Source organism: Xanthomonas euvesicatoria, assembly GCF_013112235.1.
In the GTDB taxonomy this organism is placed as follows: Bacteria; Pseudomonadota; Gammaproteobacteria; order Xanthomonadales; family Xanthomonadaceae; genus Xanthomonas; species Xanthomonas euvesicatoria.
Genome location: NZ_JABFFS010000001.1, coordinates 4820231 through 4877901 on the forward strand (window position 1 = coordinate 4820231; position 57671 = coordinate 4877901).

Below are 57671 nucleotides of genomic sequence, written 5' to 3' on the forward strand. Positions count from 1 at the left end.
AATCGCCTTGTGCGTTGCCCCAGGCGCTCACCTGCACCGACGAACTGACCTGCCACTCCAGCCCGGCGGTGGCCAACCAGTGCGGCACGTTTTCGATCTCCTTGCCGCGCGTGGCCGGGGCGCTCGGATCGGGCGTGACGATGCTGGCCTTCTGCCGCGAATACGAAACCCATGCACGCCAATGCTCGGCCGGCTGCAGGTTGAGCTGCGCATCCCAGCCGCGCCGCAGCGTACGGCCGACATTGGCCACATCGCCGATGCCGACCACGCCATTGACGCCGAGAACGGTCGCCACCTCCCCGGATGCGCGCTGCTCCCAATACGCCAGGCGCCCATCCAGCAGGGACGACGGCGCGAACTTGAAGCCGGTCTCCCAACCGTCGTTGATCGAGGGCCCGAGGTTGCCGGGCTGGCGACGGTAGGCGCCATCGCCGCTGCCGATCTGGAAGGTGCGCCCCCAGTTCGCATACACGCTGCTCTGCTCGCCCACGCGGTAGCTCGCACTGAACTTGGGTTGCTTGATGGTGCCGTAGTCGTAGACCGGCGCAATGCTGCCGGCCAGCACGTCGTGCAGCTGTCCATCGACACGATCGATGCGATACCCCGGCACCAGCTGCAGGCGCGCAATGGGGGTCAGCACCGCCTGCACATACGCGCCACGCGTGCGCAGGTCGTAGTCCCAATCGCGCAGCTGTGCCCCGCGCACACGGGCCACCGTGCGATACCGCTGCGATTGGTTGGCCTGCCACTGCGCATCCACCCCGGCTTCCAGGTTGGCCTGCAGCGCACCCCAGTCCGGCTGCCAGTTGCTACGCAGCAGCAGCCCGCGATGGGTTTCGTCGGTATCGCGTTCCTGCTGCAGCCCGGCCGCAGAAAACCGCACCCAGCGTTGGTTGCGGTAGTCGTTCTGGTAGGCCTTGGCGCTCCATTGCGCCTGCTCACCGAGCGCACCGTCCGCATGCAACGCAGTCTGGCGCAGACGACGCTCGCTTCGGTCGTTCTGCGCATAGTCCGGCGAACTGCGCGGCGCCGCACGCGCGGTGGCGGCATCCAGATAGCCGGCTTCCAAGGCATGGTTGTCGTAGTACCGCGTGGTGAGCCCCGCGCGGAATGCGCCGTCCGGGTCGGTGTAGAACCACTTGCCCGCCACGCTGCGCTTGCGTGCGTCGGCATGATCGCGATACCCGTCCGAGTCGCGCCAGGCCAGCACGTAGTTCTGGCTCCAGGCGCCCTGTTCGAAACCTTTGCTCAGTTGCACCTCGCGCGCATCGAAGCTGCCGGCCGTCACGCTCAAGCGGCCGTCGTTGCCGCCGGTACGGGTGAGCACGTCCACGCTGCCGGCAATGGCATTCAGGCCATAGCGCGCGTCGTTGGTGCCGCGCACGATCTCGATGGCGCTGATGTCCTGCGGGAACACCGCGTCCAGGTACGGCATGGCGCCGGCGTTATCGTTGCTGGGGATGCCGTCGATCAGCAGCTTCACCGCATTGATGCGCCCCTCGCCATTGAATCCGCGGAACGAAAAGCGCCCCGCATCGGTGCCCATGCGGAACTGGGTGACCTGCACCCCGGGCGCGCGCATCAGCAGTTCCCAGCTGTAGTCCACATGTTGATCGTGCAGCAGCTCGCCGCCGATCACATCCACCGAGCTCAGCACGCGTGCCGTGCTCGGGCTGCGCTGCGCATGTTCGCTCACCTGCACCTTGCCCAGCGTGAGTGCGGCGTCTTGCGCCTGCACATCGCATGCAGGCCCCCACACCAGCGCCAACGACGGCGCATACCACATCGTTTTCAACAACCGCAAACGCATGACCAACCCTTCGCCGTGACTGCACGGCCGCACAGCCGTGCGCTGCCACCATCGCGGCGCACATCGGCATCACTCGATAAGAAGCGAGTCGCCCGCACTGCCCGGCAGGGCGCCGACAACCTCAGGCGCGCACGGGGCCTTGCTGCGTGGACGCCCGCACAGGGGCCACCTTATGCGCCCAATGGTGGTCCACGTGCGCCGAGTGCGGCCCATCGAAAGACCGAGCGTGCGCTTGCCTGGGTAAACACCGGAGCCGGCGTCGGCCGCAGTTGCAGCAGGCACAGCAACGCCACGATGAGCAATGGCAGCAAGCGTGCGGCCAGGACGCAGTAATCGCAGGCTTCGCCATGCGTCGCTGCATCATGGGTGCCGGCGTGCGGCATGTTCACTACGGCGCCGGAGTGCGCGTCCGCAGCCAGACCGGGCGGCTGGGTTCGATGACCGGCATGCAGCGCGCGCTCTGCAGACAGTGCCGCAGCACCCATGCACATCGGCTCGATCGGCTGCGCCTGGCTCCAGCGGCTGATCAGCGGAGCGACCAGCATCAGCACCACCGCCAGACAGGCAAGCAGGGGCAACAACCGGTGGCGACGGGACAAGCGCAGCATGCCTCGAAGTGTAAGCCGCCACGCAGGCCGGGGCGATGGTCGCGGCCGATGCGCGACCGCATGTCGCACCTGGCTGTCCCGGTCATCCCCGGATGACCCGCGCCCAAGCATGCGCCGGAGCCGGCGCGCCAGAACCGGATGGGCCTGCCGCTTCAGCCCCAGGCCCGTTTACCGCATGCCGGCCCCGTCCACGCGCCGCCGTCCTGGTCGGCAGTCACACTTTCGTCCCGCCTCTGTGACCGCAAGCACACGATCGGCCTTGGCATGCCCTATGCTTGCCGCTTCCACCCTGTAGCCGCGCGCATGAGTACCGTCCTGTCCGATCGAGCGGCCGAACCGCTTCCCTGCGCACCCAAGCCCCCCAGCGAAGCATTGCGTCTGCAGGCGCTGCGCAGCTACGGCATTCTCGACACCCCGCGCGAAGCGGCCTTCGATGACATCACCCGGCTTGCCTCGATCATTTGCCAGACGCCGATCGCACTGATCAGCCTGGTCGATGCGGACCGCCAGTGGTTCAAGAGTGAGCTCGGGATGGGCGAGCGCGAAACCCCGCTGTTCAAGTCGATGTGCGCGCATGCGCTGCTCGAGAACGATGTGCTGGTGGTGCCCGACACGCGCCATGACATCCGCTTCGCGCGCAACCCGCTGGTCACCGGCGAGGCGCCGCTGCATTTCTATGCAGGTGCCTTGTTGAAGACACCCGACGGCCTGCCGCTAGGCACGGTGTGCGTGCTCGACCGGCAGCCGCGCCAACTCACCGAGGAGCAGGTGGAAGCCCTGCGCGCATTGGCACGCCAGACCATGGCGCAGCTGGAATTGCGCCGCGCACTGGCAATCGCCGAGGAATCCGATCGCTACCGCAGCCGCCTGATGGCCATCGCCGGGCACGATCTGAAGACCCCATTGCGCACTGCCGCCTACGCCATCGACAAGATGCGCCGGCACGCCGACGTCGACGCCGTTCCCAACCTGGTCACCGCGCGCGATGCGATCAGCCTGGTGGGCCGCAGCCTGGACGAGCTGGCCACGCTGGCGGCCGCGAGCAAGGCCGCCATGCCGGACCTGCAGCCACTGCAGCTGGAAGACGTGCTGCATTCGATCCTCGGCGTGTGGCGTCAACCGGCCATCGACAAGTACCTGGCCCTTCGCTATGTGCACACCTCGCTGCGCGTGCGCAGCCACCCCACACTGCTGACCACCTTGATCGGCAACCTGGTCGGCAATGCCATCAAGTACACCGAGCGTGGCCGCGTGCTGGTCGGCACCCGCCGCCGCCCCGGTTTTGCGGAAGTGGAGATCATCGACAGCGGCATCGGCTTGAACATGGACCAACCCGAGCAGGTCTTCCAGGCGTTTCGCCAGGCCGACCCGCGCAGCGACGGTTTGGGCATCGGCCTGTGGATCGTGCATCGCACTGCCGAGACGTTGGGCTGTGAAGTGGACGTCCGGCCGCGGCCGCAGGGCGGGACCTGTTTTTCGGTGCGGATTCCGTTGGCCTAAAAATGTGTGGCCCGCTGCGTATTCGGGCTGCGCGGCAAACGCCTGGGTCTCACCTAGTGGGGCACCGGTCTGTGGCCAGACCTCAACGCGCGAACCCTCCATCCCGTCGGCCCGACGTTGCAGCTGCCCGCGCCACGCCAAGTCGCGCCTCGGTGGCGACCGCTCAGACCCGGCAACTCGCCGCAGGTGTCAGAATCCAGCACCGGCTCCGATCGCGCACTGCCTGCCGTGCATGGGCAGGACTTGGCGCTGTTCCATCTTCAACCGATGCTCGCTGCGGAAATAAAAAAGGCGGACCCGGGCTCCCGACCCGGGTCCGCCGCCAAGCACGCCAGGCCTCTCCCCAGGGACCCGGATGCGCCAGCCGCTCTGTGCACAGCCTCGCGCAACAGTGATGCGACAGCGCTAGCAACCCTTCGACGACACCGCGAAACACACCGGCAATGCGATCACCTGCATCGCCAGCTCTGCGCCGTCCACCCCTAGACGTTCGAGAGTGTCGCGTCATGGTTGCTATAAGGGTTTTCGACAACGCAGCGCGCAACTTGATGCGCCCGGTCGACGCCGACTGCATCGCCCTGACACGGGTAGGGAAAATCACCCACAGCACGCATGGCAGGGCTGCCGGGCAGACACGCATCCCGTTGATCCTGCGGATATTTTTTTGCGGCGATTGCGCTGCAGTGCAGCACCGAGGTCGTCGCGAACGCACCGATCACACGGCCAAGCCGCCACCGTTTGGAAGGGGCATGCACGCACGTCCACTCCGGCTCCCGTGCGCCGTCCACATCGCCTGACCACTGCCCGGTGGGCTGTGCTAGCCGCCCATATCCCGGCCTCAGACGTCGGACGCATCCGCATCCTGGCGCGCGAACCACTCGGCCGAATGCACATCCTCGGCCGCAACGTCCAGCGCCTTGCGCAGCACTTCCAGCGGGATCTGCACGCGCGTGCTGCCCGCCTGCACCGCCACCCATAACGCTTCGTCGCGCGGGTCGGCCAGCACCGTCAGCACCTCATGTTCGCGGCCGGCGATGCTGGCCGACAGCTGCAGCGACATGCCGCCGTCCGGCTCGGGCGACCACAGCCTGCTCAGTGCGGGGCGCAAGGGCTCGGTCATCGTGCCGCTCAACTGGTGATGGTCTGGGTCAACGATTCCCAGGTCGGCGGCAACGGCCAGTTGGGCGCCTGATTGCCGTCCAGCACGCGGCGTAGGTCGCGCTTGTCGATTTGCGGCGCGAGCACATGCACCAGGTCCAGCGCGTAGTCGCGCAGCACGCGGTCGCGCGGCAGCACCGCCCAGGCGATGCACTCGGCGATCGGCGCCGGCGCCGGCCAGGCGCGCAGGTCCTCGTCGAAGGCATTGACCGCCATTTCCGCGACCAATCCCACGCCAAGCCCTGCGCGCACATAGGTCTTGATCAGGTCGGCATCCAGCGCGGTCAGCGCGATACTCGGCTCCAGCCCCACCTGCGCAAACGCGCGCTGCAGCGAAGAGCCCGGCCGAGTGGAGGATTCGTAGCTGATCAGCGGATGCTCGGCCAGCGCCTGCATGTCCGGTGCCGTGCGCGGGTGATCCAGTGCATGCCCCCGCGGCACCACCACCAGCCGCCGCCAGCGGTACAGCGGCACTGCGATGCCGGCGCTCGGCTCGCCACCGGCGGTGCTGACCACCGCGATGTCCGCATCGCCCTGGCTCAGCAGATCCAGGGCCGCACTTTCGGCGGCCTGCTGCAGATGCACGCTCACTTGCGGGTAGGCATTCTTGATCTGCGCCACCGCCGGCGGCAGCACGAAGCGCGCCTGGGTATGGGTGGTGGTCAGGGTCAGCTGGCCCTGGCTTTCGCGGCGCTGGTTGGCCGCATAGGTGCGGATGTTGTTGGCCTCCGACAGCACCGCGCGCGCGCGCTCGATCACTTCCACACCGGCCGGCGTCACTGCGTCCAGGCTACGTCCCTTGCGCACGAACAGCAGAAAGCCCAGTTCGTCCTCCAGCTGCTTGAGCTGCTTGGACAGGCCGGGCTGGGTCGCGTGCACCCGCGCGGCGGCCAGGGTGATGTTCAGCTCGGCATCGGCAATGGCCACCAGATAGCGAAGTTGGGTCAGCGTCATGGCTTATATCCAAAAAAGCGCGAGGCGCTACAAGGACTTCGACTGTAGAGGAGTTCTGCGGGCCAGCTTATAACCGAACGCTATTTTTAGGATGGATGAAGTCATTTCCGACGGCTATAAGCCGGCGTTACGGTCTGGCCCTTCCTCAAGGATGCTGCCGAACCGTGACTCCTGCGTTCCCGCTGCTTGCCGACCTGCGTGGCCGTGCCGTCCTGGTGGTCGGCGGCGGTGCCGATGCCGAACGCGCCACTGCCCAGCTGCTGCAGGCCGGTGCGCTGCCGCTGGTGGGCGCGCCCGAGCTCACGGCGCAGCTGCGGCACTGGGCGCAGGCCGGGCAGCTGCGCTGGTTGGCCGGTCGGTTCGACCCGGCATGGCTGGCGCAACCCGACCAACCGCTGTGGCTCACTATTGCCGCCAGCGAATCGGAAGCGCTCAACGACGCCCTGCGCCATGCGGCCAGCGCCCACCGGCTGCTGACCCACGCCGCGACGCCTGCGGCGTCGGCAACGGCTCCTGCGCGCTCCCCCGCACCGCGCAGCCCGATCGGCACGCTGGCGCCCGGCAACGTGAGCCTGGTCGGCGCCGGCCCCGGCGATCCCGGCCTGCTCACCCGGCATGCGCTGCGCGCACTGCGTCAGGCCGAGGTGGTGCTGCACGACCGCCTGGTCAGCCCGCAGATCCTGCGCCTGGCTCGGCACGGCGCGCACCTCATCGAGGTGGGCAAGTCGGCGCAAGGCCATAGCACCCGGCAGGAACAGATCCACGCCCTGATGCTGGACCACGCCCGCGCCGGTCGCCGCGTGGTGCGGCTGAAGGGCGGCGACCCGTTCGTGTTCGGCCGCGGCGGCGAAGAGCTGGAATTCCTGCGCGCGCACGGTATCGGCTTTCAGGTGATTCCCGGCATCACCGCAGCCATCGCCTGCGCTGCGTATGCCGGCATCCCGCTCACCCACCGCGACCACGCGCAATCGCTGCGCCTGATCACCGCGCACTGCAAGGATTCGCTGGACACGCTGGACTGGCAGGCGCTCGGCCAGGAGCGGCAGACGCTGGCCTTCTACATGGGCGTGGCCGGCCTGGACACCATCCAGCAGCGCCTGCTGCAGGCCGGGCGCGCAGCCTCCACCCCGTTTGCGCTGGTCGAAAACGGCTCGCGCCCGCAGCAACGCGTAATCACCGGTACGCTCGCCGGCCTGGCCGCCAGCGCCCGGCAGCATGCCGTGGCCGCCCCGGCGCTGCTGATCCTGGGCGAGGTGGCGACGCTGGCGCAGACGCTGCACTGGTTCGGCAGCGCGCCGCTGAGCGCCTCGCCGCCGCACTCACCCGGCGCAACGCCCCACACGCCCACACTGGCCCACGCAGCCTGATCCCGACGGAGACTCCATGGCCCTGTACGACAACATTCTCGACACCATCGGCCGCACCCCGGTGGTCAAGCTCCAACGCCTCGCCCCGGACAACGTGACCTTGTACGTCAAGGTCGAATCGTTCAATCCCGGCGGCTCGGTCAAGGACCGGCTGGCGCTGGCGATCATCCTCGACGCCGAACAACGCGGCCTGCTCAAGCCCGGCGACACCATCGTCGAGGCCACCTCCGGCAACACCGGCGTGGCACTGGCGATGGTGGCCGCAGCGCGCGGCTACAAATTCGTCGCCACCATGGTGGAAACCTTCTCGATCGAACGCCGCAAGCTGATGCGTGCCTATGGCGCCAAGGTCATCCTGACCCCGGCTGCAGAGCGCGGCAGCGGCATGGTGCGCAAAGCCAAGGAACTGGCCGAACAGCACGGCTGGTTCCTGGCCAGCCAGTTCGCCAATCCGGCCAACCCGGCCTACCACCGCAACACCACCGCTGCCGAAATCCTGCGTGACTTCGCCGGCCACCGGCTGGACCATTTCGTCACCGGCTGGGGCACCGGCGGCACCCTCACCGGCGTGGGCGAGGTCCTGCGCGTTGCGCGACCGGAAGTGCGCATCACCGCCTCGGAGCCGGCTGGCGCCGCCCTGCTGCAAGGCCAGGACTGGAAGCCGCACAAGATCCAGGGCTGGACGCCGGACTTCGTGCCCGAGGTGCTCAACCGCGAGGCCGCCCACCAGGTCCTGAGCGTGGAAGACACCGACGCGATCACCGTCGCGCGGCGCCTGGCCGCCGAAGAAGGCATCTTCACCGGCATCTCCGGCGGTGCCACCGTCGCCACCGCGCTGCGCGTGGCCGAAGGCGCCGCACCGGGCGCCGTCATCCTGGCGATGCTGCCCGACACCGGCGAGCGCTATTTCTCCACCCCGCTGTTCGCCGACATCAATGAAGGCTCCGACGACGACTGGCTGGCCGGACTGCCGTGATCGGGCGCAGTCGATGACCGGGCCCGAAGCCGCGCAATGCGCGGCTTTTTTTTGGCACCGGCCGAACAGCGCACTTGCGCCGAAAGACGCCGCGTTGTGCCCACGATCCGTGACCGCCCCGAGGTGAAAGCGCACGCGTCATTGCCGAGACCAGGCGTGACACGTGCCCGGCACGCCTCGCGCTGGGCGCAGCATCCGCCCCGTTTTCCGGATGTCGGGACGCCCGCACTCCCGTCCATGTCAAGGAAACGTTAGGATGGCGGCCGTAATGTAGGGAGAGATGTGTGAGCAACCAGCCGTATGGACACAGCGAGACCCGTGCCGCACGGGCGCCATGGCTGGTAAAAATGACCTCCCCGGTCCACTTTGCGCTCGCCCTGGGGCTGGGCGCATGGTTGCAAGAGGCGCTGGACCTGCCTCTCCCTCCTCCCGCGCCGCTGGCCTGGATCGAATTGGCTGGCGGCGGCATCGCCTGTCTCGGCCTGGCGTTGGCGGTGAGCTGCTTCGTGCTGTTTGCGCGTCGGCGCACCACCATCATGCCCAGCGGCCATCCCTCGCGCCTGGTGCTGGACGGCCCGTATCGCGTCACCCGCAACCCGATGTACCTGGCCTTGGTGCTGAGCTACGTCGGCCTGTGCCTGCAACTCGGCTTGCTGTGGGCGGTTGTGTTGGTGCCGCTGCCGTGGCTTGCGCTGCAGCGCTATGTCATTCCGTTCGAAGAGGCGCGGCTGCGCGCCGAATTCGGCCGCCACTACAACGATTACTGCGCGCGTGTCCGCCGCTGGTTGTAGACCCGACATGCATCGCCTCATGCGTGGCGAAGGTTGTTGCCGATCGCCCCGAGGCAGCGACAAGGTGTCGCGGGGCGGCATACATTCCACCCCGTCGGACAGTCGCAGCAGATGAGATGAATGGCCGATAGCGTGCGGATTCCGCAGCGTGCTCCCCATCACGCGCCCATCATGCAATTCGCATAATTATCGCGCTATGAGAATCGAAGTCTGGCAAGGCGACATCACCGAACTCGACGTTGACGTCATCGTCAACGCCGCCAACGAATCACTGCTCGGCGGTGGTGGCGTCGATGGCGCCATCCACCGTGCCGCCGGCCCGCGCTTGCTGGAAGCCTGCGAAGCGTTGCCGCAGGTGCGCCCGGGCGTGCGTTGCCCCACCGGCGAAATCCGCATCACCGACGGTTTCAATTTGAAGGCCCGCCATGTCTTTCATACCGTCGGCCCGGTGTGGCGCGACGGCAAGCACAACGAACCCGAACAGCTGGCCAACTGCTATTGGCAATCGCTGAAACTCGCCGAACAGATGATGCTGCACTCGATCGCGTTCCCGGCGATCAGCTGCGGCATCTACGGCTATCCGCTGTATCAGGCAGCGCGCATCGCCGTGACCGAAACGCGCGATTGGCAGCGCTCGCACAAGGTGCCCAAGCACATTGTCTTGGTGGCCTACAACGAGGCGACCTACAAGGCCTACCAGCAGGCGCTGGCCACCCAGGAAACTGCGGCGGCCTGAGATCGGATTGACGTTGGCGGCCTGCCGCATCGCCCGGCTGGATTGCGCAAGCCATTGAGCGATTCCGATTGGAGCAAAGGGCGCCGAAAGGCGCCCTTTGCGTTTTTCGCGCGGCATCAAAGCGCACCTGTGGATGCGGCAAACAAAAAACGCCGGCATCGCTGCCGGCGTGTTTGTTTCATCGATGCGGCGGCCTTGCAGCCGCCATCAATCGATCAACCCTTCCACTTACCCAGCGCGGCCAGGCCGTTTTCCTTGGCGCGCTCGTAGATGACCTGCTGCGCCTTGGCGAAGTTGCCGGTCATGTCCTTGGCCCACAGCTTCAGCGCGGCCTGCTGCATGGCGCGGCCGTAGGAGAAGCTCAACGGCCAGGGCAGATTGCCGAGCTGGTGCATTTCGTTGAGGTGGGCGGTGGACTGCTCGTCGGTCTGGCCGCCGGACAGGAACACGATGCCCGGCAGGATCGCCGGCACGGTGGACTTCAGGCACATCACGGTGGACTCGGCTACCTCTTCGATGCTGGCCTGCTCTTCGCAGCTCTTGCCGGAGATGACCATCGACGCCTTCAGGATGGTGCCTTCCAGCACGACGTTCTGCTCATACAGCGCGCCGAACAGCGAGCGCAGCGTGGCTTCGGTGACTTCGTAGCAGGTTTCGATGTCGTGGCTGCCGTCCATGATCACTTCCGGCTCGACCATCGGCACCAGGCCTTGTTCCTGGCACAGCGCTGCGTAACGCGCCAACGCATGCGAGTTGGCCTCGATGCAGGTGCCGGACGGAATGTCTTCGCCGATGTTGATGACCGCACGCCACTTGGCGAAGCGCGCACCCAGCGTGTAGTACTCCTCCAGCCGTGCACGCAGGCCGTCCAGGCCTTCGGTGACCAGTTCGCCCGGCATGCCGGCCAGCGGCTGCGCGCCCTTGTCGACCTTGATGCCCGGGATGATGCCGTGGGCGGTCATGTACTCGGCGAACGGCACGCCATCCTTGGTCTTCTGACGGATGGTCTCGTCGAACAGGATGGCGCCGGAGATGTAGTCGCTCAGCTTGGGCGTGGTCAGCAACAGTTCGCGGTAGGCGCGACGGTTCTCTTCGATGTTCTCGATGCCGACGCTGGCAAAACGCTTGGCGATCGTACTGGTCGATTCGTCGATGGCGATGATGCCCTTACCCGGGGCGACCATCGCCTGGGCGGTTTCGGCAAGCTGTTCGATGCTCATGTAGTTCCTGTGGCAGCTGCGGGGGAGAACGAAAGTATAGCGACGAAAGTCGTACACATTCCTTCACGGAATGCCTGCAACCGATTACACGTGATCTGCGTGACAGGATGTGTGGTGATGCTCGCATAGCGGGAATCGGGAATCGGGAATCGGGAATCGGGAATCGGGAATCGGGAAAGCTGAGCATGGTGCGCGGCGCGGCGCTTGCGGTGCCGTGATGCATGGCTGCAATGACTGCGCTGGCGCGTTGATATGGAGCCATGCGTGAGTCAGCCGGCATTTTTGAAGGTTGGCCGCGTCGCTGCTTCGTCCGTCGCAATAGCGCTGCGCCTGCGGCGTACGTTACATCGTAGACAGCGTCTTGTTCCGCCATGACCAGCACCGTTGCGGCAGCGCGCGTGCGATGTGGTGGGGACCGGGTACCTGCCGGATCCGGCCGTTGACCAACGATCCGGCCACGACCGGGTGCGCGTCCAGCGGCCAGGTCGCCACACAGCACGACGGCGGCCCTGGGGCCGCCGTCGTGTGTCGCCTCTGTTCCGGCTCAGGTCATGCGCCGGATGCAGTCCACAAGCGTTAGAGCTCGCCCAGCCCGGTGGCGCGGCCGTCTTCACCCACTTCCAGCAAACGCAGCGTATTGGTGGCGCCGTGAGTTTCCATGTGCTCACCGCTGGTGAACACCACGCGGTCGCCAGGCCCCATGCGCTCGTTCTCCACCAGCAGACGGATCGCCGCACGCGCGGCTTCGCGCGGGGTCAGGCCGCGGCTATCGAAGCTGATCGGGAACACGCCACGCATCATGGCCATCTGGCGGCGCGCGCCATCGTGACGGGTGAAGGCGTAGATCGGCATATTGGAGCGGAAGCGCGACAGGAAGCGCGGCGTGCCGCCGGATTCGGTCAACGCCACCACGCCGCCCAGGCCGATGTGCTCGGACAGGAACATGGTTGCCATCGCAATCGCCTGGTCGGCGCGCTGCAGATTGCGTTGCGCCGCTTCGAAATCGGTGTCGAATTCGAACTGGTGTTCGGCCCCCAGGCAGATGCGCGCCATCGCTTCCACCGCACGCACCGGATAGGCGCCGGCGGCGGTCTCGGCCGAGAGCATCACCGCATCGGTACCGTCGATGACCGCGTTGGCCACGTCCAGCACTTCGGCGCGGGTGGGGATCGGGCTTTCGACCATCGACTGCAGCATCTGCGTGGCAGTGATCACCACCTTGTTCTGCGCCAGCGATTCGCGAATGATCTTCTTCTGCAGGCCGGGCAATTCAGCGTCACCGATCTCAACGCCCAGATCGCCACGCGCCACCATCACCACATCGGAGGCTTCGACGATCTCGACCAGGTTTTCGATCGCCTCGGTGCGCTCGATCTTGGACACCAGTTGCGCATCGCAGCCGTGCTGCTGGGCAATCTGACGCGCGTCGTGCATGTCCTGCGCATTGCGACAGAACGACACCGCAATGAAGTCCACGCCGATCTTGGCCACGATGCCGATCAGTTCCTTGTCGCGCTCGGTCAACGCGCCCAGCGACAGACCACCGCCCTGCTTGTTGAGGCCCTTGCGGTCGGACAGCACACCATCGTTCAACACCTTGGTGACGATGCGCTCGCCCTGCACATCGGTCACCTGCAACTGCATCAGGCCATCGTCGAGCAGCAGCACGTCGCCGGCGGTCACGTCCTGCGGCAGCCCCAGATAGCTGACGCCAACCTGCGTCTGGTCGCCAGCCGGCGCGTTGGCATCGGCCACCAGGTCGAAGCGATCGCCCATGGTCAGCTTGATCTTGCCTTCGGCAAACCGTTCGATACGGATCTTCGGGCCCGGCAAGTCGGCCAGGATGCCGACCTCGGCACCGACGCGGGCCGCAGCGGCACGTACTTCGGCGGCGCGCTTGGCCTGGCCGGAGGGGTCGCCATGGCTGAAGTTCAGGCGCACCACGTTGACGCCCGCCTTGAACAGCGTATCCAGCACACCGGGCGCATCCGTTGCCGGTCCGAGGGTGGCGAGGATCTTGGTGCGGCGTTGACGTTCTTTCATGATGGCCTCCCTGTAAAAGCCGCGAAACTTAACACACACGTCAGGTACCGAGGATGGCATTGCGGCATAGCCTTCCTCCGATTCCGGCATGTCTTATAGACAGTGCGGGACAGTACGTACGCCTGCGCCCGCGCTGCCATGAGCAATGCGAACGGTCGCCACCCTAACCCGGCGACGGTGAAGAGTGTTCTGCGCGCTTCGAACCGCAACTGCAGGCACGGCGACCAAGCGAACGCAACGGCCGACGCGCACTGCCCATCACTGAAGCAACGCCGCCAGTTCAGCCGGCGTGCGTGCCAGCGCACCGGCACCGGCGGCGCGCAATTCGCCCTCGTCGCCGAAGCCCCACAACACGCCAATGCTGTGGATGCCGTGGTGATTGGCGCCATCGATATCCATGCGCCGGTCACCGATCATCACGCAGCCGGCCTTGTCGATCTGCAAACGGCGCAGCGCTTCGGCAATGAGATCCGGCTTGAAGCGACGTTCGCCGTCTTCGCTGGCACCGATCACCTCTTCGAAGCACGCGCCGAAGGGCAGATGCTCGACGATGCGCCGCGCGTAGCGCTCATTCTTCGAGGTCACCACGGCCAGACGATGACCGGCGCGCTGCAGGCCGGTGACAACCTCGCCGATGCCGTCGAACACGCTGAGTTCGGTCCAGCCTACCGCGTCGTAGCGTGCGCGGTAGAGCCCGAGCGCGCGCTGCACCAACTCCGGATCGTCCGGAAAACACTCGGTGAAGCTGTCGCGCAACGGCGGGCCGATCCAGGCGCGCAAGGTCTGCGCCGACGGACGCGGCTGGCCGAGTTCGTCGAAGGCGTGCACGATGCTGGCAACGATGCCTGGCTCCGAATCGACCAGCGTGCCGTCCAGATCGAAAAACAGCGTGGCTGCACTCACTGACCGCGGGCCTGGAGTGCGGCCACCGCCGGCAAGGTCTTGCCTTCCAGAAACTCCAGGAACGCACCGCCACCCGTGGAAATGTAGGTGACGTCCTGGGCGATGTCGTATTTGTCCACTGCGGCCAGGGTGTCGCCACCGCCGGCGATCGAGAACGCCTTGGAACTGGCGATCGCGCGCGCCAGCGTTTCGGTGCCGTGGCTGAAGGACTCGAATTCGAAGACGCCCACCGGCCCGTTCCACACCACGGTACCGGCACTGGCGATCAGCTCGGCGTAGCGCTGCGCGGTGTGCGGGCCGATATCCAGGATCAGATCGTCCGCGTCGACCGCGTCCAGCGACTTCACGCTGGCCTGCGCATCGGGCAGGAACTGCTTGGCAACGACCACATCGGTGGGCAGCGGAATCTCGGCGCCACGCGCCTTGGCATCGGCCACGATCTGGTTGGCGGTCGGGATCAAGTCCGGCTCGTTCAACGACTTGCCCACGGCATGCCCGGCCGCGGCGATGAAGGTGTTGGCGATGCCGCCGCCGACGATCAGTTGGTCGACCTTGTTGACCAGGTTGGACAGCAACTCCAACTTGGTCGAGACCTTGCTGCCGGCGACGATCGCCAGCAGGGGCTTGGCCGGGTTGTCCAGCGCCTTGGCCAGGGCGTCGAGTTCGGCCATCAACAGCGGGCCGCCTGCGGCGACCGGCGCGAAGCGGATCACGCCATGCGTGGAGGCCTGCGCACGGTGCGCGGTGCCGAAGGCATCCATCACGAACACGTCGCACAACGCCGCATACTTGCGCGCCAGCGTTTCATCGTCCTTGCCCTCGCCGACATTCATGCGGCAGTTTTCCAGCAGCACCACCTGGCCCGGCGCGACGTCCACGCCGTCGACCCAGTCGCGCACCAGCGGCACGTCCACGCCCAGCAACGCGGCCAGGCGCGTGGCCACCGGCGCCAGCGAATCTTCTTCGGTCCAGCTGCCTTCCTTGGGGCGGCCCAGGTGCGAGGTCACCATCACGGCCGCGCCTTTTTCCAGCGCCAGCTTGATGGTGGGCACCGAGGCGGTGATGCGCTGTTCGGAGGTGATCTGGCCGTTGTCGATCGGCACGTTGAGATCCTGGCGGATCAGCACGCGCTTGCCGGAGAGATCGAGGTCGGTCATGCGGACAATGGACATGGGCTCAGCTCGTTCGGTCTAGGGAGGGGGAATGGGAATGGACATGCAGACGCACCCAGCAGAGGCGCCGGTGCAAACATTGTGAGCGCTTTGCCTTAGCGGCAACCGGCTGTGGGTCGCCATCGCGCCTTCGTTGCGCCCGCATGTGGACCGCGCAGCGCCGGTTACCCACCACGCGCCAGGCCGCCAGGCCGCCAGGACGGCTGGCAAGGCGCGGGATGCTTGGTCGAACACGACGGGCAATACGGCTGCCTTGGTCACGGGGGACGCCTATTGTCCGACCTTCGCGCCGCAGCGGCAAACCGCCATGCGAAGCGGGCGCGATCAGCCGTTGCGATTGGCCGATGCGCTACGCAACAGGCTCACCGCGAAACCGCCGACCAGCAAGGCGCCACCGACCAACAGACCCCACAGCAGCCAACGCTTCCAGTCGCGCGGCGCGGCAGCCGGTTGCAACGCGGCATCCCCCGCCAGCGGCTGTGCCTGCGCAGCCAGGCGGGCCTGCGCCGGCTGCCACCGTGCGCCGCGTTCGCGCCGCAGTGCCTGCAGCATTGCGCCCAGTGGTGCGTCGGTGCGCTGCGCACGCGCACTGCCGGCGACCAGCGCATATGGCGGCTGGCCCTGGGCGAGAAACATCAACCGCTCCGGTTGGTACCCGACGCGCAGCGTCGGCACGGCGGTGCTGCGCCCCTGGGCGGCGACCAACCGCCATTGGCGATCGCGCACGGGGGCAGTCAGCAGTTGCGGCGGCGACGCGGCTGCCGTGCCCTGGCCCAGTCGATACGCCAACCAGGGGCCGGCACGTTGCAGCCACGGCGCATCGTCGCTATCGCGACTTGCCACGATCCACTCGACCGCCTCGGCCTGACTGCCGCCGACATCCAGTTGGCTGATCGGAAAGCGACCGGGCAAGGCATACACCAGCGCCGCATCTCTTGCGGTGCCTGGCAAGTCCAGCCACTGCGGCGGTGTGGACATGGCGACGCCATCCAGCTCCGCCTCGACCACGCGTAATGCCGGCAGCTCGCCCGATGCGGTAACCAGGCGCAAGTAACGCGCACCATCGTCCAGGGCGATACGACGCTGCTGCAGTCGCTGCGCCTGATTGTCCAGCGCCATGACCGTGGCGCTGGAGACGAGCACGCGCCAGTCGCGCAGATCGTCGCTGCCTTCCACACGCACCTGGGCCTGCACCGGCATGTCGCCCTCCCAATCCAGCACCAGCGCACGCGGGCGATCGCGCAGCGCGCTGGCATCGATCAGCCAGCTCACACCACGGCCCGCAGCGACAGCCCCGGTCGCAAAGCGACCTTCCAGGCGGCGCACCGCACCACTGGCGTCGCGCTCGGCAATCAACTGCAGGTCGCCGTTGGCCGGCGCGGCACCTGCCGGCAGCGCAAACAGGGGCAGGCGCTGATGGCGTACCGCAGCCGCCGGTGCTGCATCCATCGGCAGCCAGGCGGTGGGCAGCTCTTGTCCAAGCGCATCGATCACCGTGACATCGCGCAACGCCGCGTCGTGCGCGGTGCGATACACCGCCGCATCCAAGCTCACCTGATAGAGGCCGACATCCGCGCCGGTGACCTGCAGCGGCCACTGCTGGCGGTAGTCCTGCCGCACATCGGCGGCCTGCGCCAGCAGCGGCAACAGTATCAGCAGCAGTGCCCATCGCATCGTGTTCATGCCTGATCCTTTTCGACGCCGTTCTCTTGGACAGCATGACCTTCGGTCGCGACCGCACGCGGCGGCGCCGGCGCCAGATAGCCCACCACGGTGCACAACAGGCCATAGGCCATGAACGAGCCGATGCCGAGAAGATTGCCCAGATGCTGGCGGTCGACCAACACCAACTTCGCCAGGACCAGCCCCATCAGCAGCGCGCCGCCCAGCCACAGCCCGCGTTGACCACGACGCGAGCCGATCACCCAGCCCAGCACGCCGAGTACGCTCCAGACGATGGTGAGGCTGGTCTGGGACAAGGTGGCGCCGATCAGCGCCGAATCCCACGGCACACCGCCCCAGTGGTGCACGCTGTGCAAGGTGCTGCCGGTGATCAACGCCCAACCCAGCACACCCAGCGCGGTCACCCGCCAACGCTGCAGCACTGTCGGCGCAGCTGCCGACCAGGCCCAGCGCGCAAGCAAGGCCAGGACCGCCAATTGCGCCAGCTCGGCGGGATTGAGCAACGGCAACCATGGCAACGGGGCGGCGCTCACCGGATCCAGCAATGCGAGCAGCCAGCCGAGTCCCAGTACCGCGAACACGCAACTCAGCAACGCGTTGCGTGCAGGGTCGAAGCCGGTTCCCTGCGGCCAGGCCAGCCATGGCCAACGCAACAGCCCCAGCGTCGCCACCAACAACCACGGTGCCGCCAGCAAGGCGCAACGCCAGCCATTGGACAGCAAGAACGCGTCGGCCAGCCAGGCCGTGCCCAACGAGATGACCAACGGCCACAGCAGCCACCAGATGAACTGCGCCGCCATCGCGCCAGCGCCCTGCTGCGTGCGCAAGCACCACAGCGCACGCGCGCCCGCCACCGCAAACACACCCCATGCCAGCGCGCCCCAATGCGCGAATGGCTGGGTGTGCGCAGCGCCCTGCCACAGCGCCAATGGCGCCGCCAGCGCCAGACCAGACATCACCGTCCATACCAGCGCCGCTGCAGGACGGCGGCGATGCACTTCGGCCGCCAGCCATACACTGAGTGCGACCAAGCCCAGCAGCAGATCCGGCTCGCTGCGCAGATCGGCAAAACGCACGATCTCGTGCACGCCGCACAGCGTCCACCAGCCCAGTCCCCACAGATATGCCAGTAGCGCACGCCGCCGATGCCCGGCATCGCGCAGGAACCAGGCACTGGCCCAGCCGGCAAGCGCCAGCAGCACGGTACTCATGCAGGTTGCGTTGGCCACCGCGACCGCATCGTAGCGCCAGGCATCCACGCCGAACGCGACACCCACCGCCGCAAACACCTGCAGCGCGACACCGCTGACCTGCGAGACCCGCCGTTGTTGGCCAAGCCCCAGCCACAGCAACCCCACGCCTTCCAGCGCAAACACGCTCGCAGTGGCACGTGCCGACAGCGCCAGCGGTACGGCCAGGGTTGCGAACCCGACCGCCAGCATCGCGTGCGCCTGGCCCAGCACGCGCGTAGGCGCGCGGCGCAGCAGCCAGCTGCCCAGGCCCGCGTACAACGCTGCCACCGCCACCGCGCACAACGCCAATGGCAGCCGATCGCCCTCAAGCAGGCGCGCCTGCAACGCGAAGGCGACGAGCGGCGTTCCGAACAACAGGCTGCCATCGATGAGCCTGCCGGCACTGCCGTCGCCGCGGCGCGCATGCAGGACCGGAATCGCCACGTACATGGCGAAAAACAGCAACAGGAACGGCTCGGTCGTGGCGAATTTGGCCGGGGAGTACTGCAGCGCCCCCCACACGGTGCCGATGCCGAAGGTGAAAGCAAACCCCAGCAGGTTCAGCACGCGCCACGGGCGTGTCCATGCAATCGCCACGATGCCGGCGTTGAGTACGGCGTAGTACGAAAACAGCGCGACATGATTGCCGCTGCCGGTAGACAACCAGATCGGCGCAAGAAAACCGGCCAGCACGCCCAGCACCGCCAACGTGCGCGAATCCTGCAGCACCGCCAGCACGCACATGCCTGCGATCAGCACCATGCTGATGCCCAGCGCCGTTCCGGCATCGAGCAAGCCGTACAACTTGAAGGCCGCGAACACCGTCAACAACAAGCCGCCGATGGCGCCGCCCTGCAACGCCAAGGCAAAGCCCGGCCGCTGCGCGCGCTGCTTCCAACCGAAGATCAGACCGGCCAATGCCAGGACGCTGATGCCGGCCAAGCGCAGCTCGATCGGCATGCGCATCCAGCCCTGGTCGCTGGCGTACTTCAACAGCGACGCCACGCCGGCCAACAACACCAGCATGCCGACCTTGACCGGCACATTGCCCTGGGTGAACCAACGCTTCAAGGCGCTGGCCGCGCGCGCGATGGCGCTAGGCGCGGCCGGAGGCCGGGGTGGTTGCGATTGTGCGGATTGCGACTGCGCCGGCTCGGCGCGCGTCGCCTGCGCTTGCGGGCTCGGACGTTCCGACCCCGCGATCGCACTGTGCGCCATCGCCTCTGCGGGTGCCTGCGCCGGCAATGGCGGCGGCACCGCCGAGGCAGACACGCCAACCGCGTCGTGGTCCGCGCTCGGCGCCTGCCAGCCAACGGCCTGACGCGCTGCATCGGAGATGCGGTACCCAGGTAGATCGCCGTCGGCAATGAAGCCCGGACCAGTGCCGACAGCGGACGCCTCGCCCGGTCGTTCCCATGCCCTGCCCTGCGCGTCCGCGGGTGCTTGCGCTGGCGCATCCGCAGGCTCGGCACCACTGCGCTGCCACTGCGCAAGCCGCTGCTCCAGCGCCGCCACCCGTCTCCGCAGCCCGGCCATCCACACCAGCGCGATCACCACACCCACCGGCACGGCGAGCAGCACCAGGGCCACCAACACGATTATCGTTTCCAACGCAGCAATCCCCGAGCCGGCGTCCAGCCGAATGCGCGCACCATACAGCCTCGGGCTACGGCTGGGCAGCCAGCCTCTCGCTCAGACGACGGATGGAGCGTCGGCAAGCTGCAGTCGCACGCGTGCTTGCGTGGATGCATCACACAAGAAAACGCCCGGAAAACCGGGCGCTTTGAACGATTATTCGCGGTAACCGCTGTCGTTCTTGTTATGGATGATCCAGATCAGGTTGCCGCCGGTCCCCATCGACTTGCCCGCGAACACCAGGCGTCCCTGGCCCTTGTAGGCCATTTCATAACGGTAGCGGTCGCCACCGAAGAAAAACGGGATAAATGCCTTGCCGGTCACGTAAGCACCCTGGTCGTCCGGCTGACCAATCAGGTCGGTGACCTGCTTCATCGGCATACCGATTTTCAACTGGGTGAACTTGCTGCCAGGCGCCGGCTTGCCGGTGATTTCGCCTTCGTAATCGTTGATGCCCTTGACGGTCTCGCCGTAGCCCGCCTCGACATCGGACGACTTGATCACCTCACCATCGGCATTCATCCAGGCCGGCGTCCCGGTCTGCTTTTTTGCAGCCCAGCTGGTGGACGGCACGGAACACGCAACTACCACGCTCAGCGCCAGGGCGCCTGCCAAAAACTTATTCATCACTCTTCTCTCGATCCATGGAGTTCCCCGATCCTTCGTACACGACACGGGAACGGCCGCCGTGCGTGCAAATTAGCGCACGTGAGTCCAGCAAAGTCCACTTCCGGTCAGCCGCCGAAGGCGTTGCAGTGCAAGAAACGCAACATCCATCGCTTACAAATGAAAAAGCCCCGGCATGCCGGGGCCTGTTTCATCACTGCGCCAGAAACTTACTTGGCGACAACGCGCACCATCTCCAGGCACTTGTTGGAGTAGCCCCACTCGTTGTCGTACCAGGACACCAGCTTGACGAAGGTGGAGTCCAGCGCGATGCCAGCGTCGGCGTCGAACACCGAGGTGCAGGTTTCGCCGCGGAAATCGGTGGCCACGACCTTGTCTTCGGTATACCCCAGCACACCCTTCAGTGCGCCTTCGCTCTGTGCCTTCACTTCGGCGCAGATTTCGGCGTAGGTCGCCGGCTTTTCCAGTTCGACAGTGAGGTCGACCACCGAAACGTCGGAGGTCGGCACGCGAAAGCTCATGCCGGTGAGCTTCTTGTTGAGCTCGGGGATCACCACGCCCACGGCCTTGGCCGCGCCGGTGGAGGACGGAATGATGTTCTCCAGGATGCCGCGGCCGCCGCGCCAATCCTTGTTGGACGGGCCGTCCACGGTCTTCTGCGTCGCAGTGGCCGCATGCACGGTGGTCATCAGGCCGCGCTTGATGCCCCACTTGTCGTTGATCACCTTGGCGAGCGGCGCCAGGCAGTTGGTGGTGCACGAGGCGTTGGAGATGATCGCTTCGCCTTTGTAGGTCTTGTCGTTGACGCCATAGACGAACATCGGGGTGTCGTCCTTGGACGGCGCCGACAGGATCACTTTCTTGGCGCCTGCATCGATGTGCTTCTGAGCGGTTTCCTTGGTCAGGAACAGGCCGGTGGACTCGATCACCACGTCGGCGCCGACGGCATCCCACTTGAGGTTGGCCGGGTCGCGCTCCTGGGTCAGGCGGATCTTCTTGCCGTTGACGATCAGCGTATTGCCGTCGACCGAGACGTCGGCCTTGAAGCGGCCATGCACCGAGTCGTACTGCAGCATGTAGGCCAGGTAGTCGGGCTCGAGCAGGTCATTGATGGCCACGATCTCGATGTCATTGGCGAAGTTCTGCACCGCAGAGCGCAGCACGTTGCGTCCGATGCGACCGAATCCGTTGATGCCAACCTTGATTGCCATGTTCACTAGCTCCTGCGACCGCGACAGCGCGGCGGATGGAAAGGGGCTGTCATTCTAGCAGCGTCACTGTCTGCAGCCGTGTTGTTGTGGGCCGGGATTGGGAACGGGCATTCGGGATTGGTTGGCGGTTCGCCAGTGAAGCAGCTCTGTGCGTCGCCTGGTGAGCCACCGGGCCGCAACTGCGCTCGATCCCTGCGGGAACGCGCGTGAGCGGCCGAGCCGCGCGCCACGGCATCGATGACCGACGGCGTCCGGATGCACCCATGCCGGTCGCATCAAGCGACATGCATTGGGCACGATAAAACGGTCACACGCCCAAACATTTCAATCACTTAAGGAATAATCGGATACGCTGAAGAGCATATTCAATGCTATGCCGAACAGCAGAATTTCGGCACCCCGTGGATTTCGATACTGGCCCTGCCCGCTGAGGCACCCCCATCAATCACACGGAGATTTCCCATGCGTCGCACCCTCTTCTCTCTGGTTCTGGCTCTGGCTGCCACCCCGGCGCTGGCTGGCGGCGTGATGCATTACACCGACAAGGCCAAGCTGCCGGCCGGCGGCGAAGAACGCGAAGTCGCTGCGCTGTTCGACACCTGGAACGCGGCGTTGGCCACCGGCAACCCGCACAAGGTGGCGGACCTCTACGCACCGGACGGCGTGCTGCTGCCGACGGTCTCCAACGAAGTGCGTGCCTCGCGCGAACAGATCGAAAACTACTTCGCGATGTTCCTGACCAAGAAGCCGCAGGGCGTGGTTAATTACCGCACCGTGCGCGTGCTCGATGACGACAGCGCCGTGGATGCCGGGGTGTACACCTTCACGCTGACCGACAAGCACGGCAACAAGAGCAACGTGCAGGCCCGCTACACCTTCGTGTACGAAAAGCGCGACGGCAAGTGGTTGATCATCAACCACCACAGCTCGGCGATGCCGGAAGTGGATGCACCCAAGGTCGCCAAGGTCAAGTAAGCAGTACATCGCACCGGCGATCGAATCGCTGTCGACGCCACTGTGCACGCAACCGTCGGCGTCCATCCCGCCGCCGACAGCTGTGCCAAGCGCATCGCGCGATGCCACACGTGCGATGCGCGCTGCGAGCCCCAGCACGGCGCGCAACGCCGTCTTCCGCGCAGGGTGTGGCAACAGCCATTGCAGGGCCGCACACCTGGGCGCACGGCCAAATTGATCAGGATCAAGGCAGCGGTGACGCCAAGCGCGAAGACTTCCCACGTCCATTGCACCCCACGAGACTTCTCATGCGTATGCGCTCTACCCTTCTGTTCGCCGCTCTGGCCGCTTCTTGCGTCAGCCTCCCCGCACTGGCGCAATCCAAAGGCGACTGGACCGTTGCCGTCGGTGCCCACCAGGTCGCTCCCAAATCCGACAATGGCAGCCTGGTCGGCGGCACCCTCGACGTGGATGTGGGCAAAGACATCAAACCCACGTTTACCGCCGAATATTTCGTCGCAGACAACCTGGGCATCGAGGTGCTGGCTGCGCTGCCGTTCGAGCACGATATCGCGCTGCGTGGACTGGGCCGCGTTGGCAGCACCAAGCACCTGCCGCCGGTGGTGTCGCTGCAGTACCACTTCAACAGCCAGGGCAAGGTGTCGCCCTTCTTCGGCGCGGGCATCAACTACACGCGCTTCTTCGACACCGATACCGGCGGCGCGCTGGCCGGCAGCACGCTGGAGCTGGACGATTCCTGGGGCCTGGCACTGCATGCAGGCGTGGACTACAAGCTCAGCGACCGCGGCGCGCTGCGCGTCAACCTGCGCTGGATCGATATCGATACCCGAGCGCGCCTGGACGGCAACCGTATCGGCACGGTCAATATCGACCCGCTGGTCTACGGCCTGGCCTACGTGCACCGGTTCTGATCCCCGCGGCGTGGGCGGCGCATCTCTGGCACACTTGCCGTCCAGGGACGTGCATCACCGCCGGAGTTGCGGACAGGTCGGTCACGTCGCCCGCCTGTCCGACCTACCGGGGATTCCATGAACACGCTGACTCGCACCGCCCTCGCCATCGCACTGGCCGCCTCGGCCGCACCCGCCCTTGCACAGTCGGCCGGTCATTGGACGACCGGTTACGGTGCCGGCTATGTCTCGCCCAAGTCCAATAACGGCACTTTCGGCGGCACCCAGGCCGAGATCAAGGGCGCGCCGGCACTGTCGTTCACCTACGAATACTTCCTGCGCAACAACCTGGGTATCGAAGTGCATGCGGCAGTTGCGGGCAAGCACGACCTCGAGCTGCAGGGCATCGGCAAGGTGGGCAGCTATTGGACGGTGCCACCGAGCGTGCTGCTGCAGTACCACATCAATGGCTACGGCACGGTGTCGCCGTTCGTGGGCATAGGCATTAACTACACCACGTTCCTGGGCGAAGACACCGAGCCGACGGTTACCAGCGGCGATCTGCGTTTCGACGATTCGGTCGGCGCCACTGCGCATGTCGGCGTGGACTTCATCTTCAACGACCGTAGCGGCCTGCGCGTGGATGCGCGCTGGACCGATTCGCGCAGCAACGTCGACCTCAACGGCGCGCGGCTGGGCAAGGCACGGATCGATCCGTTGACCTTCGGCGTGTCGTACCTGGTGTATTACTAAGAGCGCCTAGCAACACGACTGCGTTCATCGCCAGATGGGCGCGGCCAGCGCCCACTACGGCATGCCCCCACGCGGATGCTGCAGTTGCCGCTTGCGTGCAACTGTTTGCTCCATCCGGGCGCGCTCCAGGCACGTGCCGGCACCATGCTGAGGCGTGGCTGTCGCAGCTCCGGGAGGGCCATCAAACCGTCCCGGACCGATGCGTACAATCGCCGGATGAAAACACGTTCCCTCTCTGCATTCGTTGTTGCAACGGCAATGGCCGCCGCATTCCACCCAAGCACCGCCCTGGCCTGGGGCCCGCAAGGCCACCGCCTGGTGGCGCGCATCGCCGAAACCGAGCTGAGCCCGCAGGCACGCACGCAAGTGGCGCAATTGCTGGCCGGCGAGCCGGACCCGACCCTGCACGGCGTTGCCACCTGGGCCGATGAGCTGCGCGAGCACGACCCCGACCTGGGCAAGCGCTCCGGGCCGTGGCACTACGTCAACCTGGGCGAACACGACTGCACGTACTCGCCACCGCGCGACTGCCCGGACGGCAACTGCGTGATCGCCGCGCTCGACCAGCAAGCCGCCCTGCTCGCAGATCGCACCCAGCCGTTGGACGTACGCCGCAAGGCCTTGAAGTTCGTGGTGCATTTCGTCGGCGACATCCATCAGCCGATGCACGCCGGCTATGCGCACGACAAGGGTGGTAACGACTTCCAGCTGCAGATCGACGGCAAGGGCAGCAACCTGCATGCGCTGTGGGACAGCGGCATGCTCAACGACCGCCATCTGAGCGACGATGCGTACCTGCAACGCTTGCTGGCATTGCCGGCCGCCACTGCGGGGGCTGCGGCGCTGCCGCCCCCGGCTGCGGCATGGGCGCAGGCTTCGTGCAAGATCGCCATCACGCCGGGCGTCTACCCGGGCGCGCACGTGTTGCCTGCCACCTACATCGCCACCTATCGCCCGATCGCCGAAACCCAGCTGCGCATCGTGGGTGACCGGCTTGCCGCCATCCTCAACGCGGCGCTGGCCGGCCCCTGACGTGGAGACGCCGATGCAGCCCCAGGTGCTTGCCTTCTTTCATGCCGACAGCAACACCTTCACCTACGTGGTCGCCGATGCGGCCACCGGTGCGGCGGCAGTGATCGACCCGGCGCTGGATTACGCGGCCGATAGCGGCGTCGTCGGCAGCCAGGCAGCGCAGGCCATCCTTGCGGCCATCGAGCAACACGGATGGCAGGTGCAATAGCTGCTGGAAACTCACGCGCATGCCGATCACCTGTCTGCGGCGCAGTGGCTGAAGCAGCATTGGCCGGGGGCGCGTATCGGTATCGGCGAGGGTATTTGCAAAGTGCAACGCACCCTTGCCGCGCAGTACGCATTGCCGGCCGACTTCCGCGCCGATGGCTCGCAATTCGATCATCTGTTTGCCGACGACGAGCGCTTCAAGCTTGGCGGTATCGAAGCACGCGTCATCGCAGTGCCCGGCCACACCAGCGACAGCATTGCGTATCTGATCGGCGATGCGTTGTTTCCTGGCGACTCGTTGTTCATGCCGGATGCGGGCACGGCGCGTTGCGATTTTCCCGGCGGCGATGCACGCCAGCTGTTTGCGTCGATCCAGCGCCTGTATGCGCTGCCGGAGAGCACCCGCGTGTTCGTCTGCCACGACTATGGCCCGGGCGGGCGCGCGGTGGCGCATCAGACCAGTATCGGCGCGCAGCGGCGCAGCAATATCCATGTGCGCGACGGCGTGGATGTAGAGACCTTCGTGGCGCAGCGGCAGGCGCGCGATGCCACCTTGCCCGAGCCCAAGCTAATCCGCCCGGCCCTGCAGACCAATCTTCAGGCCGGGCGTTGCGCCGGAGTGGTCCTGTAGCGCGTGCAGGCTCGCCACGCGGTGCGCATCGCGTAGCCGCTATGATCGGGGCCCTGTCCTGGTGAGGAGCCTTCGATGCGCATGATCGGTTTCTGGCAGCGCGCGTTGTGCGTGCTGATGCTGGCGTTGCCCCTGCTGGTGAGTGCGCAGACCGCACCGGTGACGGTGTTTGCGGCCGCGAGCCTGAAAGAATCGATGGACGAAGCTGCGGCCGCGTACCAAAAAGCCACCGGCACGCCGGTGCGCGTGTCGTATGCAGCGAGTTCTGCACTGGCACGCCAGATCGAACAGGGCGCGCCGGCAGACGTGTTCTTTTCGGCCGACCTGGAGTGGATGGACTATCTACAGCAGCGTGGGCTGGTGCTGCCGGCGCAGCGGCACAGCCTGCTCGGCAACACACTGGTATTGATCGCGCCGGCGAACAGCAAGCTGCACGTTGACCTGCGCACCCCCGGCGCCATTGCCAAGGCGCTTGGGCAGGGCGGACGCCTGGCCGTAGGCCAGACCGCCAGCGTGCCGGCCGGCAAGTACGCAGCCGCCGCGCTGCGCAAGCTCGGCCAATGGGACAGCGTCGGCAACCGGCTTGCCGAATCGGAAAGCGTGCGTGCGGCTTTGATGCTGGTCTCGCGTGGCGAAGCGCCGCTGGGCATCGTGTATGGCTCGGACGCGCGCGCCGATGCCAAGGTGCGCGTCATCGCCACCTTCCCCGACGACAGCCATGGCCCCATCGTGTATCCGGTTGCTGCATTGAAGAACAGCAACAACCCCGCCACCGCCGCATTCGTCAGCTGGCTGGGAAGCAAGCCGGCCAAGGCGATCTTTGCGCGCCGTGGTTTTTCGCTGAAGGATTGAGGCACACCGTTTGTCGATGTTCACCCCGGAAGAGCTGACCGCGATCGGCTTGAGTCTCAAGGTTGCGATCGTGGCAGCGCTCGCCAGCCTGCCGCCGGGCATTGCTTGCGGCTGGCTGCTGGCGCGCCGCCGCTTCCCCGGCAAGGCCCTGCTGGACGCGCTGCTGCATCTGCCCCTGGTGATGCCGCCAGTGATCACCGGCTATGCGCTGCTGGTGGTGCTGGGCACGCAGGGGCCGGTGGGCAGTTGGTTGCTGGAACATCTCGGTATCCAGTTCGCCTTCCGCTGGACCGGCGCGGCGTTGGCGTGCGCGGTCATGGGATTTCCGCTGATGGTGCGCGCGATCCGTCTGTCCATCGAAGCCACCGATCGTCGCCTGGAAGCGGCCGCCGCCACGCTGGGGGCCGGGCCGTGGCGGGTGTTCTTCAGCATCACCTTGCCGCTGGCCTGGCCGGGCCTGGTCGCCGGCATGGTGCTCGCGTTCGCCAAGGCGCTTGGCGAGTTCGGCGCCACCATCACCTTCGTGTCCAATATTCCTGGCGAAACGCAGACCTTGTCGTCGGCCATCTACGGGCTGATGCAGGTCCCGGGGATGGAATCGGGCATCTGGCGGCTGGCCGGCGTGGCGCTGGCGATCTCGCTGGCGGCGCTGCTGCTGTCCGAATGGCTGGTGCGCCGGCCGCATCCGCGCGAGGACGCGTGATGCTGGATATCGACCTGCAGCTGCAGCGCGGCGCCTTCGAACGCCGCATCCGCATCCACGACGATGCGCGTGTCGTGGCACTGGTGGGGCCCTCCGGCGCGGGTAAGACCACGGTGCTCAATGCAATTGCCGGCTTGGTGCGTCCGCAGGCCGGGCATATCCGCATCGATGGGCGCTGCCTGTACGACGCCACGCAAGGCATCGACCTGCCGACGCACCAGCGCCGGATCGGTTATGTGTTCCAGGATGCGCGGCTGTTCCCGCATCTGGATGTGCGGCGCAACCTGCGCTACGGCCGGCATGCGCGCGGCCAGGCGCCGTTCGGCTTCGACGATGTGGTGGCCTTGCTCGGCATCGCACCGCTGCTGCAACGCCGGCCGCGCAACCTCTCTGGCGGCGAAGCGCAGCGCGTGGCGATTGGCCGCGCGTTGTTGGCGCAACCGGCGATTCTGCTGTTCGACGAACCGTTGTCGGCCCTGGATCAGGCGCGCCGCGAAGAATTGATTCCTTACCTGCAGCGCGTGCGCGACGAGATTCGCCTGCCAATGCTCTACGTCAGCCACAACCCCGATGAAGTGCAGCGCATTGCCGACAGCGTGCACGTGCTGGATTGAAGGCGGTGTGGGCGGTGATAGGGCGTTAGCGGTTGACGCGTTATGAGAGGGCGCCGCGTTGTTGGTGACTGGACATGCTGCGCAACGGCTGCAGCAGCTATCGGACCACCTTCCCGGTCCGCACGCTCACCTTGCCTTGCCGCACCTCGAAGGTGAACGCGAACGACAACGTCACCGGTACCGGCTCGATCTGGGCGGCGCCAGTGCAATCGTCTGGCACTGACGGTTGCGCAGCGCCTGATGGATACGTGCACATCGCCGCCGGAACAAACTGCCATCGCAGCGCGGCGGCGCGCACCGCTTGCATGAGATCGGCGTTGTCCGGCAGCAGCCCGGCGGCGCATTCGTCGCGGTCGGACATTGGATCCACGCGCTGCACCGTACCCTCTGCGCTCAGAATGAGATGCGCGCAGACGGTGGTGGGCGCCAGGCTCTGGCGTGGCGAATCGGGGGGCAGCACCGGGGCGTCGCTGCGCGCCGCGCGTGGCATGCGAAAGCGTTGCGTTGGTGCCAGCGTATAGGATTGGACGCCCGCAGCGCCGCCGCCGTCCGGCTGTGGAGGCAGCATGCGTTGATCCACCGAATCCTCGCGCTGGCTGCGTTGCTGCTCGGCCAGTTGGCGCGTGGCGCAACTACTCATGGCCAGCATCAGGGCGAGGCTACCGATCAGGCAGCGGTTCATTGCAACGCCCCGCGTGAGGCGCATCCCGCAGGTGCGCAGCTGGCCACACGTTCGGACCGGTCGGCAGCGTGTGGGCCTGCAGCAGCTTCGGTACCGGAATGGATATCTGCAACTGCCGATGCCGCATCTGGTGGATCCAGTTCGAATTTCACCGGCACGCGCACCTCGGACGCGACCGCCTTGCCATCCTCCAGCGCAGGTGTGAAGCGCCAGTGGCGTGCTGCGTCGAGCACGGTCTGATCGAACACGCCTGCCGGCGTGCTGCGCACGATGGCGATATGGTCGGGTGTGCCAGTCGGGCTCACTGCGATCTGCAGTTCGACAAATCCCGCCAGGCCTGCAGCGACGGCGTCAGGCGGATACCTGGGCGGCTGCATGGTGCCAAAATCCAGCGTATTGCCAGGCACGCGCATGCCATGCAATCGCGCAGGCTGGAATGCCCAGCAGGCGCCACTGACCATCACCGCTAGTGCCACCACCACGCGCAGGTTCCATCGCGCGCGGGGCGCCTCCACCGCAGGCTTCAGCAAGGCTGCCACGCGTTGGGTAAGCGCATGCGGCGCATTCCAACGGCAGGCCGTCGGCGTCCAGCTGGCACCACAGTGGGTCTTGAGCATCGCGGTGGCGTAACTGCGGCGCTTGCCCGGATAGCGCGTCAGCACCTCTGCGTCGCACGCCAGTTCCTGATCCAGCCGGAACGCGCGCCATGCCAGATGCATCAACGGATTCCACCAGCCGATGCACAGCAACAGCGCGGCCAGCAGATTGGCATACAGGTCACCGCGCCGCAGATGCAGGCGCTCATGCGTCAGGATCAAGGTGCGTTCGGCGGCGCTGTAGCGCGTATCGAAATCCATCGGCAGCACGATGCGTGGGCGCCAGAGTCCCAACGATACCGGCAGGCCTACATCGTGCGTTGCCGCCCATACTTCGCCCTTGAGCGCATGCAACGCGCCCAAGCTGCGTACGAATCGCCGCTGTCGCCACCAGAGCGCTACGGTCATCGCGACCGCACCGACCAGCCAGGTGGCCATCAAGGTCCCCGCCCATGCGTGATCGCCCTCCTGCAGGTTGAGCGGCATCGCGACCATCGCCGGCATCTTCGGCAACGCTGACGCGAGCGGCGGCCCTGGTATTGCAGCTGCCAATACGGCAAGTGGCACGGCGAGCCAGATCGCATACGCCGCTGTTGCGCCCAGCCAGCCACGCAGTGCGCGCCGCAGCACCAGACAGGCCACCAATGCGGCACTGCTATACAAGGTGACGCGCAACAGCAATGGCAGCTCAAGGTGCATCGTCCAACTCCTTGAGCAGACGCTTCAATTCTGCGATGTCCGAGGCACTGAGTTGCCCGCGTTCGCTGAAGTGCGCCACCAGCGGTGCAACGCGCCCGCCGAACAGCCGCTGCAGCAATCCTTCGCTCTGCTGCTGCACCCACTGTTCGCGCGCCAGCAGCGGCGCGTAGTGATACCTGCGGCCGTGTTTTTCTGCCGCAACGGCGCCCTTGGTGAGCAGCCGATTCAGCAAGGTCTTGATGGTGGGCTCGGCCCAGCCGGTGTGCGCCAACGCGGCGATCACTTCTTCTGCGGTGCGCGGCGCACCATCCCAGAGCACTTGCATCACCACCGCTTCGGCGTCGCTGATCGGCATGCGATTACATCCGTAATTTTTATCGATTACGCGCGTAAACAGCTTGCTTGTCAAGCAGTGATCGAACGGGCTCCCGACGCCTGCCCGCATTGATGGCGGCCAAGCATGGCGCACGAGTATCGGGATGCAGGCAGCACGCGACCGGCTCGGCTACTCTGCGTGGATGACCGAGCACCTCACCGACCTGAGCGCCGCCGTGGAGCGGATCCTGCAACGCATCGACGGCCCGCTGCGCGTGGGCGCGCCGCTGGGCATCGGCAAGCCGCACCGTCTGTTGAACGCGCTCTACGCACAGCTCAAGGACACGCCGTCGCGGCCACTGGCAATCTACACGGCGCTCTCGCTCAATCCCCCCAGGCCGGGTACCGGACTCCAGGCGCGCTTTGCCGCACCGTTCATCGCGCGCCACTTTGGCGAGGATTTCCCTCGCCTTGCCTATGTCGACGCCATGCTGCGCGATGCCTTGCCCGCGCATGTGCAGGTGGAAGAGTTTTACATGCAATCCGGCGGGCTCTTGCATTCCACCCAGGCCCAGGCCGACTACACGAGCCTCAACTACACGCATGCCGCTGCAGCGGTGGCGCAACGCGCGCCCAACCTGATCGTGCAGAAAGTGGCGCGCGAACCGGGCAGCACGCGGCTGTCGTTGTCGTGCAACAACGACATCACCCAGGACACGCTGGACGCGGTGCAGGCACTCGGCTTGCCGCGCCCGATGCTGGTGGCGGAAGTCGATCCGCTGTTGCCGTGGATGGGAGGCACCGCAGCGGTAGATGCCGCATTCTTCGATCTGATCATCGATTTGCCAGGTCCGTTCCCGCAGCTGTTCGGCTTGCCGCGGCAAGCGGTGAGAAGCGTCGACTACGCCATCGGCTTGTATGCCAGTGCCCTGGTGCGCGATGGCGGCACCTTGCAGATTGGCATCGGCACGCTGGCCGATGCACTGAGCCATGCACTGGTGCTGCGGCATACCGATAACGCGACCTATCGCCGTGTGCTGCATGCGCTGGATCCGGCACTGGAACACCACCCGGCCGTGCAGGCCAGCGGCGGCCTGGAGCCGTTTGCCGTCGGCTTGTACGGTTGCAGCGAGATGCTCAACGAAGGCTTCAAGCAATTGGTGGACAGCGGCGTGATCCGTCGCAAGGTGCACGACGATCTGCCGCTGATGCAGCGCATTGCCGATGGCAGCGCCGACATAGCCGATCACGCACGTCTTGCCGCCGAAGGCGAGTTCCTGCATGGCGCGTTCTATCTCGGCTCGCCCGCGTTCTATCAATGGCTGCGCGATCTGGAAGCCCCGACACGCGCGGCGATCGGCATGCGCCGCATCAGCGAGATCAATCAGCTCTACGGCGGCAACGAGACGCTAAACCGCTTGAAACGCAAGGATGCACGCTTCTTCAACTCCTGCATGATGGCGACCGCGCTGGGCGCGGCAGTCTCCGACGGGCTGGAAGATGGCCGCATCGTGTCCGGGGTCGGCGGGCAGTACAACTTCGTGGCGATGGCGCATGCACTGCCGCAGGCACGTAGCGCCTTGATGCTGCGCGCCACCCGCGAGGCTGGCGCACACACCGCCAGCAACCTGCGCTGGAACTACGGTCACACCACCATTCCACGCCATCTGCGCGACCTCTACATCACCGAATACGGCATCGCCGATCTACGCCACAAGACCGACCAGGACTGCGTGCTGGAAATGGCCGCCATCTGCGATGCCCGCTTCCAGGGTGAATTGCTTGCCCAGGCGGAACGGTCGCGCAAGTTGCGCACAGCGCCTGCACTGCCGGTACGCGCGCAGCGCAACACACCACGTGCACTGGAACAGGCACTGGCCCCATTTCGACGCGACGGCAGCCTGCCCGATTACCCGCTCGGCAGCGACTTCACGAAGATCGAACGGCGTCTGCTGCCCGCATTGGGCTGGCTCAAGGGCGCAACTGCCAGCACTGGCGGAAAGATCGCCACGGTGGCCCGCGCACTGCTCACGCGCCAAGCGCCCGGTGCCGATGATGTTGCCTGCCTGCAACGCATGGCACTGGATGCGCCAAACAGCCTTGGTGATCGCCTGCAGGCGCGGCTGCTGACCCATGCCTTGCGACAGACCGCCGCGCCATGAAGAAACAGTGCCGCGATTTGCCACCGGCTCGAACGCACCGCGGCAAGCACTGACGCATCACGGACACACAGCGGAAAGATATGCGTCAAACTGGGCCGTGATGATGGCGACCTCGTCGCTTTCCGGCTGTGCTGCATGCATCTTTTTCGCGTGTTTACTGCTGTCACGTCAGGGTTCGATCGCAAAACGAAGTTGGTGCGCCCAAAGCGAAGCAAGACGCAGCGCACCGCCATCTTCGCCGTGCTGTTGCTGAGCAGTCTTGTCGCGCAAGCCGCACCGCGCCTGACCGACCTGCAGTACATCGGCAGCCACAACAGCTACCACGCCGGCTTTGCGCCCAGCGAAGCGGCGTTATTGAAGCAACTGGACCCGACACTGTTTGCCGCGCTGGATTACCGCCATCCCGCCTTGACGCAGCAACTTGACGATGGCGTGCGCCAACTTGAACTGGACGTCTTCGCCGATGCACAGGGCGGGCGCTACGCACATCCGGCCATCGTTGCGCAGATCGCCAAGGCCGGTCTGCCGACCGCACCGGCAAGCGCGCCCACCGGAGTGATGGACAGGCCCGGCTTCAAGGTCATGCATGTGCAGGATCTGGACCAGCGCAGCAACTGCCAACCGTTGATTGCCTGCCTGCAGGAAATCCGCACCTGGTCGAAGCAGCACCCGGGCCACGTGCCCATCTTCATCCTGCTCGAAACCAAGCAGGCGCCGATCCAGTTGACGTTTCCCACCGTACAACCCGAACCCTTCGATGCAAAGGCGATGGATGCACTGGATGCCGAACTGCGTTCGGTCTTCCAGCCCGGTGAATACATCAGCCCCGATCAGGTGCGGGGCCGCGCGCCTACGCTCAACGCAGGCGTGCTCGCGCATGGCTGGCCGTCGTTGGCCCAGGCGCGCGGCAAGGTGGTATTTCTGCTCGACCAACGCGTTGCCGGTGCCAGCTATCTGCCCGGCCACCCATCGCTGCGTGGCCGGGTGTGTTTCACCAATGCGGTGCCAGGCGAAGACGATGCGGCCTTCGTCGAACGCAACGACGGCCCTGCCGATGACATCAAAAAGCTGGTCAAGGCGGGCTATCTGGTACGTACACGCACCGATGCGGATTTGAAGGAAGCCCAGCACAACGACACCGCCCGGCGCGACGCCATGCTGGCCAGCGGCGCGCAATTGCTCAGTACCGACTTCCCGATCAACGAGCCGGCCGATAACGGCTACGTAGTGCGCTTCGATGGCGGCGCGGTGGCGCGTTGCAATCCGCAGCGACCGGACCCGGGTTGCGACGGCATCGACCTGCACCACTGAGGGCAGCAACGCGCACAAGCGGCCCTACGCATCAGCCCTGTCGCAATGGAAGCGTCGGCGACCCATGGCCGTGCCCGCTGCCCGGGCGCGAGCCTCCCCTCCCCCATCACGTGAGCATCAAGATGCAGTTTTCCCGCCCCCTCCATCGCTTGACCTGCGCCATTGCCGCGGCGCTTTGCGCGCCATCGCTGGCGTGCGCTGCAGAGATGACCACCACCACGTTGGACTCGGTCAACGTGCAAGCCACCCAGGCCGCGGCGCCCGGTTCGCTCAGCGAACAGCGCCTGTCCAATAGCGTCAACAGCGTGATGAGCAAGCAGCAGATCGATGCAATTCCCTCCGGCGGCATTGCCGATGTGGTAGCGCACATGCCGGGATTATCGGCCTACAGCGACATGCATCTTGGCCAGGCCACCACCGGCGAGAACGCCTACGTCAGCATCCGCGGCATGGACGCCAGCTATAACGCATACACGCTCAACGGCTTTGGCATGCCGGAAACCGACTCCTCGACGCGCGCCATTTCCTTGAACATGCTGGCGCCATTCGGCATCCAGTCGGTGCAGGTCTCCAAATCGCCGACGCCCGACATGCCCGGCGATTCGATCGGCGGCGCGATCGATATGCGCACCCCCAATGCATTTGATTTCGACCAAGACCTCTATGCCAAGAGCACCGCGCAAGGTCAGTTCAACGCACTAGCCCACCACCTGGGTGGCAAGGACAGCGGCGGCACGTTCCAGCAGGAGCTGGCTTGGAAGTTCGGGGAAGGCGATGCGTTCGGCATCTACGCATCGGCCTATTACGGCAAGAACAACAACATGGCGCAGGCCCCTGCACCCAACAGCAAATACGTGCCCGCCGACCCTGCGCTCGCCGCCGCCACCGATTTGCGCGATGTCGGCCCGCTGATCAGCACCCGCTACAAGTACAGCCTCTACGCCAGCCAGATCGAACGCTATGGCGGCAACCTGTCGCTGGATTGGCAGGGCGACACCAGCGCGTTGTATGCACGTGCCATCTACGGCAGTTACGGCGTCACCGGCACGCAGGACCAGTCCAGTGCGCGCCTGGAGACCTATCGCAACCAGCCCACGGCGGTGCGCGGCGGGTACTTCAATACCCACGATATCGACGAGACGCTGGCCACGGTGCAACTGGGCGGGCAGACCACGCTCGACCGGCTGCACCTGGACTACGGTACCTCGTTCGGCCGCGGCACGCGCAGCCGGCCGGATTATGTGTCGGCCAGTCTGTATGGGTTTACCCCGGGCAGCTTCGCCTTCGACCTCAGCGACCCCACCTACCCGAGCATCGGCCCAAGCTCGCCGGCGTTGAAGGACTTCTTCTACAACCTGGATTCTTCGCTGTTGTGGAAGGTGCAGGGCCACGACGCCGGCAGCCACGATAACCGTTTCAACGCGCATACCGACATTGCGTACCAGGTCGATGGCGCTGTGCTGGACAGCGTCAAACTTGGCCTGTCGGCCGATCACTCCGAGCGCGACGCCTATGACCACCCGTTCTTCCACAAGGATGGCAACTTCGTCACCAACGGCCCGTACTTTGGCGGCCCCAATTACGCGTTTCCCACCGCCGGCGGCCCGCCGCTGAGCGCGATTCCCGGCCGCATCACGTACAACGCATTCGATGGTCACTATGCGGGGCCGTTCAAGCTGCTCGATCGCGGCTGGATGCGCGCGCAGGCGCTGCCTTACAAGTACATCGACGACCCGAACGGCGCGGGCATCTATACCGCCAACGACTACAACGCCAACACCACCTCCAGCACCGAAGCGATCTATTCGGGCTATGCGATGGCGGCGCTGCATCTTGGCAAGGTGAGCATACTGCCCGGCGTGCGTTACGAACTGACCCAGTATTCGGCCGACTCCTGGCAATCCAGCGGCGATGGCAGCACCGGCAGTTTCGTCGGCAGCGGCAGTACCTACGGCAAGGTCTTGCCCGGCATCAGCGTCAACTATCGGCCGGACGATCTCACCGTATATCGCGCGTCGTTGCGCCGCAGTTTCAGTCGCCCGGCATTCGGGCTGATTTCCGGCGAGACGGTGTATTCGATCGATGACACCCAAAAAGTGGTCGGCATCTCCAAGCCCAACCCCAACCTGCAGGCGAGCACCGCCGACAACGCCGACCTGTCTGCCGAGTTCTACGATCATCAGGGCGGCGTGCTCAGCGCCTCGACGTACTACAAGCGCATCAATGGGTTCATCTATACCTCGCAATCGGCCACCAGCAACGACAGCACCCTGGGCGGCCTGGTGCCAACCGGCACCACCTTCGAAAATGGCGTGCCGGTGACCATGCCGCAAAATGGCGGCACCGCAAAGCTCTATGGGCTGGAGTTGGCGGCGAGCAAGCGCCTGCAACAGTTGCCCGGCCTCTGGAGCAACTTCGGCGTCACCGCCAACCTTACGCTGCAGCACAGCCAGGCAGATAGCAAACGCAGCGACCAGCCGGAAAAGACCTGGCTGCCGCGCGCACCCGAACGCATCTACAACCTGGATCTGTTCTACGACGACACGCACCTGCGCACGGACCTGAGCTACAACTACACCGGCCTGCAACTGCTGGGGCTCACCACCGACCGCCTCAATTACTACCTGCAGCCGGTGAAGTCGCTGGATTTCAATGCGACCTATCACTTGCCGCACCATATCGATGTCGGCGTGTCGGCAAAGAACCTGCTCAATGCCGCCACGTTCTACGAAACGCAGGGCAAGTCCAAGCGCTACATGGCCTACGATCCCGGCGCCGACGGTGCCTATGTGCAAACCGGGCGCACCTACATGCTGACCTTGGGCTACACGTACTGATCATAGGCCGGCACGCTGCAGCGGTGATCTTTCAACGGAAAGTACGCCGCTGCGGCGATTGCCACCTGCTATCCAGCGGCTGTCGCAGCGCCATTGCTCGATCCGCGATTGCGCCGCCGCATCATCGCGCCGCGGTATCGGTATCGGTATCGGTAGTGAGGCTCCATCACAGGTGTGCTGCGTCAGTCGATTGCGCGGCGGCAATGTCCACCGCAATGCCGCATCGCACCGCTTGCCCAGTCAGTACCGGTGCAGCGATTTCACGCAGAAAACGCAGGCGGCTGCGGCAAGGTGCGCGCATGCCTCTTTCGGACCTGCACATGCCACCACGCTCCTGCGCTCGCGCCTGCTTGCTTGCCCTTGCATTGGGTACTTCCTTGTCTGCGCTGGCGCAGGCGCAACAGCCCGCGCCTGCCGCTGCGCCTGCATCGGCCGCAGCTCCCGCGGCCAAGGTTGTTCCCACCGGGGCGCGCTCGGACCTGCACGCGCAGGTGTTGCTGGATCGCGCGCATTTTTCGCCGGGCCAGATCGACGGCGAGCGCGGCTCCAATCAAAAGCGCGCAGTGTCAGGGTTCCAGGCCGCCCACAACATCAAGGCCACCGGCGAGCTGGATGACGCGACCTGGCAAGCCCTGCAGGCCGACACCACACCGGCCCTGGTGCAGTACACGCTTACCGACGCCGATGTCGCCGGCCCGTTCAAACCCATTCCCAAGGGGCCTGCCGAGCAGGCCAAGCTGACTGCGCTTGGCTATGCCTCCGTCGACGAAGCGCTGGGCGAACGTTTCCACGCAGACCCCGCGCTGCTGGCCCAACTCAACCCTGGCGTGGATCTAAGCAAGGCCGGCAGCGTGATTCAGGTACCCAACATCGACGGGGTGCCGCCCCTGGCCAAGCCAGCCAAGCTAGTGGTGGATAAGTCCGATTCGACGCTGCGGCTATTGGACGCCGACGGCAAGGTCTATGCGCAATTCCCGGTGTCTTCCGGCAGCAAGCACGACCCGCTGCCCATTGGCCGTTGGAAAATTCTCGGCATCTCGCGCGACCCGGTTTTCAAGTACAACCCCAAACTGTTCTGGGATGCGAAAAAGGGCGATCAGAAGGCCACCTTGCCAGCGGGCCCAAACAATCCGGTCGGCCGTGTCTGGATCGATCTGTCCAAACCGCATTACGGCTTGCATGGCACGCCCGAGCCCGGCCATGTCGGCAAGACCGAATCGCATGGCTGTGTGCGTCTGACCAACTGGGACGTGGTCAACCTCGCCAGCGTGGTCGGCCCGTCGGTGCCGGTGGTGATGCAGGAATAGACATGAAACTGCTGATGACCTTGGTGGTGGGCGTCGTGCTGGGCGCGGCCGGCTATTGGTGGCTGGAACGCACCGCACCGGAAGCGAAAGTAGAACCGTCATCCAGCGCTGCACCCGTCGCAACAGATCGCAGCTCAGCGAGTGCTGCGCCGATGGCAGCCCCTGCAGCGGCCGCCACGGCGGCACCGATGGCTGCCTCAGCACCACTGTCCGATCCCGCGCCCGCCGGCATGCCTGCCGCAACAACGCCAGCGCAGCCGCCTGCCGCTGCGGCACCGGGCAGCGACTTGCTGATTCCGGTAGAGGGCATCGGCGCCAGCCAGTTGCAGGACACCTTCACCGATGCGCGCAGCGAAGGCCGCGTGCACGATGCCATCGACATCCTCGCTCCTACCGGCACACCGGTTGTGGCAGTTGCCGACGGCACGGTGGAGAAACTGTTCACCAGCGAGCGTGGCGGCCTGACGATTTACCAGTTCGAGCCTGGCGGCAAATACTGCTATTACTACGCGCACCTGGAGCGCTATGCCGACGGCCTGGCGGAGAAACAATCGATCAAGCGCGGCCAGGTCATCGGCTATGTCGGCAGCACTGGCAATGCCAATCCTGCCGCACCGCATCTGCACTTCGAGATCCATCGGTTGGGGCCGGAAAAACAATGGTGGAAGGGCGAGGCGCTCAATCCCTATCCGGTGTTGCACGGGGACCAGCCCCTGCAGTGAGATGGTCGCCCAAATGGGCCTCGCTACGGCCTGCGTTTGTTGCACAGCGCCGCCATCTGCCGCAACGCCTGCGCGCCTTCATCGACTGGTTGGCAGAGGTCATGGCACCGTATCTGCAGCCGTTGCAATAAGCAGCACATCGGCGCAGCGCGCTACGCCGGTCGGCAGTCATGCACAGCGAACCCCTTGCATTGCGGACTTCGCAGCGCACGTGGGGCGCTGATGTCTAGTGCATCGCATGCATGTTGGCTCGATGACGCGACACGCTGCCTCACGACAATCGAGATCTCGATGCACCGCGCGCCCTGATCGCGCAATCAGCGCGGCTGACAGAGGCCCTGTTCGGCAGTGCAATTCCCTGCAATCTGCTGAAACTCGGAACACCAAAAAGCACAGGCATCTTTCGCAAGATGCCCGTGCCATGGCGCAATCGCAGCGAGCGTTGCAGACGCCCGATGTCGCTTCAGATCAGAACGTGTAGTTGAAGGTCAGCATGCCGTTGCGCGATGCGCCCCACGCACCATAGCCATTGTTGAACTGCGCGTAGTAACGCTTGTCGAGCAGGTTGTCGATATTGAGCTGCACCGAAAACTGCGGCGACAGGCGATAGCGCGCAAACGCGCTGACCACTGCGTACGGGCTCTGCTGGAAGGTGCCATACACCGGGTCCACATAGTACGAACGGTTCTGCCAGTTGACGCCACCGCCCACGGTCAGATCGCTCCACGCGCCCTGCGGGGTGTAGCTACTGAACAGCTTGATGGTGGTGCGCGGCAGTTGCGTGTTGATCGAGGCACCGCTGTCGTCGCGTGCGGTGTAATGCGAGGCGCCCAAGGTCGCGTTCCAGCCCTGAGTCAGGCGGCCGGAAAGTTCGAAATCGAAGCCTTCGCTGACCACACCATTGGCAGCGACGTAAGCAAAATCGCTGCTGCCCGGCACCAGCGTGCTCGTCGCTACACCCAGGTTGTCCTGCTCGATGCGGAACAGGGCCAGCGAGGCATTGAGCTGGTCGTCGAACCAGGCCGCCTTGACGCCGGCTTCGTAGCCCTTGCCGCTCAACGGATCCAGGTAGCCGCCATTGGCATCGCGCAAGGTCTGCGGGTTGAAGATCTCGGTGTAGCTGACATAGGTCGACCAGACATCGTCGATGTCGTAGACCAGCCCGGCGTATGGAGTGACTTCGGTCTGGGTGTCGGAGAACGGCACCAGCCCCTGCGTCGCATCGGCGTTACGGCCGTCAATCTGCCAATCGGTATAGCGCGCGCCCACCAGCAACGTCAGTGGATCGGCCAGCGAGAAGCGTGCGGCCACGTAGGCGGCCTTCTGCTTGATGGTGCCATCGCTCTGCACCGTGCGCGGGCTCCAGTTGGGCTCCGGATACGCGCCATTCCAGCCCAGGTAGCTGTCCAGGGGTGCGGGGAAGTCGAAGGTACCGTTATTGACGTACTCGCGCCGGTTGTAGCTGGCGCCGGCGACCAGTTGATGTTCGCGGCCGAACAGCTGGAACGGGCCCTGGGCATACACGTCGGCGCCGTCGGCCTTGCGCTCGGTCTGGTAGTTGCCCGAATACGGCACCACCCCACCGCCGGTGGTGCGGTCGAAGCCGAAGATGGTGTAGAACGGATAGAACAGGTGGTTCGTCGCTTCGGTGTTTTCGTGGCTCACATTGGCCTTGAGGGTCCAGCCGTTGTCGAAGCTCTGTTGCAGGCTGGCGAAGGTGCGCTGCAGGCGCGTGTCCCAGAACGTCCAGTCGGCCGCCGGATTGAACGAGCGCTTGTAGTCGGTACGCGTGCCATCGCTGTAGAACAGCGGGAAGCCGCCCCAGGTGACATCGTCCGATTCCTTTTTCTGGTACTCATAGCCCACGCTCAACAGCGTGCTGTCGGTGAGGTCGGCATCGATGATGGCCGAGCCGATCTTCTTGCGCAGGCTGTAGCGATCCATGTCCGATTCGCCGTCCTGATACACGCCCACCACGCGTGCGCGCACGGTGCCTTCGGGACTCAGCGGCACGGTGAGATCGGCCACGCTGCGGGTCTTGTTGAAGTCTCCCCCGCCCACCGACACGGTGCCGGTGAAGTCGCGGCTGAGCGCATGCTTGCGTACCAGATTGATCGAGGCCGACGGATTACCCGAGCCGGTCAATAAACCGGTTGCGCCGCGCACCACTTCCACCCGGTCGTACAGCGCTACGTCCAGTGCCGAATCGCCGTAGCTCCACGCCTGCTCCATGTAGGCCGGGATGCCATCGAATTGGTAGTTATCGATATAGAAGCCGCGCGCATAGAAGTCCAACCGTTCGCTGTCATTCTGCGAAGCCGAGATACCGGTGACGTTGTTGAGCACGTCGGTGATGCTCTGCAGGTTCTGGTCGTCCATGCGCTCGCGGGTGATCACGGTGACCGACTGCGGAATCTCGCGCAGCGCCAGGTTCATCCGCGTCCCGGCAGAGGTTTTCTCCACCGTATAGCCCTTGGCCTGCTCGCCCTGCACGGTCATCCGGTCCAGCGTGGTGACCTCGGCATCGGCGGTGGGCGCTTCTGCCAAGACCTGGCCGGCGGCCAGCGTACACAGCGCAGCGAACAGTGCGCGGGGCAGGGCGTGGCGGCGTGCGCCCACAGAAATAAGACGCATTTCGGTACTACGGATCATCGGGTGACTCCAACGCAGGCGGATCGGGCCGTACGCACCGCATAGGCGCAGCGCCGGCAACAAGGGGGAGGAACGGTGCGCCATACCATCGGCAGCGCATCATTTTAATGGGAATGATTCACATTTTAAATAGCCCGCGTAGCACCTCGTTGGTATCGACCGCCACAAGGCGAACGCTGGCTCCCTGGCTCACTGACACCTTGGCTCACTGACACCCTGACTCACTGACACCCTGACTCACTGACACCCTGACTCACTGACACCCTGACTCACTGGCTCTCTGGCTCCCTGGCTCCCTGGCTCCACGCCCTGCCGGGTCGCGATATCACGCGTGGGAGACCATGACGTGCAAGAGCCGCCGCATACGCATCGGCTCGCTGGCACCAGGTCCACGGACCGCAGCTGTCCCGCTTCTGCCATCAGCCGTCATACGTGGCGGGCATGGCCTCGCGCGTTGGCGCCACCCTGTGCAGGCCCTCCCGCGCAGCCATTGCGGTTACACATGCATCTGGCAACCCGTCGGCCGCCACGGTTGCCGCAATGACGCATGCCGCGGCTTGCGTACTGTTGCGATGGCGATCGTCCCTAAGACTGCAGCGCTCCGATCCACCGCTGCAGGAAGCGCTCGCATCGAATTGCGCAAATTCTCGCGACATGCGGCGTTGCCAGAGATGCGGGCGCCCCCTCCGCCGGCCACGCAGCACGCGAAATGGAGACATCGCACCGCGAGTGCGCGAAACGCAGCGCGTTGGGACATCCGCCACAAACAAAAACGCCGGCTTTCGCCGGCGTCTTTGTGACTCATATCAGCGCGCTACAGCGCCTTCGCTGCGGCCACCACGTGCTCGGCAGTGATCTTGAAGTACGCATACAGCTGATCGGCCGGTGCCGAGGCGCCGAAGGTATCCATGCCGACCACATCGCCATCCAGGCCGACGTACTTGCGCCAGAAGCCGGTCACGCCCGCTTCCACCGCCACGCGCTTGCGCACGGCATTCGGCAACACCGACTCGCGATAGGCCGCATCCTGGCGGTCGAACACATCGGTCGACGGCATCGACACCACGCGCGTCTTGAGGCCGGCCGCATCCAGCGTCTGCTTGGCTTCCACCGCCAGGCCCACTTCCGAGCCGGTGGCGATCAGGATCACGTCCGGCGTACCGCCTTGGGCATCGGCCAGCACGTAACCACCGCGTTCGATCAACTTGATCTGCTCGGCGCTGCGCGGCTGATGCTGCAGGTTCTGACGGCTGAAGATCAGGCAGCTCGGGCCGTCCTTGCGGGTAATGGCCGCCTTCCAGCTCACTGCCGATTCCACCGCATCGCCCGGGCGCCACACGTCGTTGTTGGGGATGTAGCGCAGCGAGGCCAGGTGTTCCACCGGCTGATGGGTCGGGCCGTCTTCGCCCAGGCCGATCGAGTCATGCGTGTACACGTGAATCGCATGCGCCGGGTTCAACGCGCTCATGCGCACGCCGTTGCGTGCGTAGTCGCTGAACACCAGGAAGGTGGCGTCGAACGGGATGAACCCACCATGCAGCGCCAGACCGTTGGCAATGGCGGTCATGCCGAACTCGCGCACGCCGTAGTACACGTAGTTGGCATCCGGGTCGTCGGTGGCGACCGACTTGCTGGCCTTCCACAAGGTCAGGTTGGAGTGCGCCAGGTCGGCCGACCCACCGATCAACTCCGGCAGCAGCGGCGCAAACGCTTCAATCGCCAGCTGCGAAGCCTTGCGCGAGGCAATGGTCTGGCCCTCTTCCTGCGCCTTGGCGATGTAGGCATCGGCCTTGGCGATGAAGTCGGCCGGCAACTCACCGTGCGAGCGACGGGTCAGCTCTTCGGCTTCGCTGGCGTACTGCTTGGCATACTTGTCGAACAGCTGTTCCCATTCGGCCTGACGCAAGGTACCGGTACCGCCGGCACGCCAGCCGGCGTAGATCTCTTCGGGAATTTCGAACGGGCCGTACGGCCATTCCAACGCCTTGCGGGCGCCTTCCAGTTCGTCCTTGCCCAGCGGCGCGCCATGCGAGGATTCCTTGCCGGCCTTGGTCGGCGCACCGAAGCCGATCTTGGTACGGCAGCAGATCAGCGTGGGCTTGTCGGTGTTTTCCAGCGCCGCCTCGATGGCGGCCTTGATCTTGTCGGCGTCATGCCCGTCCACATCGCGGATCACGTGCCAGCCATAGGCCTCGAAACGCGCCGGGGTGTCGTCGCTGAACCAGCCGGCGGTATTGCCGTCGATGGAAATCTGGTTGTTGTCCCAGAACGCCACCAGCTTGCCCAGGCCCCAGGTACCGGCCAGCGAGGCGGCTTCGTGCGAAATACCCTCCATCAGACAACCGTCGCCCATGAACACCCAGGTGCGGTGATCGACGATTTCCAGCTCCGGGCGGTTGTAGCGCTGCGCCAGCAACTTCTCGGCCAACGCGAAACCGACCGCATTGGCGAAGCCCTGGCCGAGCGGACCTGTGGTGGTTTCCACGCCGGGAGTTTCGCTGCGCTCGGGGTGGCCGGCGGTCTTGCTGTGCAGCTGGCGGAACTGCTTGAGCTGCTCGATCGGCAGGTCGTAACCGGACAGGTGCAATAGCGCGTACTGCAGCATCGAACCGTGGCCGTTGGAGAGCACGAAACGGTCGCGGTTGAACCACTGAGGGTTGTTCGGGTTGTGCCGGTAGAAGTCGTTCCACAGCACTTCGGCGATATCGGCCATGCCCATCGGCATGCCGGGATGACCGGACTTGGCGGCTTCGACCGCGTCTGCGGCAAGAAAACGGATGGCGTTGGCCAGCTGGCGGCGGGTGGGCTGGGTCATGGGCGTCTATGGAAGCGGAGGGAACACCGCTGGAAGCGGAGGCCCCTATTCTCCCATACACAGCGTTAGGGGAATCGGGAGTCGGGAATGGGGAATCGGATGCAGCGTTGCGAGTTGGTCGATGGACTCAGCTTCGCGCCACCCCGCCTCGCGCCTCACCCTCGCACCAGCCCGCTTTACCCATTCCCGACTCACGATTCCCTATTCCTCGCCCTTGGCCACCAAGGTCGTCAGCGCCAGATCCCCGGTCACGTTCAGCGCCGTGCGGCACATGTCCAGGAAGTGGTTGACGCCCAGGATCATGCCGATACCCACCGGGTTGACCCCGACCATCGCGCAGATCAGCGCCACCACCGGCAGCGAGCCGGACGGCACGCCGGCCGTGCCGATCCCGCCCAGGATGCAGACCAGCATCACCATGAACTGCTGGCCCAGGCTCAGGTCCACGTTGAAGAACTGCGCCAGGAAGATCACCGTGACGCCTTCGAAGAGTGCGGTGCCGTTCTGGTTGGCGGTGGCGCCCACGGTCAGCACGAAACGCGACACGCGCGGCGGCAGGCCCATCTCGTCGGCCACGCGTAGCGCCGTCGGCAGGGTTGCGTTGCTGGACGCGGTCGAGAACGCCATCACCGTCGCTTCCTGGGTCTGGCGGAAAAAGCCCAGCGGCGAGCGTCCGGCGAATTTCACCGCAATGCCGTAACTGACCACCATGTGCAGGCCCAGCGCCAATACCACCACGCCCACGTAGGCGCCCAGACGAATCAGCAGATCGAAGCCGAACAGCGCGGCCAGGTTGAACATGAAACACGCCACCGCATACGGCGCCAGGCGGATCACCAGCCCGATCAAGGTCATCGAAATCTCGAAGACCCCCTCGATGCCGCGCCGCAAGGTGGCGACCTTTTCGTCTTCGGTCAGCACCATGCCCACGCCGAACATCACCGCAAAAAACATCAGCGACAGAATCGCGCCATTGCTCGACGCGGCGGCAATCACGTTGCTGGGCACGATCGACAGCAGCATGTCCATGCCCTGCGGCTGCGTGCCGGAGCTGGAAATGATCTCGCGGGTGCGCTCGGCATTTTCCTGGATCAGCTGACTGGCCAGTTGCGGGTCCACGCCCGCACCGGGCTTGAGCACGTTGACCAGCACCAGCCCCAGCAACACCGCCACACCGGACAGCACCACGGTATAGCCCAGGGTGCGCCACCCCACCCGCCCGAGCGCGCGGATGTCGCCCATTTCGGAAATGCCCATGACCAGCGCCGAGAACAGCAGCGGCACGATCAGCATGAAGATAAGATTGAGGAAGACCTGCGAAAACGGCGTGGTGACGTACTTGGTCGCCAGGCGCACCCACTCAGCGTCGCTGCCGGCCAGGTAATAGACAGCCAGGCCAAACAACAGGCCAACGGCAAAGCCAATTCCCATCTTCCAATGCAGGGGCAGGCCCGGGCGGCGCGTGGCTGGGGATGCTGTCATCTGGTCAGGCCTTGGTGGACACAAAGACCGGAGCTTAACAAACGCCATGGATGCGGCCACCTACCCGGGTGCTGCTATATGCCTGGTGCGGGTAGGCGAGCTTCTCGCTGTCGGGTGAGGCAGGCGTTTTGCAGTTGGCTGTAGGAGTTGCTGTTTAGGCGCAAAGCAGGACGGCCGGCATTTCGAGCCGTCGCGGCGTTCAGATGAAATCAGATGGCTGAAAGCGAGAGCCCGCCTGTCGAGTGCGCGATGCCTGCCCTCGCCGCTCGCGGGACCCTTGGCGCCATGGATGCCGCCACCGAGCTTACAAGGACGTACTTGCAGCGTGTCCGGCGAGGGTGGGCGGGCAAAGGCACTGCGGCTAAACCCAGCGCCAACGCTCCTTGCTCTGTGCCCCATAGTTTGCAGATCACGCGCATCCAAAATCGACGCGTTATCCGCGCTGGAAGGCAATGTCGCCGCTCAGAGCAAGTAATGGCGGCCAACAAAATCTAACGAGCCACTGTTAGGTGTGCAGATCCCCCACCAGCAATCGAAGTACCGTTGTTGCAGACCCTTCGTCACACCGGCTGCAACTGCGCGGCCAATATGTCAGTCGTTCCAGGACGCCACCAAAGCAACCCGTCAGTCAAGGCGCAGGCGGATACAGCGGCGCCAGCACCTCCGGTTCGGCCGCACTTGCATGCCGCCAGCGCGGCCCCTTGGCGAACGCTTCACGCAAGGCAGCGCGCGCGCCGGTCACATCGCCGTCGCCGCCCCAGCGTGCGCGCTGCATGCGCGCCACGGCTGCACGCTGCGCCGGGTCGGCCAATGCCGCCATCACTGCATCGATATCGGCAACACCGGCCATGCCGCAGAGCACCGCCGCCACCTCGTCCATGCCGCCGGTGTCGAGCGCGCGGCGCAACTCGGCAACGCCGTGGGTCGCACGTCTGCCCTGGGCTGGCACGTCGCTGCCGTTGCCCTCATTGCCGCCTGATGCACCGCGCGGAGCACCGCGCCGACGCAATAACGCCCACACCAGCGTGGCGATCCACAAAAGCGCAAATCCGATCGCCGCCGCGATCCATCCCCACGGCGCTCGCGCGGGAGATGGTGCTTGCAGGGTGAGCGTGCGATCGGGTGTCGGCGCCGATTGATCGGGTGCCGGATTCGGCGCCGATGCCGGCGCAGGCGTCGCAAACGCACCGCTACCTGCCGCCACATCGAGCGTCAGGTCGGGCAGTGACGCGGTCTTGGCTGCGCCTGCCCCCACATCCCACCATGCCATCTGCAGCCCGGGCACCACCAACGGACCGGCGCGGTTGGGCACGATCGAATAGCGCCGGGTCAGTCGCAGTTGCGGCGAGCCGTCCACAAAGCGTTCCTCGAATTGCGGCGGCTCGGCGAATACCTGCGCGTCGGGCACGCTGGGCGTGGGCAATTCGGGAAACTGCGCCTGGGTCGCGCCGCGCGCACTGGCTTCCACCACGAATTGGGCCGCCTCACCGGCTCTCGCCCGCTGAGGCGTGGTCGTGTAGCGCAACTGCAGGCTGCGCAACGGCAGCCATGGCTGCGGCGCATTGGCCGGTTGCGCGCGCACCTGCAGCGGAATGCTCGCACTGCGCGCACTCAACTCACCGTTGCCACGCCCGAAGTAATCGTCGAAAAACCCGCCTACCGAACGCCCGTTGAAACGTGCCGGCGGCAGTAGCAGGCGACCGCTGCGCTCGGGCACCAGCAGGTAGCGCCGCTCCACCACATTGTATTGGCGTCCATTGACGACCTTGACCGAGCTGACGTCGTCGCCGACGCGCTGCATCGATGCCCCATCGGGTGCCTCAAGATCCAATTCGCCCGATGCCAGTTGGGTGGCGAAGTACAACCGCACCACCACGCCCACGCTTTGCTGCACGTAGGGTTGCGGGTCGTCCACCTGGGTTTGGACGAAGGCTTCTTCATTGCCCTGCGCCGCACTCGGCGCGCCGGCAGCGTTGCCGGAGCTGCTCGCGGGATCGTTCGCCGCGCCAACCACCTGCAGGCGCAGCGGTTCGGTGCGTTCATTGCCCACGCGTATCGCCGGCACGATGAGTTCGCCACTCCTGCGCGGCGTCAGTACCACGCCGAACAAGGCACGCACCGTCACCGACCCATTGGTCACCTGCATCTGCTGATTGGCGCTCTTGGCGCCCAGCGAAAAATCGCTGCGCAGCGGCGTGTAATCCGGGTCGACGCCGCGTTGGTCGGTTTCGATATTCAACATCGCCACATCGCCGACATTGACGCTGTCGCGATCCAGCCACGCGCGCGTGACCGCACCCACCGGCGCGCACGCCAACAGTGCCACGCTGGCCAGCATGCCGATTGCCGCGCGACGTAAATGCTGTCTGCCGATCATCGTCCGTCCCGTTGCCTGCGTTCGTATTCCAGCCTGAATTTGGTACGCAGCAGGCTCCCCGGATCGTCCGGCACCCGCCGCAGCCATGCGTCCACCGCCTGACGTTGCTCGCGTTGTTCCGGCGTCTCGCCGGCGACGGCGGCCTCCTGCTTGCCGCTGGCATCGGCCTGCTTGTTGCCCGCCTGCGCCATGGCCTGCTGCATCTTGCGACGCTGTGCCTCATCGGCCTGCTGCTGCGCCTTGGCATCGGCAGATTGCGGCGGCGTGTCCTGCTTGCGTTGCTCGCCCTGCCCGTTCTTGGCCTGCGCATCTTGTGGCCTGCCGTCCTGTGGCGGCTGCCCCTCAGAGGGCTGGTTCTTGCTGTCGTGCTGGTTCTGCCCATCCTGGCCGGATTGCTTGTCCTGCTGATTCTGGCCCGCCTGCTGTTGCCCCTTCCCATCCTGGCCGGATGGCTTCAGGTCCTTGGACTGCCCCTTGCCATCCTTGTTGGTCTGCTGCTGGCGCTTGCGCGCCGCATCGACCGCCGCGCGATTGGCGATGGCGTCCTGCTGATTCGGATGTTGCTTGAGCGCACGGTCGTAGGCCGCGATCGCCGCGTCGTACTGGCCTTGTCGCGCCAGCGCGTTACCGAGGTTGTACAGCCCCTCATCGGTCGGTACCGCTTCGAAGGCCTTCTGCGCCGCTGCGAAATCGCCCTTGCGATACGCCTGCACCCCGGCATCCAGGCGCTGTTGTTGCACCTGATCGGCACGCTGCCACAAGGTGCCATCGGCCGCGTGCGCGGGCTGCGCCAGCGGCAGCACGCACACCATCGCCAGCACGGCCACCACCGCGCGGCGACGAAACGCCAGCAGGGACAGCAGCATCACCGGCAGCACCAGCCAATAGCCTTCGTCGAGCCAGCTCTTGCCGCCATCGGACTCGGCGGTTTCATCGGCCAACGGCTGTTGCGATGGATCGAGCACGCCCAACGCCCGCAGGTCTGCATCGTCCGGCGCAATGCGCGCATAGCGCCCGCCCCCCTGCGCGGCCAGGGTGCGCAGACTGCCCTCGTCGAGCTTGGCCTGTGCAATTTCACCGCTGGCCGTGCGATACGCCGCACCGCGCTCGCCGCCCACACCGAGCGCCGAGACACTGAAGCCGCGCGAACGTGCCACCCGCGCCGAACTTTCGGCGGAGCGATCTGCGCTATCGCTGACAAGCAGGATCTCGCCTTGCTTGAAGCCGGCCTGCTGCAATAACTGCGCGGCCGCATCGATCGCCCGGTCGGCACGCTTGCCATCGACCGGCATGACCGACGGCGACAGCGCATCCAGAAACAAGGCCACGTTGGCACTGTCTTCGGTCAATGGCGCAACCGTAAAACTCTCGCCTGCATACACCAGCAATGCCACCTCGCCCCCGGCTCGTTTGCGCAGCAGCGTCGCCAGTTTGGCGCGCGCCTGCAGCAGGCGCGAAGGCGGCAGGTCGGTTGCGTTGGCACTGGACGACAGATCCAGCACCACCACCAGCGGCATGCTCGACTGAAATACCGGATGCTCGGTCTGCCGCCAGCTCGGCCCGCTCATCGCAAGCACGGCCAACGCATAGGTCAGCGCAGCCAGCACGAATCCCAGCCATCCGCGCCGACCGCCGGAGACCAACAGCTTCGGCAACAGATGCGCATCCACGCTTTGCCGCCAGACGTCGGCATCGCGGCGACGCCAGTGCCACAGCGCAGCCGCCGGTACGATCGCCAACAGCGCCCACAACAGCGTCGGGCGCAACAGATGTAACGACTGCAGCCACCCCGCCAGCTCGGTCAGCGCGTCCATTGCCACCTCCGCGGCAGCAGATAGGCCAACAGGGCAACGACGATTGCCGCGCCCAATGGCCAGTAGTAACGCTCGACGCGCGGCTGCACCGAAGGCCCCAGTCCCTTGACCGGTTCCAGCCGATCCAGCTCGGCATAGATGCCGGCAAGCTCCTCAGTATCGCGGGCGCGGAAGAAGCGCCCGCCGGTCTGCTGGGCGATCTTGCGCAGCCCGTCTTCGTCGATGTCGTCGTTGCCGCCGGCCGGAATCGGCACCCCGAACAAGGAATAGCCGCCACTGCCGCCAAAGGCAATGGTGTGCACGCGCACGCCTTCGGCCTTGGCCAGTTCCGCGGCCTTCAGGGGATTGAGTGCGCCGGCGGTGTTGACGCCATCGGTGAGCAACACCACCACGCGCTGGCCCTGCTTCTGTTCGCGCAGGCGCTTGACCGACAAGGCGATCGCATCGCCAATCGCGGTTTCGCGCCCGGCCAAGCCCACCACGCTGTCGCTCAACTGATCGCGCACGGAGGTCAGATCCGCGGTCAACGGTGTCAGCGCATACGCGCGTTGGCCGAATACCAGCAGACCGACGCGGTCGCCGTCGCGCCGATCCAGAAAGTCCGACAGCACGGCCTTGGCGGCGGTGAGCCGGTCCACCACCTTGCCACCAAGCACCATGTCGGGCTCGCTCATGCTGCCCGAAAGATCCACCGCCAACATCATCTGGCGCGCCTCGCGCGGCGGTTGAATCACCTCGCCCAATTGCTGCGGACGTGCCAGCGCGGCGCACAACAAAAACCAGGCCAGCCACGCCAACCAACGCGGCATCCGCAGCACCGGCGCGCTTTTGGCCTGCGCCACCGCCTGCAACTGCTCCGCATACGGCACGCGGAGTGCGGCCGCATCGGCGCGGCGTTGCGGCCAGAACCACATCAGCAACGGCAAGGGCATCAGCCACCACGCCCACGGCCAGGCGCAGTGCGCCAACGCATCCTGCCATTGCGACCACTGCAACCAGTTCATCGCCGGCCCCGCATCAACGCCACAAAGCGCTGCCGCGCCAACGCTTCTACCGCAGGCAGATCGCTGACGGTGGGTGCACGCTGAAAGCCGCCTTCCAGCACAGCCCGGCCCGGCCCCTGCGAAAACACCTGGTCCTTGCGCTTGCGCCCATCCAGAAACTGCAACCACGCCTCGCCCTGCAAGCGGTCGGCCTGCGGGTCGACGCGCCGCGCCGCACGTCGCAGCAGCACCGACACGGCCGCCAAGCGCTGCGCAGGCGTCGTGGCGCGCGCTAGTTCCGCATCGAACGCAGCCAGCCAGCGGCGCTGGCGCTGACGCCGGCGCCACCACCAGACCCACGCGCTCCCCACCACCAGCACGACAACCGCGATCACCAGCCACCAGCCCGGTGCCAGCGGCCACCACGACGGCGACGGCGGCAGGTGCACATCACGCAGCGGCAGCGACTGCGGGGACATCGTCAGCGACTCCGCGCGGCAGGGCTGCCGCCCAACCACGCATCGCTGGCATCGTCGGTGGACAGGCGATGCAAGCGCACGCCGCGTGCCTGCAGGAGCGACCCCAAATGCTCCAGCGGCGCGACGAATTCGGCCTGCCAGCGTGCACGTCCGGCCTGAGTCGACAGATCGATCGCGATGCGCTCGCCACGCACGTCGAAGGTGACTGCACGTGCCGGTGGCGCCAGTTCCAGCGGATCGACCAGCACGATCACCACCACCTCGTGATGCAAGGCCAAGCCCGACCAGCGCGTGGCAGAAATCCGGCCGGCGCTGCGCGCATCGGCCAGCACGGTCAGGCGCGCGCCGGGGCGCAACAGGCGCGCCGCATGATCCAGCGCCACCTCCAGCCCCGCATCGCCGGACGGCGGCTGGGCATACCAACGCGCCAAGGCATCCAACACCGGCAGCACACCACGCTGACCGGACCGCGGCGCAATCGGCGCCTCGCTCGCGGTGCCGCGCAAGGCTGCAATACGATCGCCCTGGCGCTGCGCCAGCCATGCGGCGACCGCGCCGGCGCGTGCGGCCTGCACCGATTTGTAGCGCACGCGCGTACCGAAGAAGAGCGCAGGCGAGGTATCGGCCACGATCAGGCTCAAACGCTCGCGCTCAGCCTGAAACAATTTGGTGTGCGCTCGCCCGGTTCGCGCGGTCACGCGCCAATCGATATGCCGCGCATCATCGCCAGCCACGTACTCACGCGACTCGGCATATTCCATGCCGCGCCCGCGCGTGGCGGCCGGCACCGGCCCCACCACCCCGTGCCGGCCACGTCCCGGTTGACCGCGATGGATTGCAGTACCGCGCAGCGCAATCAGTTCTGCAAGCGCTGGGCGCACTCCATCGCCAGCGACTGGCGAGGGGGCGGCTGCAGGGGACGAGAACGGCATCGAAGACATCGGTGTCTGGCGAGAGTGCGGCATACCTCAGCGACGCTCCCCGATCAGGGCAGCGGAATCTTTTCGAGCAGTGCAGCGATCAGGCGTTCGCCGTCCCAACCCTCGGCGGTGGCCTCGTAGCTGGGTAGGACGCGATGCCGCAGTACGTCAGGGGCAATGGCGCGGATATCGTCCGGCGTCACGTAGTCTCGCCCGGCCAGCCACGCCCGTGCGCGCGCGCACCGTTCCAGTGCGATCGAGCCACGCGGGCTGGCGCCCCAGGCGATCCGCCGCGCCAATGCCGGGTCGTAACGCTTGGCATCGCGCGAGGCCAGCACGATTTCGATCAGATAGCGTTCCAGCTGCGGTGCCAGATGCACGTCAAGCACCACACGGCGCGCGGCGAAGACATCTTCCAATGGAATCTTGTCCGGTACGGTCTCGTGCTTTTCCAGCGTGTCGCGGGCGGACTCGCGTGCCAGGCGCAGGATTTCCGCCTCGGCGTCGGCCTGGGGATAGCCGATGCGCACATGCATCAGGAAGCGATCCAACTGCGCTTCGGGCAGCGGGAACGTGCCCTCCTGCTCGATCGGATTCTGCGTCGCCATCACCAGGAACAACTGCGGCAGCGCATAGGTATGCCGGCCGACCGTCACCTGCCGCTCGCCCATCGCTTCCAGCAGCGCGGATTGCACCTTGGCTGGTGCGCGGTTGATTTCGTCGGCCAGCAGGATCGGGTGGAAGATCGGCCCGGGCATGAACTCGAACCGGCTGTCCTGCGGCCGCCAGATTTCGGTACCGGTCAGATCGGCAGGCAGCAGGTCCGGGGTGAACTGCACCCGGGCAAAATCCGCTTCCAGCCGCGAAGCCAGCGCACGGATGGCAGTGGTCTTGGCCAACCCGGGCGCGCCCTCGACCAGCAGATGGCCATCGGCCAGCAAGGCAATCAACAGCCGCTCCACGAGCGCTGCCTGGCCAACGATGCGCTGCGCAAGCGATTCGCGCAGCGAGGTGAATTGACGGTGCAGCCGGTCCTCGGCGGGCGCGGCAACGGCTTCGGGGGGGAGCAGTGGCGGTGCGTTCATAGGTCCAGTGTGACCGATTCGAACGCGATTGGTTCAATTGGCGGCGTTGGGATGTTCAGTGAGTGATCGAGTTCATGCTGGCTGGCTGGCAAAATGAGAAAGGCCAGGCATGCAGACATACTTGGCCTTCCTGCAGTCAAGATGCGTGTGCGGCATCAGCGCACGGCTGAAGCCACTCGCAGAACCTTTGGCGTGATGAAGACAAGCAACTCTGCCTTGCTTTTCTGGCGGCCTCTGCTCTTGAACAGATTGCCCAGGAAGGGCACATCACCGAGGAACGGAACTTTGTTGACACTGGCACGATCAGTAAATTCGTAAACGCCACCGATAACCACCGTCTGACCATCATCCACAAGCACAGCCGTGTTGATCTCGCGGCGATTGATCGACGGGACAGTGCCGTAAAGAGGCAGTTCAATCAACTGATCAACCTCATCCTTTTTGACGTTCATATTCAAAAAAACGCGGTTATCGTTGGTGATCGTTGGTGTTACTTTCAGCTCCAAAAGCACTTCCTTGAATTGCACATTCGGGGTCGCCGCCTGGCCACCAGTACCACCAGTAACGGTTACATACCCAATTTCGCGACCTTGCTTGATTACACCTTCGCGCTGATTGGACGTCACGATGCGAGGATTGGAAATCACCTCACCACGCCCTTCTTGCTGAAGTGCAGACAATTCAAGATCAAGATTGAAATTCGAACCAAGAAGCGTGTACGCAAGACTTGGAGCAGTGGCGCCGCTCGTAAACGCGCCGGTGGGCAGATTCACATTGAGACCGCGTCCTGCAGCAACCCCACCACCAGTTGCACCACTACCGATGGTTGCAACATTGTCACCGTAAGTATGAGTTCCACCCAGGCCGAATTTGGCACCCAAATCGCGTGCGAATGTATCCGTCGCAATCACAATGCGACCTTCGATCAGCACCTGATCGACGGGACGGTCGATATGCGAAATCAGCTCGCGCATCTGCGCGACTTTCTTGGGAATATCGCTAATCATCAAGGTGTTGGTGCGCTCATCGGCAACCAGGCGTCCGCGTGGTGACAGGAAGCCGTTGTCCTGCTGGCCTGCTCCGCCGCCACCTTGGCCGCCCTGACCACCGATTCCCTTGGCCTCCGTCAGCGCCTTAAAGATAAGCGCCGCATTGTGGTAATTGATCTGCACATAATCGGTGATCAAGTCCTCGCGGTTCTCGATCGCGATGCGGGCGTCTTCCTTGTCCTGCTCGAACTTGGCCAGCTCCGGTTGCGGGGCGACCCACACCACGCCACCATCGCGGCGCTTGTCCAGGCCCTTGGCACGCAGCACGATATCCAGCGCCTGGTCCCACGGCACGTTCATCAGGCGCAGCGTGACGTTGCCCTGCACGGTGTCGGAAGCGACGATATTGAGGTTGGACTCCTCGGCGATCAGCTGCAGCACGGTGCGCACCGGCACGTCCTGGAAGTTGAACGTCACCGGGCGGCCGCTGTAGCCGCGCGCAGCGATCTGCGCGGCAGCCTGCGTGACCGCCGCCGGGCTCACACCGCCAACCGCCGGCTGGCCCTTGCGCGGGGTGATTTCCACCACGTATTCGTTGCCGGTCTGGTAGGCCAGCGAGTCGAAGGCACCCTTGGTCGACAGCACCAGCTGCGAACCGGAGCCGGACGGCTTCACTTCAACGCGCTGCACCGGCGTGGCGAAGTCGGTGACATTGAGCGGGCGTTGCAGCTCGGCGGGTAGCTTGGCATTGCTGATGTCCACCAGCACGTTGTCGCCTTGCGTCCGCAGGTCCGGGCTGGCGCCCTGGCCGTCGAACTGCAGGATCAGACGGCCAGCGCCGTCTTCGCCGCGCTTGAAATCGATTTTGGACACCGCCAGGCTCGCCGGAGCGACCTTGGCCGGATCCTGCGCTGGCTGAGTCAGCGCCGCGGCGGCGAACGCGCTGCCGCTCGCCAGCGCCAGCGCGAACCCCAACGCGCAGGCCTGGAAGATCGCGTGGCGTCGTACCGGACGCAGCCGCTGGGCATTGGAAAACGTCATCGTGCTATCCCCTATCACTTTATTGATCATCCAATGCGAGTGCGGCCGGCCGTTCAAGCCATCCACCCGCACCGTCCGGCACAAGTTCAATCAGCTCGATGCGGTCTTCGTAGACCCCGGTCACCCGGCCATCGCTCTGTCCCAGATACACACCCGGCCGCACCCGGTAGGTCACCTTGTCAGGCGCCATCACCAATGCGATCAGGCCCGAACCGCCGCCAATGGTCCCCACCATGTCGAGGGCGTCGAGCGGAAAGGCTTCCAACGGTTCCTTGCGCCGGTTCGGATCCGGACGCGTGCCGTTGCCACCTTCCGCGCTGACCCAGGCATCGCTGAACGGGTCGCGCATCGCCTGCGCTGCATATTCGAAGGTCTCGAACTGCTGCATCACCGGCAATGGCTCCAGCGGCGGCGCAGGACGCGCGCGCACCTCGGCAACCCAGGCTTCCAGATTCGGCGCATCGCCCGGTGTGCTGGTCACACCGCGCGTGCACGCCGGCAATACTGCAATTAACGCCACACAGGACAGAATCTTGAGCAATTTCATGGTCATTGGCCGCCCTTCTTCGCAGCGTTGGCCGCAGCCTTTTCCTGCTCGGCCATTTCCTCATCGTCCAGATAACGATAGGTCTTGACCGTTCCGGACAGCTCCAGCGCACCGCGCGGGCCGATACCGGCCTTGGGGTCCTTGGGCTTGAGGTTGATGTCGTGCATGGTCAGGATCACCACGCGCGGCAGCGAGGCCACACCGCTGACGAAGGCACCGAACTGGTGATAGCTGCCCACCATGCGCAGAGCGATCGGCTTTTCGGCGTAAAACTCCTTCGGCGATTCCGGACCGGGCTGGAACAGCTCGTTGGACAGGCCGCTGGACAACGCGGTCTGCGAAATGTCGATGATCAAATCCGGCATTTCGGTCTTGCTGGGCAGCTGACGCAGCATCTGCTGCAGCACTTGTTCCATCTGCGCGAGCTGCTGCTTGAGCGGCTCCAGGTTCACCGCGCGGCCCTGTTGGGTCTCGAACTCGGTGCGCAGCTGGGATTCGGTGCTTTCCAGGCCTTCCAGTTCATCGCGCTTGCTGCTGATCAACAGGAACCAGGCCAGCACCATGATGAACAAGCCGACCACCACGCAGAACACGATGCGCGCCTGCTGCGGCCAACCGCCGATGTTGTTGAAATCCAGATCGCTGAGCTTGAATGATTTCTTACTCATGACGCCGCCCCCTCCTGCGGCCGATTGGCTGGCGCCGGTGCTGCCTGCGTCGGTGCAGGAGCAGCGGCAGGCGGCGTTGCGGGCGCAGGCGCCGCTGCCGGAGCAGCAGGCGTCGCACCGGCAGGCGCAGCACCCGGTGCTGCGGTGCCCGGCGCAGCCGGATCCGCTACGCCCGGCGCAGTGCCGTTCTTGTCAGCCTCGTTCGGGTTGGCCAGCTTGACCTTGAGCGTGAACACGTACGGCAGCGTCTTGGTGTCCATCGACGACGCGGCAGGTTGACCGGCCTTGTCCTGACTCTTGGCCTCGATGATCGACAGGTCCGGATTGGTCATCCAGCCCGAGCTTTCCAGGTTGCGCATGTATGCACTGACCCGCGCATTCGATTGCGAGCGACCTTCCAGCGTGAGGATGTCGCCATCCTGCTTGATGTTGGTCAGCGCCACGCCATCGGGAATGGTGCGCACCAGCGAATCGAACAGGTGCACCATCTGCGAGCGGTTGGCTTGCAGTTCCTCGATCACCTTCTTGCGGGCAAGCAGGCGGTCCTTCTTCTTGTCGAGTTCCTTGATCTCTTCGTTCTGCGCCTTGACCTTGTCGATCTCGGTGGTCAGAAACGCATTGCGCTCGGTCTGGCCGCTGATCTGCGCGTCGTAATAGAACCAGATCAACGCCGACAACAGCACGCCGCCCAATGCGGCGAAGCCCAGCATCGAATAGAACTCGCGCTCGCGTGCCTTTCGGCGCTCCGCGCGCCAGGGCAATAGATTGATTCTTGCCATCAGTCGAAGCTCCTCAGGGCCAGGCCGGTGGCGATCATCAATGCAGGCGCATCCAGCGCCAGCGCATGGGCCTGAACCTTCGGACCAAGCGTCATCTGGGCAAGCGGATTTGCAACGACCGTGGTC

At 65.4% G+C, this 57671-nt stretch carries 46 protein-coding genes, 1 other RNA gene and 1 pseudogene (2 of these 48 running past the window's edge); 19 read left to right on the top strand and 29 right to left on the bottom strand.

Annotation, left to right across the window (positions count from 1 at the left end; translation table 11 throughout):
* Positions 1-1786, bottom strand: the 5' portion of a protein-coding gene (locus HLH45_RS20550) for a TonB-dependent receptor (protein ID WP_046932534.1). Its footprint begins 218 nt before the window's first position; 1786 of the gene's 2004 nt are visible here — the first part of the coding sequence; its start codon is at positions 1784-1786; the stop codon falls past the left edge of the window.
* A gap of 194 nt (positions 1787-1980) precedes the next feature.
* On the bottom strand, positions 1981-2418 hold the full coding sequence (locus tag HLH45_RS20555) for a DUF2946 family protein (RefSeq protein ID WP_008574685.1): 438 nt from the start codon (positions 2416-2418) through the stop codon (positions 1981-1983).
* Between the two features lie 303 nt (positions 2419-2721).
* Between HLH45_RS20555 and HLH45_RS20560 the strand changes: the two genes are divergently transcribed.
* Entirely contained in the window at positions 2722-3918 is a 1197-nt protein-coding gene (locus HLH45_RS20560; RefSeq protein WP_031424111.1) for a sensor histidine kinase, read from the top strand.
* Positions 3919-4667: 749 nt separating this feature from the next.
* Positions 4668-4741: non-coding RNA, sX9 sRNA (locus HLH45_RS20565), on the top strand.
* 15 nt (positions 4742-4756) lie between these two features.
* On the opposite strand, the gene HLH45_RS20570 is transcribed toward HLH45_RS20565, so the two are convergent.
* Together HLH45_RS20570 and HLH45_RS20575 are read right to left on the bottom strand one after the other, a co-directional pair.
* Positions 4757-5038, bottom strand: a complete 282-nt coding sequence (locus HLH45_RS20570) for a hypothetical protein (protein ID WP_008574682.1) — start codon at positions 5036-5038, stop codon at positions 4757-4759.
* 8 nt (positions 5039-5046) lie between these two features.
* Positions 5047-6030, bottom strand: coding sequence for a LysR family transcriptional regulator (locus HLH45_RS20575; RefSeq protein WP_008574681.1), 984 nt, complete (start codon positions 6028-6030; stop codon positions 5047-5049).
* Positions 6031-6194: 164 nt separating this feature from the next.
* On the opposite strand from HLH45_RS20575, the gene cobA reads away from it, so the two are divergent.
* From cobA to HLH45_RS20595, 4 genes are all read left to right on the top strand, one after another.
* Complete coding sequence (gene cobA, locus HLH45_RS20580; RefSeq protein ID WP_008574679.1) at positions 6195-7397, top strand: uroporphyrinogen-III C-methyltransferase; 1203 nt, start codon at positions 6195-6197, stop codon at positions 7395-7397.
* A 16-nt stretch (positions 7398-7413) separates the two neighbouring features.
* Positions 7414-8373, top strand: coding sequence for a cysteine synthase A (gene cysK, locus HLH45_RS20585; RefSeq protein WP_008574677.1), 960 nt, complete (start codon positions 7414-7416; stop codon positions 8371-8373).
* 284 nt (positions 8374-8657) lie between these two features.
* Positions 8658-9164, top strand: a complete 507-nt coding sequence (locus tag HLH45_RS20590) for a methyltransferase family protein (protein ID WP_011348422.1) — start codon at positions 8658-8660, stop codon at positions 9162-9164.
* A 196-nt stretch (positions 9165-9360) separates the two neighbouring features.
* Positions 9361-9900 (top strand): O-acetyl-ADP-ribose deacetylase, encoded by a 540-nt coding sequence (locus HLH45_RS20595; RefSeq protein ID WP_008574675.1) that lies wholly within the window; start codon positions 9361-9363, stop codon positions 9898-9900.
* A 215-nt stretch (positions 9901-10115) separates the two neighbouring features.
* On the opposite strand, the gene HLH45_RS20600 is transcribed toward HLH45_RS20595, so the two are convergent.
* From HLH45_RS20600 to gap, 8 genes are all read right to left on the bottom strand, one after another.
* A complete protein-coding gene (locus tag HLH45_RS20600; RefSeq protein ID WP_003487259.1) occupies positions 10116-11120 on the bottom strand; it encodes a class I fructose-bisphosphate aldolase in 1005 nt (334 codons plus the stop codon).
* Between the two features lie 576 nt (positions 11121-11696).
* Positions 11697-13163 (bottom strand): pyruvate kinase, encoded by a 1467-nt coding sequence (pyk, locus tag HLH45_RS20605; RefSeq protein ID WP_011348424.1) that lies wholly within the window; start codon positions 13161-13163, stop codon positions 11697-11699.
* A 258-nt stretch (positions 13164-13421) separates the two neighbouring features.
* Positions 13422-14066, bottom strand: coding sequence for an HAD family hydrolase (locus HLH45_RS20610; RefSeq protein ID WP_008574673.1), 645 nt, complete (start codon positions 14064-14066; stop codon positions 13422-13424).
* Complete coding sequence (locus HLH45_RS20615; RefSeq protein WP_008574672.1) at positions 14063-15238, bottom strand: phosphoglycerate kinase; 1176 nt, start codon at positions 15236-15238, stop codon at positions 14063-14065. Before HLH45_RS20615 ends, HLH45_RS20610 begins: the two co-directional genes overlap by 4 nt.
* 324 nt (positions 15239-15562) lie before the next feature.
* Positions 15563-16921, bottom strand: coding sequence for a DUF3999 domain-containing protein (locus tag HLH45_RS20620; protein WP_046932537.1), 1359 nt, complete (start codon positions 16919-16921; stop codon positions 15563-15565).
* Positions 16918-19749: a DUF2339 domain-containing protein gene (locus tag HLH45_RS20625; protein WP_033478932.1), complete on the bottom strand. Its 2832-nt coding sequence runs from the start codon at positions 19747-19749 to the stop codon at positions 16918-16920. The genes HLH45_RS20620 and HLH45_RS20625 overlap by 4 nt, the downstream gene beginning before the upstream one ends.
* A 195-nt stretch (positions 19750-19944) precedes the next feature.
* Positions 19945-20415 (bottom strand): hypothetical protein, encoded by a 471-nt coding sequence (locus tag HLH45_RS20630; RefSeq protein WP_008575072.1) that lies wholly within the window; start codon positions 20413-20415, stop codon positions 19945-19947.
* A gap of 209 nt (positions 20416-20624) precedes the next feature.
* Positions 20625-21626, bottom strand: a complete 1002-nt coding sequence (gene gap / locus HLH45_RS20635) for a type I glyceraldehyde-3-phosphate dehydrogenase (RefSeq protein ID WP_003490161.1) — start codon at positions 21624-21626, stop codon at positions 20625-20627.
* Positions 21627-22088: 462 nt separating this feature from the next.
* Here gap and HLH45_RS20640 point away from each other — a divergent pair, with 462 nt between their 5' ends.
* The 8 genes and pseudogenes from HLH45_RS20640 to modC all read left to right on the top strand — a co-directional run bounded on the left by HLH45_RS20640 (position 22089) and on the right by modC (position 28283).
* Positions 22089-22601 (top strand): SgcJ/EcaC family oxidoreductase, encoded by a 513-nt coding sequence (locus HLH45_RS20640; protein WP_014090936.1) that lies wholly within the window; start codon positions 22089-22091, stop codon positions 22599-22601.
* A 287-nt stretch (positions 22602-22888) separates the two neighbouring features.
* Complete coding sequence (locus tag HLH45_RS20645; protein WP_033479020.1) at positions 22889-23512, top strand: OmpW/AlkL family protein; 624 nt, start codon at positions 22889-22891, stop codon at positions 23510-23512.
* Between the two features lie 117 nt (positions 23513-23629).
* Positions 23630-24244, top strand: coding sequence for an OmpW/AlkL family protein (locus HLH45_RS20650; protein WP_008575897.1), 615 nt, complete (start codon positions 23630-23632; stop codon positions 24242-24244).
* Between the two features lie 258 nt (positions 24245-24502).
* Positions 24503-25276 (top strand): S1/P1 nuclease, encoded by a 774-nt coding sequence (locus HLH45_RS20655; RefSeq protein WP_008575895.1) that lies wholly within the window; start codon positions 24503-24505, stop codon positions 25274-25276.
* Between the two features lie 13 nt (positions 25277-25289).
* Positions 25290-26114: pseudogene (locus tag HLH45_RS20660) on the top strand (MBL fold metallo-hydrolase).
* 75 nt (positions 26115-26189) lie between these two features.
* Positions 26190-26966 (top strand): molybdate ABC transporter substrate-binding protein, encoded by a 777-nt coding sequence (modA, locus tag HLH45_RS20665; RefSeq protein WP_008575887.1) that lies wholly within the window; start codon positions 26190-26192, stop codon positions 26964-26966.
* Positions 26967-26982: 16 nt separating this feature from the next.
* Entirely contained in the window at positions 26983-27669 is a 687-nt protein-coding gene (gene modB / locus HLH45_RS20670; RefSeq protein ID WP_008575885.1) for a molybdate ABC transporter permease subunit, read from the top strand.
* A complete protein-coding gene (modC, locus tag HLH45_RS20675; RefSeq protein ID WP_008575883.1) occupies positions 27669-28283 on the top strand; it encodes a molybdenum ABC transporter ATP-binding protein in 615 nt (204 codons plus the stop codon). The genes modB and modC overlap by 1 nt, the downstream gene beginning before the upstream one ends.
* A 97-nt stretch (positions 28284-28380) precedes the next feature.
* Here the strand turns inward: modC and HLH45_RS20680 are convergent, their stop codons facing one another.
* Genes HLH45_RS20680 through HLH45_RS20690 form a run of 3 tightly spaced genes read right to left on the bottom strand, consistent with a single transcriptional unit; the run spans position 28381 to position 30615 of the window.
* The gene (locus HLH45_RS20680; protein ID WP_008575882.1) at positions 28381-28965 is read right to left on the bottom strand and encodes a hypothetical protein; all 585 of its coding nucleotides are present in this window, start codon (positions 28963-28965) and stop codon (positions 28381-28383) included.
* On the bottom strand, positions 28962-30260 hold the full coding sequence (locus HLH45_RS20685) for a TonB family protein (RefSeq protein WP_008575880.1): 1299 nt from the start codon (positions 30258-30260) through the stop codon (positions 28962-28964). The genes HLH45_RS20680 and HLH45_RS20685 overlap by 4 nt, the downstream gene beginning before the upstream one ends.
* Positions 30250-30615: a BlaI/MecI/CopY family transcriptional regulator gene (locus HLH45_RS20690; RefSeq protein ID WP_008575878.1), complete on the bottom strand. Its 366-nt coding sequence runs from the start codon at positions 30613-30615 to the stop codon at positions 30250-30252. The genes HLH45_RS20685 and HLH45_RS20690 overlap by 11 nt, the downstream gene beginning before the upstream one ends.
* Before the next feature lie 163 nt (positions 30616-30778).
* Here HLH45_RS20690 and HLH45_RS20695 point away from each other — a divergent pair, with 163 nt between their 5' ends.
* The 5 genes from HLH45_RS20695 (at position 30779) to HLH45_RS20715 (ending at position 38914) form a co-directional block, all read left to right on the top strand.
* The gene (locus HLH45_RS20695) at positions 30779-32737 is read left to right on the top strand and encodes an acetyl-CoA hydrolase/transferase C-terminal domain-containing protein (protein WP_031424148.1); all 1959 of its coding nucleotides are present in this window, start codon (positions 30779-30781) and stop codon (positions 32735-32737) included.
* Between the two features lie 135 nt (positions 32738-32872).
* The gene (locus HLH45_RS20700) at positions 32873-34048 is read left to right on the top strand and encodes a phosphatidylinositol-specific phospholipase C1-like protein (protein ID WP_033479018.1); all 1176 of its coding nucleotides are present in this window, start codon (positions 32873-32875) and stop codon (positions 34046-34048) included.
* Positions 34049-34170: 122 nt separating this feature from the next.
* On the top strand, positions 34171-36885 hold the full coding sequence (locus HLH45_RS20705; RefSeq protein WP_033479025.1) for a TonB-dependent receptor: 2715 nt from the start codon (positions 34171-34173) through the stop codon (positions 36883-36885).
* 377 nt (positions 36886-37262) lie between these two features.
* Positions 37263-38192, top strand: coding sequence for a L,D-transpeptidase family protein (locus HLH45_RS20710; RefSeq protein ID WP_008575870.1), 930 nt, complete (start codon positions 37263-37265; stop codon positions 38190-38192).
* A 2-nt stretch (positions 38193-38194) separates the two neighbouring features.
* A complete protein-coding gene (locus HLH45_RS20715; RefSeq protein WP_008575868.1) occupies positions 38195-38914 on the top strand; it encodes a M23 family metallopeptidase in 720 nt (239 codons plus the stop codon).
* Positions 38915-39382: 468 nt separating this feature from the next.
* Here HLH45_RS20715 and fhuE read toward each other — a convergent pair whose 3' ends face one another.
* The 14 genes from fhuE to HLH45_RS20785 all read right to left on the bottom strand — a co-directional run.
* A complete protein-coding gene (gene fhuE / locus HLH45_RS20720) occupies positions 39383-41566 on the bottom strand; it encodes a ferric-rhodotorulic acid/ferric-coprogen receptor FhuE (RefSeq protein ID WP_008575865.1) in 2184 nt (727 codons plus the stop codon).
* An 814-nt stretch (positions 41567-42380) separates the two neighbouring features.
* Entirely contained in the window at positions 42381-44381 is a 2001-nt protein-coding gene (gene tkt, locus HLH45_RS20725) for a transketolase (RefSeq protein WP_008575863.1), read from the bottom strand.
* Positions 44382-44582: 201 nt separating this feature from the next.
* Positions 44583-45863, bottom strand: a complete 1281-nt coding sequence (locus HLH45_RS20730; RefSeq protein ID WP_074053361.1) for a dicarboxylate/amino acid:cation symporter — start codon at positions 45861-45863, stop codon at positions 44583-44585.
* Positions 45864-46491: 628 nt separating this feature from the next.
* Positions 46492-48240: a BatD family protein gene (locus tag HLH45_RS20735; RefSeq protein WP_033479017.1), complete on the bottom strand. Its 1749-nt coding sequence runs from the start codon at positions 48238-48240 to the stop codon at positions 46492-46494.
* The gene (locus HLH45_RS20740) at positions 48237-50054 is read right to left on the bottom strand and encodes a VWA domain-containing protein (protein WP_008575858.1); all 1818 of its coding nucleotides are present in this window, start codon (positions 50052-50054) and stop codon (positions 48237-48239) included. Before HLH45_RS20740 ends, HLH45_RS20735 begins: the two co-directional genes overlap by 4 nt.
* The gene (locus tag HLH45_RS20745) at positions 50042-51058 is read right to left on the bottom strand and encodes a vWA domain-containing protein (protein ID WP_008575856.1); all 1017 of its coding nucleotides are present in this window, start codon (positions 51056-51058) and stop codon (positions 50042-50044) included. The genes HLH45_RS20740 and HLH45_RS20745 overlap by 13 nt, the downstream gene beginning before the upstream one ends.
* Complete coding sequence (locus tag HLH45_RS20750) at positions 51055-51516, bottom strand: DUF4381 domain-containing protein (RefSeq protein ID WP_008575854.1); 462 nt, start codon at positions 51514-51516, stop codon at positions 51055-51057. The genes HLH45_RS20745 and HLH45_RS20750 overlap by 4 nt, the downstream gene beginning before the upstream one ends.
* Positions 51517-51518: 2 nt before the next feature.
* The gene (locus HLH45_RS20755; RefSeq protein ID WP_033479015.1) at positions 51519-52481 is read right to left on the bottom strand and encodes a DUF58 domain-containing protein; all 963 of its coding nucleotides are present in this window, start codon (positions 52479-52481) and stop codon (positions 51519-51521) included.
* A gap of 20 nt (positions 52482-52501) precedes the next feature.
* Complete coding sequence (locus HLH45_RS20760) at positions 52502-53521, bottom strand: AAA family ATPase (protein WP_008575849.1); 1020 nt, start codon at positions 53519-53521, stop codon at positions 52502-52504.
* A gap of 155 nt (positions 53522-53676) precedes the next feature.
* Positions 53677-55551: a type IV pilus secretin PilQ gene (locus HLH45_RS20765; protein ID WP_008575846.1), complete on the bottom strand. Its 1875-nt coding sequence runs from the start codon at positions 55549-55551 to the stop codon at positions 53677-53679.
* 19 nt (positions 55552-55570) lie between these two features.
* Positions 55571-56104, bottom strand: coding sequence for a pilus assembly protein PilP (locus HLH45_RS20770; RefSeq protein ID WP_007974439.1), 534 nt, complete (start codon positions 56102-56104; stop codon positions 55571-55573).
* Positions 56101-56766 (bottom strand): type IV pilus inner membrane component PilO, encoded by a 666-nt coding sequence (locus tag HLH45_RS20775; RefSeq protein ID WP_008575845.1) that lies wholly within the window; start codon positions 56764-56766, stop codon positions 56101-56103. Before HLH45_RS20775 ends, HLH45_RS20770 begins: the two co-directional genes overlap by 4 nt.
* Complete coding sequence (locus tag HLH45_RS20780) at positions 56763-57545, bottom strand: PilN domain-containing protein (protein ID WP_008575843.1); 783 nt, start codon at positions 57543-57545, stop codon at positions 56763-56765. The genes HLH45_RS20775 and HLH45_RS20780 overlap by 4 nt, the downstream gene beginning before the upstream one ends.
* On the bottom strand, positions 57545-57671 hold the 3' end of the coding sequence (locus tag HLH45_RS20785) for a pilus assembly protein PilM (protein ID WP_011348458.1). The gene runs 932 nt beyond the window's last position; 127 of the gene's 1059 nt are visible here — the last part of the coding sequence; the start codon falls outside the window, past its right edge — the gene reads right to left on this strand; its stop codon occupies positions 57545-57547. Before HLH45_RS20785 ends, HLH45_RS20780 begins: the two co-directional genes overlap by 1 nt.

Excerpts from the sequence above, each read along its gene's own strand:
- HLH45_RS20555 (WP_008574685.1), bottom strand. The coding sequence starts at position 2,418 with ATGCTGCGCTTGTCCCGTCGCCACCGGTTGTTGCCCCTGCTTGCCTGT.
- HLH45_RS20560 (WP_031424111.1), top strand. The coding sequence starts at position 2,722 with ATGAGTACCGTCCTGTCCGATCGAGCGGCCGAACCGCTTCCCTGCGCA.
- HLH45_RS20570 (WP_008574682.1), bottom strand. The coding sequence starts at position 5,038 with ATGACCGAGCCCTTGCGCCCCGCACTGAGCAGGCTGTGGTCGCCCGAG.
- HLH45_RS20575 (WP_008574681.1), bottom strand. The coding sequence starts at position 6,030 with ATGACGCTGACCCAACTTCGCTATCTGGTGGCCATTGCCGATGCCGAG.
- cysK (WP_008574677.1), top strand. The coding sequence starts at position 7,414 with ATGGCCCTGTACGACAACATTCTCGACACCATCGGCCGCACCCCGGTG.
- HLH45_RS20595 (WP_008574675.1), top strand. The coding sequence starts at position 9,361 with ATGAGAATCGAAGTCTGGCAAGGCGACATCACCGAACTCGACGTTGAC.
- HLH45_RS20600 (WP_003487259.1), bottom strand. The coding sequence starts at position 11,120 with ATGAGCATCGAACAGCTTGCCGAAACCGCCCAGGCGATGGTCGCCCCG.
- pyk (WP_011348424.1), bottom strand. The coding sequence starts at position 13,163 with ATGAAAGAACGTCAACGCCGCACCAAGATCCTCGCCACCCTCGGACCG.
- HLH45_RS20615 (WP_008574672.1), bottom strand. The coding sequence starts at position 15,238 with ATGTCCATTGTCCGCATGACCGACCTCGATCTCTCCGGCAAGCGCGTG.
- HLH45_RS20620 (WP_046932537.1), bottom strand. The coding sequence starts at position 16,921 with ATGAACACGATGCGATGGGCACTGCTGCTGATACTGTTGCCGCTGCTG.
- HLH45_RS20630 (WP_008575072.1), bottom strand. The coding sequence starts at position 20,415 with ATGAATAAGTTTTTGGCAGGCGCCCTGGCGCTGAGCGTGGTAGTTGCG.
- gap (WP_003490161.1), bottom strand. The coding sequence starts at position 21,626 with ATGGCAATCAAGGTTGGCATCAACGGATTCGGTCGCATCGGACGCAAC.
- HLH45_RS20640 (WP_014090936.1), top strand. The coding sequence starts at position 22,089 with ATGCGTCGCACCCTCTTCTCTCTGGTTCTGGCTCTGGCTGCCACCCCG.
- HLH45_RS20645 (WP_033479020.1), top strand. The coding sequence starts at position 22,889 with ATGCGTATGCGCTCTACCCTTCTGTTCGCCGCTCTGGCCGCTTCTTGC.
- HLH45_RS20650 (WP_008575897.1), top strand. The coding sequence starts at position 23,630 with ATGAACACGCTGACTCGCACCGCCCTCGCCATCGCACTGGCCGCCTCG.
- HLH45_RS20655 (WP_008575895.1), top strand. The coding sequence starts at position 24,503 with ATGGCCGCCGCATTCCACCCAAGCACCGCCCTGGCCTGGGGCCCGCAA.
- modA (WP_008575887.1), top strand. The coding sequence starts at position 26,190 with ATGCGCATGATCGGTTTCTGGCAGCGCGCGTTGTGCGTGCTGATGCTG.
- modB (WP_008575885.1), top strand. The coding sequence starts at position 26,983 with ATGTTCACCCCGGAAGAGCTGACCGCGATCGGCTTGAGTCTCAAGGTT.
- modC (WP_008575883.1), top strand. The coding sequence starts at position 27,669 with ATGCTGGATATCGACCTGCAGCTGCAGCGCGGCGCCTTCGAACGCCGC.
- HLH45_RS20680 (WP_008575882.1), bottom strand. The coding sequence starts at position 28,965 with ATGAACCGCTGCCTGATCGGTAGCCTCGCCCTGATGCTGGCCATGAGT.
- HLH45_RS20685 (WP_008575880.1), bottom strand. The coding sequence starts at position 30,260 with ATGCACCTTGAGCTGCCATTGCTGTTGCGCGTCACCTTGTATAGCAGT.
- HLH45_RS20690 (WP_008575878.1), bottom strand. The coding sequence starts at position 30,615 with ATGCCGATCAGCGACGCCGAAGCGGTGGTGATGCAAGTGCTCTGGGAT.
- HLH45_RS20695 (WP_031424148.1), top strand. The coding sequence starts at position 30,779 with ATGACCGAGCACCTCACCGACCTGAGCGCCGCCGTGGAGCGGATCCTG.
- HLH45_RS20700 (WP_033479018.1), top strand. The coding sequence starts at position 32,873 with ATGCATCTTTTTCGCGTGTTTACTGCTGTCACGTCAGGGTTCGATCGC.
- HLH45_RS20705 (WP_033479025.1), top strand. The coding sequence starts at position 34,171 with ATGCAGTTTTCCCGCCCCCTCCATCGCTTGACCTGCGCCATTGCCGCG.
- HLH45_RS20715 (WP_008575868.1), top strand. The coding sequence starts at position 38,195 with ATGAAACTGCTGATGACCTTGGTGGTGGGCGTCGTGCTGGGCGCGGCC.
- fhuE (WP_008575865.1), bottom strand. The coding sequence starts at position 41,566 with ATGATCCGTAGTACCGAAATGCGTCTTATTTCTGTGGGCGCACGCCGC.
- tkt (WP_008575863.1), bottom strand. The coding sequence starts at position 44,381 with ATGACCCAGCCCACCCGCCGCCAGCTGGCCAACGCCATCCGTTTTCTT.
- HLH45_RS20730 (WP_074053361.1), bottom strand. The coding sequence starts at position 45,863 with ATGACAGCATCCCCAGCCACGCGCCGCCCGGGCCTGCCCCTGCATTGG.
- HLH45_RS20735 (WP_033479017.1), bottom strand. The coding sequence starts at position 48,240 with ATGATCGGCAGACAGCATTTACGTCGCGCGGCAATCGGCATGCTGGCC.
- HLH45_RS20740 (WP_008575858.1), bottom strand. The coding sequence starts at position 50,054 with ATGGACGCGCTGACCGAGCTGGCGGGGTGGCTGCAGTCGTTACATCTG.
- HLH45_RS20745 (WP_008575856.1), bottom strand. The coding sequence starts at position 51,058 with ATGAACTGGTTGCAGTGGTCGCAATGGCAGGATGCGTTGGCGCACTGC.
- HLH45_RS20750 (WP_008575854.1), bottom strand. The coding sequence starts at position 51,516 with ATGTCCCCGCAGTCGCTGCCGCTGCGTGATGTGCACCTGCCGCCGTCG.
- HLH45_RS20755 (WP_033479015.1), bottom strand. The coding sequence starts at position 52,481 with ATGCCGCACTCTCGCCAGACACCGATGTCTTCGATGCCGTTCTCGTCC.
- HLH45_RS20760 (WP_008575849.1), bottom strand. The coding sequence starts at position 53,521 with ATGAACGCACCGCCACTGCTCCCCCCCGAAGCCGTTGCCGCGCCCGCC.
- HLH45_RS20765 (WP_008575846.1), bottom strand. The coding sequence starts at position 55,551 with ATGACGTTTTCCAATGCCCAGCGGCTGCGTCCGGTACGACGCCACGCG.
- HLH45_RS20770 (WP_007974439.1), bottom strand. The coding sequence starts at position 56,104 with ATGACCATGAAATTGCTCAAGATTCTGTCCTGTGTGGCGTTAATTGCA.
- HLH45_RS20775 (WP_008575845.1), bottom strand. The coding sequence starts at position 56,766 with ATGAGTAAGAAATCATTCAAGCTCAGCGATCTGGATTTCAACAACATC.
- HLH45_RS20780 (WP_008575843.1), bottom strand. The coding sequence starts at position 57,545 with ATGGCAAGAATCAATCTATTGCCCTGGCGCGCGGAGCGCCGAAAGGCA.